General features: G+C 69.3%; 52 protein-coding genes (2 of these 52 cut by a window edge). 28 read left to right on the forward strand and 24 right to left on the reverse strand.

What is annotated here, in order from left to right; translation table 11 throughout:
* The 9 genes from MQC88_RS07735 to MQC88_RS07775 all read right to left on the reverse strand — a co-directional run.
* A protein-coding gene (locus MQC88_RS07735) for a TonB-dependent receptor (RefSeq protein WP_243320763.1) crosses the window boundary here: on the reverse strand, window positions 1-628 show its beginning. 1538 nt of this gene lie to the left of the window's left edge; only the first 628 of its 2166 coding nucleotides appear in the window; the start codon lies at window positions 626-628; its stop codon lies off the left edge, out of view.
* 104 nt (window positions 629-732) lie between these two features.
* Entirely contained in the window at window positions 733-1059 is a 327-nt protein-coding gene (locus tag MQC88_RS07740; RefSeq protein WP_243320765.1) for a Rieske (2Fe-2S) protein, read from the reverse strand.
* Complete coding sequence (locus tag MQC88_RS07745) at window positions 1056-1589, reverse strand: GNAT family N-acetyltransferase (RefSeq protein WP_243320767.1); 534 nt, start codon at window positions 1587-1589, stop codon at window positions 1056-1058. The genes MQC88_RS07740 and MQC88_RS07745 overlap by 4 nt, the downstream gene beginning before the upstream one ends.
* A gap of 88 nt (window positions 1590-1677) precedes the next feature.
* Window positions 1678-2895, reverse strand: coding sequence for a cysteine desulfurase (locus tag MQC88_RS07750; RefSeq protein WP_243320768.1), 1218 nt, complete (start codon window positions 2893-2895; stop codon window positions 1678-1680).
* Window positions 2892-4172 carry a Fe-S cluster assembly protein SufD gene (gene sufD, locus MQC88_RS07755; RefSeq protein WP_243320770.1) on the reverse strand — a complete coding sequence of 427 codons (1281 nt, stop codon included), beginning with the start codon at window positions 4170-4172 and terminating at the stop codon, window positions 2892-2894. Before sufD ends, MQC88_RS07750 begins: the two co-directional genes overlap by 4 nt.
* Window positions 4169-4936, reverse strand: a complete 768-nt coding sequence (gene sufC, locus MQC88_RS07760; protein WP_243320773.1) for a Fe-S cluster assembly ATPase SufC — start codon at window positions 4934-4936, stop codon at window positions 4169-4171. The genes sufD and sufC overlap by 4 nt, the downstream gene beginning before the upstream one ends.
* Before the next feature lie 99 nt (window positions 4937-5035).
* Window positions 5036-6523 carry a Fe-S cluster assembly protein SufB gene (sufB, locus tag MQC88_RS07765; protein ID WP_243320774.1) on the reverse strand — a complete coding sequence of 496 codons (1488 nt, stop codon included), beginning with the start codon at window positions 6521-6523 and terminating at the stop codon, window positions 5036-5038.
* 7 nt (window positions 6524-6530) lie between these two features.
* Window positions 6531-6980, reverse strand: a complete 450-nt coding sequence (locus MQC88_RS07770) for an SUF system Fe-S cluster assembly regulator (protein WP_243320776.1) — start codon at window positions 6978-6980, stop codon at window positions 6531-6533.
* A 73-nt stretch (window positions 6981-7053) separates the two neighbouring features.
* On the reverse strand, window positions 7054-7614 hold the full coding sequence (locus MQC88_RS07775; protein ID WP_243320778.1) for a cytochrome C: 561 nt from the start codon (window positions 7612-7614) through the stop codon (window positions 7054-7056).
* A 120-nt stretch (window positions 7615-7734) separates the two neighbouring features.
* Between MQC88_RS07775 and MQC88_RS07780 the strand changes: the two genes are divergently transcribed.
* From MQC88_RS07780 to MQC88_RS07790, 3 genes are all read left to right on the forward strand, one after another.
* Window positions 7735-8199 carry an SET domain-containing protein gene (locus MQC88_RS07780; protein WP_243320780.1) on the forward strand — a complete coding sequence of 155 codons (465 nt, stop codon included), beginning with the start codon at window positions 7735-7737 and terminating at the stop codon, window positions 8197-8199.
* A 121-nt stretch (window positions 8200-8320) separates the two neighbouring features.
* The gene (locus MQC88_RS07785; protein WP_243320782.1) at window positions 8321-9217 is read left to right on the forward strand and encodes an aspartyl protease family protein; all 897 of its coding nucleotides are present in this window, start codon (window positions 8321-8323) and stop codon (window positions 9215-9217) included.
* 3 nt (window positions 9218-9220) lie between these two features.
* Window positions 9221-11464 (forward strand): DUF5916 domain-containing protein, encoded by a 2244-nt coding sequence (locus MQC88_RS07790; RefSeq protein ID WP_243320783.1) that lies wholly within the window; start codon window positions 9221-9223, stop codon window positions 11462-11464.
* Between the two features lie 339 nt (window positions 11465-11803).
* Here the strand turns inward: MQC88_RS07790 and MQC88_RS07795 are convergent, their stop codons facing one another.
* From MQC88_RS07795 to fusA, 5 genes are all read right to left on the reverse strand, one after another.
* On the reverse strand, window positions 11804-12565 hold the full coding sequence (locus MQC88_RS07795) for a hypothetical protein (protein ID WP_243320785.1): 762 nt from the start codon (window positions 12563-12565) through the stop codon (window positions 11804-11806).
* Window positions 12566-12602: 37 nt separating this feature from the next.
* Window positions 12603-13166 (reverse strand): DUF1439 domain-containing protein, encoded by a 564-nt coding sequence (locus MQC88_RS07800; RefSeq protein WP_243320787.1) that lies wholly within the window; start codon window positions 13164-13166, stop codon window positions 12603-12605.
* A 104-nt stretch (window positions 13167-13270) separates the two neighbouring features.
* Window positions 13271-13693: a hypothetical protein gene (locus MQC88_RS07805; protein ID WP_243320788.1), complete on the reverse strand. Its 423-nt coding sequence runs from the start codon at window positions 13691-13693 to the stop codon at window positions 13271-13273.
* Window positions 13694-13969: 276 nt separating this feature from the next.
* A complete protein-coding gene (locus MQC88_RS07810; RefSeq protein ID WP_243320790.1) occupies window positions 13970-14350 on the reverse strand; it encodes an HU family DNA-binding protein in 381 nt (126 codons plus the stop codon).
* A gap of 193 nt (window positions 14351-14543) precedes the next feature.
* A complete protein-coding gene (fusA, locus tag MQC88_RS07815) occupies window positions 14544-16607 on the reverse strand; it encodes an elongation factor G (RefSeq protein WP_243320792.1) in 2064 nt (687 codons plus the stop codon).
* A gap of 279 nt (window positions 16608-16886) precedes the next feature.
* Here fusA and MQC88_RS07820 point away from each other — a divergent pair, with 279 nt between their 5' ends.
* Together MQC88_RS07820 and MQC88_RS07825 are read left to right on the forward strand one after the other, a co-directional pair.
* Window positions 16887-17318, forward strand: a complete 432-nt coding sequence (locus tag MQC88_RS07820; RefSeq protein ID WP_243320795.1) for an OsmC family protein — start codon at window positions 16887-16889, stop codon at window positions 17316-17318.
* A gap of 123 nt (window positions 17319-17441) precedes the next feature.
* On the forward strand, window positions 17442-18164 hold the full coding sequence (locus MQC88_RS07825) for a glycine zipper 2TM domain-containing protein (RefSeq protein ID WP_243320796.1): 723 nt from the start codon (window positions 17442-17444) through the stop codon (window positions 18162-18164).
* 653 nt (window positions 18165-18817) lie between these two features.
* Here the strand turns inward: MQC88_RS07825 and MQC88_RS07830 are convergent.
* A complete protein-coding gene (locus MQC88_RS07830; protein ID WP_243320798.1) occupies window positions 18818-19693 on the reverse strand; it encodes a PhzF family phenazine biosynthesis protein in 876 nt (291 codons plus the stop codon).
* Between the two features lie 157 nt (window positions 19694-19850).
* Here MQC88_RS07830 and MQC88_RS07835 point away from each other — a divergent pair, with 157 nt between their 5' ends.
* Genes MQC88_RS07835 through MQC88_RS07850 form a run of 4 tightly spaced genes read left to right on the forward strand, consistent with a single transcriptional unit; the run spans window position 19851 to window position 26044 of the window.
* The gene (locus MQC88_RS07835) at window positions 19851-22448 is read left to right on the forward strand and encodes a bifunctional aspartate kinase/diaminopimelate decarboxylase (protein ID WP_243320800.1); all 2598 of its coding nucleotides are present in this window, start codon (window positions 19851-19853) and stop codon (window positions 22446-22448) included.
* Window positions 22445-23821, forward strand: coding sequence for a UDP-N-acetyl-alpha-D-muramoyl-L-alanyl-L-glutamate epimerase (gene murL, locus MQC88_RS07840; RefSeq protein WP_243320802.1), 1377 nt, complete (start codon window positions 22445-22447; stop codon window positions 23819-23821). The genes MQC88_RS07835 and murL overlap by 4 nt, the downstream gene beginning before the upstream one ends.
* A complete protein-coding gene (murD, locus tag MQC88_RS07845; RefSeq protein WP_243320804.1) occupies window positions 23802-25199 on the forward strand; it encodes a UDP-N-acetylmuramoyl-L-alanine--D-glutamate ligase in 1398 nt (465 codons plus the stop codon). The genes murL and murD overlap by 20 nt, the downstream gene beginning before the upstream one ends.
* Before the next feature lie 59 nt (window positions 25200-25258).
* Window positions 25259-26044 (forward strand): dienelactone hydrolase family protein, encoded by a 786-nt coding sequence (locus MQC88_RS07850; protein ID WP_243320806.1) that lies wholly within the window; start codon window positions 25259-25261, stop codon window positions 26042-26044.
* 357 nt (window positions 26045-26401) lie between these two features.
* Here the strand turns inward: MQC88_RS07850 and MQC88_RS07855 are convergent, their stop codons facing one another.
* Window positions 26402-27427, reverse strand: a complete 1026-nt coding sequence (locus tag MQC88_RS07855) for a polyprenyl synthetase family protein (RefSeq protein WP_243320807.1) — start codon at window positions 27425-27427, stop codon at window positions 26402-26404.
* Window positions 27428-27586: 159 nt separating this feature from the next.
* Between MQC88_RS07855 and ssb the strand changes: the two genes are divergently transcribed.
* From ssb to rfbD, 5 genes are all read left to right on the forward strand, one after another.
* Window positions 27587-28051: a single-stranded DNA-binding protein gene (gene ssb, locus MQC88_RS07860; protein WP_243320809.1), complete on the forward strand. Its 465-nt coding sequence runs from the start codon at window positions 27587-27589 to the stop codon at window positions 28049-28051.
* Window positions 28052-28134: 83 nt separating this feature from the next.
* Complete coding sequence (rfbB, locus tag MQC88_RS07865; RefSeq protein ID WP_243320811.1) at window positions 28135-29208, forward strand: dTDP-glucose 4,6-dehydratase; 1074 nt, start codon at window positions 28135-28137, stop codon at window positions 29206-29208.
* Entirely contained in the window at window positions 29205-30110 is a 906-nt protein-coding gene (rfbA, locus tag MQC88_RS07870) for a glucose-1-phosphate thymidylyltransferase RfbA (RefSeq protein WP_243320813.1), read from the forward strand. Before rfbB ends, rfbA begins: the two co-directional genes overlap by 4 nt.
* A gap of 10 nt (window positions 30111-30120) precedes the next feature.
* Entirely contained in the window at window positions 30121-30678 is a 558-nt protein-coding gene (gene rfbC / locus MQC88_RS07875) for a dTDP-4-dehydrorhamnose 3,5-epimerase (RefSeq protein WP_243320817.1), read from the forward strand.
* A gap of 10 nt (window positions 30679-30688) precedes the next feature.
* Window positions 30689-31588, forward strand: a complete 900-nt coding sequence (gene rfbD / locus MQC88_RS07880) for a dTDP-4-dehydrorhamnose reductase (protein ID WP_243320819.1) — start codon at window positions 30689-30691, stop codon at window positions 31586-31588.
* A 2-nt stretch (window positions 31589-31590) separates the two neighbouring features.
* Here rfbD and MQC88_RS07885 read toward each other — a convergent pair whose 3' ends face one another.
* The gene (locus tag MQC88_RS07885; RefSeq protein ID WP_243320821.1) at window positions 31591-33318 is read right to left on the reverse strand and encodes a peptide MFS transporter; all 1728 of its coding nucleotides are present in this window, start codon (window positions 33316-33318) and stop codon (window positions 31591-31593) included.
* A gap of 269 nt (window positions 33319-33587) precedes the next feature.
* Between MQC88_RS07885 and MQC88_RS07890 the strand changes: the two genes are divergently transcribed.
* The 4 genes from MQC88_RS07890 to MQC88_RS07905 all read left to right on the forward strand — a co-directional run bounded on the left by MQC88_RS07890 (window position 33588) and on the right by MQC88_RS07905 (window position 39200).
* Window positions 33588-35597 carry an OPT family oligopeptide transporter gene (locus tag MQC88_RS07890; protein ID WP_243320822.1) on the forward strand — a complete coding sequence of 670 codons (2010 nt, stop codon included), beginning with the start codon at window positions 33588-33590 and terminating at the stop codon, window positions 35595-35597.
* 65 nt (window positions 35598-35662) lie between these two features.
* Window positions 35663-37741 carry a S9 family peptidase gene (locus MQC88_RS07895; protein ID WP_243320824.1) on the forward strand — a complete coding sequence of 693 codons (2079 nt, stop codon included), beginning with the start codon at window positions 35663-35665 and terminating at the stop codon, window positions 37739-37741.
* 76 nt (window positions 37742-37817) lie between these two features.
* On the forward strand, window positions 37818-38009 hold the full coding sequence (locus MQC88_RS07900; protein ID WP_243320826.1) for a hypothetical protein: 192 nt from the start codon (window positions 37818-37820) through the stop codon (window positions 38007-38009).
* A gap of 12 nt (window positions 38010-38021) precedes the next feature.
* Complete coding sequence (locus tag MQC88_RS07905) at window positions 38022-39200, forward strand: GGDEF domain-containing protein (protein ID WP_243320828.1); 1179 nt, start codon at window positions 38022-38024, stop codon at window positions 39198-39200.
* Between the two features lie 45 nt (window positions 39201-39245).
* Here MQC88_RS07905 and corA read toward each other — a convergent pair whose 3' ends face one another.
* The 3 genes from corA to MQC88_RS07920 form a co-directional block, all read right to left on the reverse strand.
* Window positions 39246-40244, reverse strand: coding sequence for a magnesium/cobalt transporter CorA (gene corA / locus MQC88_RS07910; protein ID WP_243320829.1), 999 nt, complete (start codon window positions 40242-40244; stop codon window positions 39246-39248).
* Window positions 40245-40284: 40 nt separating this feature from the next.
* Window positions 40285-41517, reverse strand: coding sequence for a lipoprotein N-acyltransferase Lnb domain-containing protein (locus MQC88_RS07915; RefSeq protein WP_243321299.1), 1233 nt, complete (start codon window positions 41515-41517; stop codon window positions 40285-40287).
* 173 nt (window positions 41518-41690) lie between these two features.
* A complete protein-coding gene (locus MQC88_RS07920; protein ID WP_243321301.1) occupies window positions 41691-42575 on the reverse strand; it encodes a CorC family transporter in 885 nt (294 codons plus the stop codon).
* Window positions 42576-43006: 431 nt separating this feature from the next.
* Between MQC88_RS07920 and MQC88_RS07925 the strand changes: the two genes are divergently transcribed.
* The gene (locus MQC88_RS07925; RefSeq protein ID WP_243320830.1) at window positions 43007-43924 is read left to right on the forward strand and encodes an alpha/beta hydrolase; all 918 of its coding nucleotides are present in this window, start codon (window positions 43007-43009) and stop codon (window positions 43922-43924) included.
* Between the two features lie 115 nt (window positions 43925-44039).
* Here MQC88_RS07925 and ybeY read toward each other — a convergent pair whose 3' ends face one another.
* Entirely contained in the window at window positions 44040-44528 is a 489-nt protein-coding gene (gene ybeY, locus MQC88_RS07930; RefSeq protein ID WP_243320832.1) for an rRNA maturation RNase YbeY, read from the reverse strand.
* 35 nt (window positions 44529-44563) lie between these two features.
* Window positions 44564-45547 (reverse strand): PhoH family protein, encoded by a 984-nt coding sequence (locus MQC88_RS07935; RefSeq protein WP_243320835.1) that lies wholly within the window; start codon window positions 45545-45547, stop codon window positions 44564-44566.
* Window positions 45548-45710: 163 nt separating this feature from the next.
* On the opposite strand from MQC88_RS07935, the gene MQC88_RS07940 reads away from it, so the two are divergent.
* The 5 genes from MQC88_RS07940 (at window position 45711) to MQC88_RS07960 (ending at window position 51180) form a co-directional block, all read left to right on the forward strand.
* The gene (locus MQC88_RS07940) at window positions 45711-47378 is read left to right on the forward strand and encodes an amidohydrolase (protein ID WP_243320837.1); all 1668 of its coding nucleotides are present in this window, start codon (window positions 45711-45713) and stop codon (window positions 47376-47378) included.
* A gap of 78 nt (window positions 47379-47456) precedes the next feature.
* Complete coding sequence (locus MQC88_RS07945; protein WP_243320840.1) at window positions 47457-48134, forward strand: TetR/AcrR family transcriptional regulator; 678 nt, start codon at window positions 47457-47459, stop codon at window positions 48132-48134.
* Window positions 48135-48155: 21 nt separating this feature from the next.
* On the forward strand, window positions 48156-49115 hold the full coding sequence (locus MQC88_RS07950) for an HlyD family secretion protein (protein ID WP_243320843.1): 960 nt from the start codon (window positions 48156-48158) through the stop codon (window positions 49113-49115).
* An 11-nt stretch (window positions 49116-49126) separates the two neighbouring features.
* Window positions 49127-50068, forward strand: coding sequence for an ABC transporter ATP-binding protein (locus MQC88_RS07955; RefSeq protein WP_243321303.1), 942 nt, complete (start codon window positions 49127-49129; stop codon window positions 50066-50068).
* Entirely contained in the window at window positions 50065-51180 is a 1116-nt protein-coding gene (locus MQC88_RS07960; protein WP_243320844.1) for an ABC transporter permease, read from the forward strand. The genes MQC88_RS07955 and MQC88_RS07960 overlap by 4 nt, the downstream gene beginning before the upstream one ends.
* Before the next feature lie 73 nt (window positions 51181-51253).
* On the opposite strand, the gene MQC88_RS07965 is transcribed toward MQC88_RS07960, so the two are convergent.
* The gene (locus tag MQC88_RS07965; protein ID WP_243320846.1) at window positions 51254-51475 is read right to left on the reverse strand and encodes a hypothetical protein; all 222 of its coding nucleotides are present in this window, start codon (window positions 51473-51475) and stop codon (window positions 51254-51256) included.
* 6 nt (window positions 51476-51481) lie between these two features.
* Window positions 51482-52879, reverse strand: coding sequence for a tRNA (N6-isopentenyl adenosine(37)-C2)-methylthiotransferase MiaB (miaB, locus tag MQC88_RS07970; RefSeq protein ID WP_243320848.1), 1398 nt, complete (start codon window positions 52877-52879; stop codon window positions 51482-51484).
* A gap of 138 nt (window positions 52880-53017) precedes the next feature.
* On the opposite strand from miaB, the gene MQC88_RS13060 reads away from it, so the two are divergent.
* The 4 genes from MQC88_RS13060 to MQC88_RS07990 form a co-directional block, all read left to right on the forward strand.
* On the forward strand, window positions 53018-53905 hold the full coding sequence (locus MQC88_RS13060) for a lytic transglycosylase domain-containing protein (RefSeq protein WP_243320850.1): 888 nt from the start codon (window positions 53018-53020) through the stop codon (window positions 53903-53905).
* Window positions 53906-54055: 150 nt separating this feature from the next.
* Complete coding sequence (gene petA, locus MQC88_RS07980) at window positions 54056-54673, forward strand: ubiquinol-cytochrome c reductase iron-sulfur subunit (protein ID WP_243320852.1); 618 nt, start codon at window positions 54056-54058, stop codon at window positions 54671-54673.
* Window positions 54674-54676: 3 nt separating this feature from the next.
* Complete coding sequence (locus MQC88_RS07985) at window positions 54677-55948, forward strand: cytochrome b (protein WP_243320855.1); 1272 nt, start codon at window positions 54677-54679, stop codon at window positions 55946-55948.
* Window positions 55941-56476: the 5' portion of a cytochrome c1 gene (locus MQC88_RS07990; protein ID WP_243320857.1), read on the forward strand. The gene runs 208 nt beyond the window's last position; only the first 536 of its 744 coding nucleotides appear in the window; the start codon lies at window positions 55941-55943; the stop codon falls past the right edge of the window. The genes MQC88_RS07985 and MQC88_RS07990 overlap by 8 nt, the downstream gene beginning before the upstream one ends.

Here is a 56476-nt window from a genome sequence, read left to right on the forward strand (position 1 = left end):
TGCCGTAATCGAGCGTGCCGCGACGGCGGTTGCCCGAGCCCAGCTGCAGGCTGCCGGCGCGGTGGCTGGCGCCATCGGCCTGCCGGGTGACCCGGTTGATGACGCCGCCGCTGCCGCCACGGCCGAAGATCATGGCGTTCGGGCCCTTGAGCGCCTCCACGCGCTCGACGTTGTAGACGTCGCGGATGTACTGCACGTCGTCGCGGACGCCGTCGACGAAGAAGTCGCCGGTGGTGCTGTTGCCGCGCAGCACCGGGGTGTCGCGGTTGCCCTCGCCCTGCGCGGTGCCGACGCCGGGCATGTAGCGCAGGGTATCGACCAGGCTGGTCATGGCCTGGTCGGCGATGAGCTTGTCGGTGACCACGGTCACCGCCTGTGGCACGTCCAGCAGGTCGGTATCGGTCTTGGTGGCGCCGCGGGTCTTGCGGGCCTGGTAGTCGGGCAGGTAGCGCTGGCCGACCACGGTCACGCCGCCCAGGTCCTGGGGCTGGTCGCCGGTGGCGTGGGTGGCGTCGCCGGGGTCGTCGCCGGCTGCGGCCGCGAACGCCGGCGCGGACAGCGCCAGGGCGAGGGAAAGGGCGAGGGGGGAGCGGGACGACAGCACACGCGACCGGGGCAGGCAGGCCATGGAAATCCTCAGGAGCAATGGGGGTGCGGCACGAGTCCTGCCGCGTCGCCGCGCATGCTAATGAGAACGATTCGCAAATGCAATCGATTTACAGGCGCAACACTTCAATCGCGATCGTCGCGGGTCCAGACGGCGTCGTCCTCGACCTTGACCGGGAAACGGATCACGGGCGCATACGCCGGGGGGTTGAGCGCGCTTCCGTCGCGGACATCGAACTTCGAGCCATGCAGCACGCACTCGATTGTGGCGTCCGCACCGTCGAAGCTGCCCGCGGACAATTCGAAGTCCTCATGGCTGCAGCGATCCTCGAGCGCGTAGAAGTCGCCGTCGTAATTGACGACCAGGATCGCGGTGTCGCCGTCCCAGGCGACCTTGCATTCGCCCGGCAGCAGTTCCGAGGTGGGGCAGACGCGGATCCAGGTCTCGCTCATCCCAACTCCCTTTCAAGGATTTCGAAGCGCAGGTCGTCGCGCTTCGGAATGCCGAATCGCGGGTCCACGGCCGGGAAGGGCTTCTTGATCCCGGTGCGACGGTAGCCACGGCGCTGGTACCAGGCGATCAGGTCCTCGCGCAGGTCGATCACGGTCATGCGCATCATCGACAGCTTCCACTCGTCGCGGACGACGCGTTCGGCCTCGGCCAGGATGGCCTTGCCGAGGCCGGAGGCCTGCCGCTGCGGATCCACCGCGAACATGCCGAAGTAGCCGGCGCCTTCCTCGATCGCCACGTGGGCGCAGCCGAGCAGCGCGCCTTCGCGCGAGGCAAGCAGCACGCGGCTGCTCGCGCGCTCGATGTCGCCTTGCAGCACTCCCGGGTCGATGCGGTTGCCGTCGAGCAGGTCCGCCTCGGTGGTCCAGCCGGCGCGGCTGGCGTCGCCGCGGTAGGCGGAGGTCACCAGCGCGATCACGGCCGGGATGTCGGCGATGGTGGCGTCGCGGAAGACCAGTGGCGGTGTCGGCATGTCGGTGGCGCGCGGGGTTCGTGGGTGCGGCGCATGCCGCGGGACGTCGGCAAAAGGCCGGCGCTTGCCGGCCGTCGCCCGCACTGCCCTACAGCAGCAGCTTGCGCACCTTGCGCAGCGCGGCGGTGAAGGCGTCGATTTCGGCGTGCGTGTTGTAGAAGGCCAGCGACGCGCGGCAAGTCGCCGGCACGCCATAGAACTGCATCAGCGGATGCGCGCAATGGTGGCCGGAACGCACCGCGACGCCCTCCAGGTCGAGCAGGGTGGCGAGGTCGTGGCCGTGCGCGCCTTGCAGCAGGAACGAGACCACCGCCGCCTTGTCGGGGGCGTTGCCGATGATGCGCAGGCCGTCGATCCGGCGCATTTCCTCGGTGAGGTGCGCGAGCAATTCCTGTTCGCGCGCGGCGATGGCATCCATGCCGATGGCGTCGAGGTAGTCGACGGCGGCGCCGAGGCCGACGTGGCCGGCGATGTTCGGCGTGCCGGCCTCGAAACGGTGCGGCGGATCGTTGAAGGTGGTGCCGTCGAAGCGCACCTCGCTGATCATCTCGCCGCCTCCGAGGAACGGTGGCATCGCCGCGAGGTGCTCGCGCCGGCCCCACAGCGCGCCGGTGCCGGTCGGACCGCACATCTTGTGCCCGGTTAGCGCATAGAAGTCGCAACCGATGGCGGGGATATCGACCGCCATGTGCGGCAGCGCCTGCGAGCCGTCGACCACGGTCGTGATGCCGCGCTTGCGCGCGCGCCGGCAGATCTCGCCCACCGGGTTGATGGTACCGAGCACGTTGGAGACGTGGGTGACGCCCAGCAGCTTCACCCCGGGCGTCATCGCCGCGTCCAGCGCGTCCAGGTCGAGCACGCCGTCGGTGCTGATTTCCGCGACCTTGATGGTGGCGCCGGTGCGTTGGGCCACCAGCTGCCACGGCACGATGTTGGCGTGGTGCTCCATGCGCGTGAGCAGGATCGCGTCGCCCGGCTGCAGCCGCGGCAGCGCCCAGGAATACGCCACCAGGTTGATGGCGAAGGTGGTGCCGCTGGTCAGCACGAGTTCGTCGGCGCGCACGTTGAGGTGCCGCGCGAGCTTGCCACGCGCGCCTTCGTAGGCTTCGGTCGCCTCGTTGCCCAGCGCATGCACGGCGCGGCTGACGTTGGCGTTGTGGCTGCGGTAGAAGGCGTCGGTCGCATCGATCACGGCCGCCGGCTTCTGCCCGGTGTTGGCCGAGTCGAAATAGACCAGCGGCTTGCCGTGGACCTCGCGCTGCAGCAGCGGGAAGTCGGCGCGTACCCGCGCCCAGTCGTGGCTCACGCGCGGTCCTCCAGCGCCAGCAGGGCGTCGTCGAGCCGCTCGGACAGCATTGCACGCACCGCCTCGTCGTCGACCACCGACAGCGCCTCGCGGCAGAATGCGACCGTCAACAGCCGCTGCGCGTCGGCCTGCGGCAGCCCGCGCGAGCGCAGGTAGAACATCGCGGTCGGATCGAGCTGGCCGACGGTGGCGCCATGCGCGGCCTTGACCTCGTCGGCGTGGATTTCCAGTACAGGCTGGCTGTCGACTTCGGCCTGGTCGGACAGCAGCAGGTTCTTGTTCGACAGGCTGGCATCGCTGCCGTCGGCGCCGGGGCGGATGGTGATGCCGCCATGGAACACGGTGCGGCTGCGGTCGGTCGCGATCCCGCGCCAGGTGAGGTCGCAGGCGGTGTTGCCGGCGATGTGCTCGATTCCCAGCCGGGTGTCGACATGGCGGCGGCCGCGCCCGAGCTGCACGCCATTGGCGACCAGCATCGCGCCTTCGCCCTCGAGCCGGACATTGAGCTCGTGCCGCGACAACGCCCCTCCGAACTCGAGATCGAGCCGGTGGTACTGCGATCCGCGCGCGAGCACCGCGTCGGTCCGCGCGACCAGGGTGGCGCGGGGCGACTCGTCCTGGCGCCGCAGGTGCCGCAGCACCGCGCCCTGGGCCAGGTGCACGTGGACCAGCACGTTGCCGAGGTTGGCGTGGTCACCGCTGCCCAGGTGGTGCTCGACCACGGTCGCTTCGGCGCCGCGGCGCAACTCCAGCAGGTGGCGCAGGTGGCTGGCGACGTCGCCGTCCATGGCCGGGACGCCCACGAACACCAGGTGCAGCGGCTCGGCCAGGCGCGTGTTGTCGGCCAGGCGCAGCACCGCGCCGTCGCTGGCCAATGCAGCATTGAGCCGGGCGAAGACCTCGTCGACGCGCGCATAGCGCCGCTGCATGAAGTTGGCCGCGCGCGGATCCGGGTCGGCCAGCGCCTGCGGCAGGGTCAGCAGGCGCGCCCCGGGCGGAAGCGTCGACAGTTCCGAATGGGCCGGGTCGTAGCGGCCGTTGACGAACACCATGCGCGGCGACGGGATCGCCGCCAGCAGCGTGGGATCCAGCGCCGCCGGCGAGGCCGCGGCGGGTGCGAAGCTGCGCCGTTCCAGCGCACGCAACGGGGTGTATTTCCAGGCCTCGCTGCGCGCCTGCGGCAGGCCGCCGCCCAGGGCGTCATCGAGCGCGGCGCGGCGCGTGCCATCGGCCGTGGCGACGAACCCGGCGGCCAGCGAGTCCAGCAATGCGCTCATGGGGCGACGGCCACGGGCGCAACCCGGTCCTTGAGCCAGGCATAACCGTGGGCCTCGAGTTCCAGCGCCAGCTCCGGGCCGCCGCTCTCGACGATGCGGCCGTCCGCCAGTACGTGCACCACGTCCGGGCGGATGTAGTCGAGCAGGCGCTGGTAATGGGTGATGACGAGGAACGCGCGGTCGGGGGAGCGCAGCGCGTTGACGCCGTCGGCGACGGACTTGAGCGCGTCGATGTCCAGGCCCGAATCGGTTTCGTCCAGGATCGCGAGCCTGGGCTCCAGCACCGCCAGCTGGAAGATTTCGTTGCGCTTCTTCTCGCCGCCCGAGAAACCTTCGTTGACGCCACGCTGCAGCAGGCGGTCGTCCAGGTGCAGCACGGCGAGCTTCTCGCGCACCTTCCTCAGGAACTGCATCGAGTCCAGCTCGGCCTCGCCGCGGGCCTTGCGCTGGGCGTTGAGCGCGCTGCGCAGGAAGTAGGTGTTGTTCACGCCCGGAATCTCGACCGGGTACTGGAAGGCGAGGAACACGCCATCGGCGGCGCGTTGCTCCGGCGTGCGTGCCAGCAGGTCGCGGCCGTCGAACAGCACGGTGCCGGCGCCTACTTCGTAGCCGTCGCGCCCGGCCAGCACGTTGCCGAGCGTCGACTTGCCCGCGCCGTTTGGCCCCATGATCGCGTGCACTTCGCCCGGCTTCACCTCGAGCGTGAGGCCCTTGAGGATGTCGCGGCCGTTGATGGACGCGTGCAGGTTTTCGATCTTCAGCATGTGTGTTCTCTTGTGTTCTGCTCCCCGCCCGCGCGGGAGGGGCCGGGATGGGGACGGGGCATGCGGGGAAGCATCCTCGCCGCCCTCCAGGAATGGGCTTCAGCCGACCGCGCCTTCCAGCGACACTTCCAGCAACTTCTTGGCTTCCACCGCGAACTCCATCGGCAACTCGCGGAACACCTGCTTGCAGAAGCCGTCGACGATCATCGACACCGCGTCCTCCTCGCCGATGCCGCGACTACGGCAGTAGAACATCTGGTCGTCGCTGATCTTCGAGGTGGTCGCCTCGTGCTCCACCGTCGCCGAGGGGTGCTTGACCTCGATGTACGGAAAGGTGTGCGCGCCGCACTGCTTGCCGATCAGCAGCGAGTCGCACTGGGTGTGGTTGCGCGCGCCTTCCGCGCTGCGCTCCACCTTGACCAGGCCGCGGTAGGAATTCTGGCCACGGCCGGCGCTGATGCCCTTGCTGACGATCTTCGACTTGGTGCGCTTGCCGACGTGGATCATCTTGGTGCCGGTGTCGGCCTGCTGGCGGTGGTGGGTGAGCGCCACCGAATGGAACTCGCCCACCGAGTCGTCGCCCAGCAGCACGCAGGACGGGTATTTCCAGGTGATCGCCGAGCCGGTCTCGACCTGGGTCCAGACCACCTTGCTGCGCGCGCCGCGGCACTGCGCGCGCTTGGTGACGAAGTTGTAGATGCCGCCGACGCCATTCTCGTCGCCCGGGTACCAGTTCTGGACCGTCGAGTACTTGATCTTCGCGTCTTCCAGCGCGACCAGCTCGACCACCGCCGCGTGCAGCTGGTTCTCGTCGCGCATCGGCGCGGTGCAGCCTTCCAGGTACGAGACCTCGGCGCGGTCCTCGCAGATGATCAGGGTGCGCTCGAACTGGCCGGTGTGGCCGGCGTTGATGCGGAAGTAGGTGGACAGCTCCATCGGGCAGCGCACGCCGGCCGGGATGAACACGAACGAGCCGTCCGAGAACACCGCCGAGTTGAGCGCGGCGAAGTAGTTGTCGCCGGTCGGCACCACCGTGCCCAGGTACTGCTGCACCAATTCCGGATGGTCCTTGATCGCCTCGGACATCGAACAGAAGACGATGCCCTTGTCGGCAAGTTCCTTGCGGAAGGTGGTGCCGACGGACACCGAGTCGAACACCGCGTCCACTGCGACGCCGGCCAGTTTCTTGCGCTCGTGCAGCGGCACGCCGAGCTTGTCGTAGGTGTCGAGCAGTTCCTTCGGCACCTCGTCCAGGGACTTGTACTTCGGGCCCTTGGGCGCCGAGTAGTAGCTGATCGCCTGGAAGTCGATCGGCGCGATGCTGAGCTTGGCCCAATGCGGTACCGGCATCGTCAGCCAGTGGCGGTAGGCGGCCAGGCGCCACTGCGTCATCCACTCCGGCTCGTCCTTCCTGGCGGAGAGCGCGCGGATGGTGTCTTCATCCAGGCCGGGCGGCAGGGAATCGGATTCGATCTCGGTGACGAAGCCCGCATCGTAGCGGCGGCCGAGCTGCTCGATGATCTTCGCGTTGCCGGTCGCGGTGGCGTCGGCGGGCGCGTGTTCGATGGCGGCGGTGCGGTTGTTCATGCGGTCCTCATGCCCTCGCCAGGGTGGCGGCGATGGCCTTGCGCGGTGCGCGCGGTGGCGGCGCCAGCATCTGCGCCAGGGTGACGCCGCGCAGCGCGTCGGCGACCACGTCGTTGATCCGGCGCCAGTTGGCGCGCACGCCGCAGGATTGCTCGATGCCGCAGGCGCCGGCGTGGACGCTGCATTCGGTCATCCCGAGCGGACCTTCCATCGCCTCGACGATCTCGACCAGGCTGATCGCCGCCGCATCGCGGGCAAGGCGGTAGCCGCCATTGGCGCCGCGGAAGCCTTCGACCAGCCCGGCCTGGGCCAGCGGCTTGAGCAGCTTGGCCACGGTCGGCATTTCCAGCCCGGCCTGTTCGGCCAGTTCCGCCGCGCTGAGCACGACACCGGGCCGCGCGGCGAGCACGGTCAGGACGACGGTGGCGTAATCGGTGAGCTTGGTGACGCGCAGCATGGGCGGGGCCCGGATAACGTACCGAAATTGTACGGTTTCCGGGCCCCGGGGCCAAGCCGTTGTCGCGTGGGCTTCAGCCGGCCGCGTGTGCCTGCGCCGGGGCAGGCGGCAGCACCCATTGCACGTAGGGCACCGGCGGCGTCTGGCCGGGGGCCAGGTAGTCGGGGGCGGGTTGCCCGGCCGGGCCCAGCGAACGGATGAACCGGTACAGCGCGAGGCGGTCGGCCTCGCTCATCGCGCGCACCGCGAAGTCCGGCATCGGCGGCCGCGTATGCAGCTCGGCGCTGTACTTCAGCCAGGCCGCCTCGTCCATCTCCTGGACTTTCAGCCGCAGGTTGGCGGGGTAGGTCGTGCCCCACGGGCCGTTCCAGCCCAACGGCGATCCGACCAGCCATTGCGCCTTGGGAACCGCGCCGCCGGTCTCGGCATACCCGGGCGTGTGGCAGTCGTTGCAGCCGGAGATCCTGGCCAGGTATTCGCCGTGCGCCAGCCCCTGGGCGTCGGCCGCGGCCAGCTCCGCCACCGGGGCGAGGTTGGTCGCCAGCGACGCGGTATCGACAGGCTGCGGGCCACGGGCGCAGGCGGCGGTCGCCAGCAGGGCAAGTGTGGTCAGCAGGGGACGCGTGGAAGCCATCGTCAGTTCTCCATTGGGGAATGTGCTGCGAACGCAAGCCCGTGCAGCGGCCGGCCAAGATCGTGGCGGCTTCACGCCGCTTGCGGCGACAATGGCGTCATTCGCCCCACTGGATAGCCCATGCCCCGCAAGATCGCCGCCCGCAAGTCCGACATCCACGGCAATGGCGTGTTCGCCATCGCCCCGATCGCCAAGGGCGAGCGCGTCATCGAATACAAGGGCCGCCGCCGCACCCACGAGGAGGTCGACGCCGACGTCAGCGGCGACGTCGAGAGCGGGCACACCTTCCTGTTCACGCTCAACGACGACTACGTCATCGATGCCAATTTCGAAGGCAACAGCGCGCGCTGGATCAACCACAGCTGCAGCCCCAATTGCGAGGCGGTTATCGAAGAGAACGAGCGCGACCCGAAGAAATCGCGCGTGTTCATCGAGTCGATCCGCGCGATCAAGCCGGGCGAGGAGCTCACCTACAACTACGGCATCACCCTGGAGGAGCCGCATACGGCGCGGCTGAAGAAGATCTGGGCCTGCCGCTGTGGCTCGAGGAAGTGCACCGGGACGATGCTGCAGCCCAAGCGCTGATGGTGCGGGTCGGCGGCAGCCGGTTGCCGCCGGCTCGCCGATGGTTGCAATGACCAATGCCAGTGGCACGCCTTGGCGAGGGCCGCCACGCTGCGCGCCATTCCACCGTGGACATGCATGCATGCGCCTGCTGTTGTCGCTCGTCCTGTTGCCCGGCCTGGCCGGTGCTGCCGCCATCGACCCGCCAGCCCCGGCCCCGGTTTCCGCCGCGCCGGCGGCGGTGTTGCAGCTGGAGCCATACCGCCGCACCGTTGCGGTGCGGGTGATGGCCAACGGCACCCCGGGCCTGTTTGCCCTGGATACCGCCGCGGGCCATACCATTGCCTCGCCCGAGTTCGCGGCCGCCGCCGGATGCAAGCCGTGGGGAGAACTGGGCGGCTTCACCATGACCGGCAAGCACCTTGGCATGCCGCGTTGCGACGGGTTGGCGTTCACCGTCGGCGGGCATCGCCTGCGCGCCCCGGTCGCCGGGGTGATGCAGGTGGCAGAGCTGTTTGCCAAGGACGCGCCGCCGATCGAAGGCCTGCTGGCGCTGGACGCTTTCGGCGGCCAGACCATCACCATCGACTTCGCAGGCGGCAAGCTCTACGTCGAAACCCCGGCCAGCGCCGCCCAGCGCATCGCCGGGGCAAGCGAAGTGCCGATCTCGCTGTCGCGCGAGGTGCAGGGCGTCGCGCTGGCGGTCAACGTCGAAGTCCCGACCCCGCAGGGTATCGCCCGCTTCGAGCTCGACAGCGGCAATGGCGGCACGGTGCTGGTGTCCAAGCCCTACGCGCGGCTGTTCGGCCTGGACCCCGAGGCCGAAGGACCGCAGCAGGCCACGATCGAGGTGGCGCCCGGGATCGTCGTCCACGCACTCGCGTTCACGCCGGGAATGAACATCGACGGCAACCTCGGGATGCCGTTCCTGAAGGACTGGATCGTGACGCTCGACCTCAAGGAGGGCCGGATGTGGCTGCGCCGCAACCCGGTTCCGGCACCGCCCGGCATGGGTGTCCCGCCGCCGCCGAAGGCCTGACCGGTGCGTAGCCGCCTGCTTTGCCTTGCCATCCTGTCGGTGCTCGCGGTGCCGGCCTGGGCGATCGACGTCGACGGCCGCATCGATCCCGCCGAATGGCAGGGCGCCGAACATGTCACCGACTTCAAGGTGGTCGAGCCGCTGACCCGCGCGTCGTCGCCCTATCCCACCGAAGCCTGGGTGCTGGCGACGCCAGAGGGCCTGGCGATCGGCTTCCGCAACACCCAGCCGGCGAGCGTGCCGCGCACCTACCGCCGTACCCAGCGCGACGAGGACGCGCAGGTCGACCGCGTCAACCTGATGGTCGACTTCGACGGCGACGGGCGCACCGGCTACAACTTCACCGTCAACCTGACCGACGGCATCCAGGACGCGACCATCACCAACGAGTCGCGCTTCAGCAAGGACTGGGACGGCAACTGGCAACACGCGGTCAGCGAGGACGGCGACACCTGGTCGGTGGAAATGCTGATCCCGTGGTACATCGCGCCGATGCGCAAGGGCGTGGGCGGCAAGCGCACGATGGGCATCTACCTGGACCGCGTGATCGGGTCCACCGGCCAGCGCCTGGCTTGGCCGGCGGCCAGCTTCACCCTGCCGCGCTTCCTGTCCGACTTCACGCCGGTGGCGGTGCCGGTGTACAGCCAGTCGCTGCTTGCGATCACCCCCTTTGTGGTCGGAGGCTACGACAACATCGCCGGCACCGACCACTTCGACGCCGGCGCCGACATCGTCTGGAAGCCGAACGGCCAGACCCAGCTCACCGCGGCCATCAATCCCGATTTCGGGCAGGTCGAGAGCGACGACCTGGTGGTGAACTTCGGCGCCAACGAGACCTTCTTCAGCGACAAGCGCCCGTTCTTCACCGAGAACCAGGGCATCTTCGAGTTCGGCATGCCATCGGACAACAGCCAGCTGCTGTACACCCGCCGCGTTGGCGGGCCGGCGGACGATGCCAGCGGCCCCGGCGACATCACCGCCGCGGTCAAGCTCAACGGCAGCCTGGGTGCGTACAAGTACGGGCTGTTCGCGGCCGAGGAAGCCGACGACGCCGGGCGCTCGTTCCGCGCGCTGCGGCTGGTGCGCGACTACGACCAGCAGAACGTCGGCGTGATGCTGACCCAGGTGGACCATCCGTACCTGGACCGCGAGGCGACCGTGTTCGGCATCGACCACAACTGGCGGCCGACGGAGCAGTGGAACATCCAGACCAGGCTGGTCGGCAGCCAAGTCGACCAGGCCGGGGACACCGTCCGTGGCAGCGGCGGCACGGTGTGGGCGGATTACAACTTCGGCAACGGTTGGCGCTCGCAGTGGATCGTGATGCATTTCGGCGACAGCCTGCAGCTCAACGACTTCGGCTACCTGTCGCGCGCCAACCTCAACTACGCGCACTGGCAGGTCTCGCGCCGCGACACCGACCTGCCCGAAACCTCGGCGTATTCGTCGCACGAATGGCGCCTGCGGGTCGGCGCCACCGACAACGACCATGGCCTGGCGCTGCAGCGGCAGTTCCGCGCAATGCTGCAGAGCAACCTGCGCGATGGCGGTAACGAGTACATGCAGGTCAACGTCAACAGCGCCGGTTACGACGACCGCATCCTGCGCGGCAACGGCATCCTGCGCCTGCCGCCGAACTTCAATGCGTTCTACGAGCGCTCGCGCCCGCGCAAGGGCAACTGGGAGATCTACGGCAACATCGGCGTCGACAACGGCGGCATCGGCGGCAATGGCCCGGGCAACGGCCGCAAGCTCGGCTACAACGCCCAGTTCAAGCCGACCTACTTCGTCAGCGACGCCTTCAACGTCTTCGGCCTGCTGTACGTCGAGAACACCCCGCAGTGGATGGTCTGGCAGCACGACAACCTGCTGGGGACCTTCCGCGAGCATGCGCTGGAGATCGATGCCGGCGTCAACTGGACCATCGGCGACAAACAGGAACTGCGGATCAAGCTGCAGGCGATCGGCCTGGACGCCAGGCTGCGCCAGGCCTGGCGCATCGCTGGCGACGGCACGCCGATGCCGTCCAGCGAACACGTCGACGACTTCAGCCTGCGCAACCTCGGATTCCAGGTGCGCTACCGCTACGAGCTGGCGCCGCTGTCGGACCTGTACGTGGTCTACGGCCGCGGCGGCTACCTGCTCGAGGAATTCGCGCAGGATCCGGCTTCGCAGTTGCGCGACGCGTTCGCGCTGCGCGACAGCGAGCAGCTGCTGGTCAAGCTGAGCTATCGCTTCGAGCTGTAGGGGCGGTTCCGCCTTCGCAGCGGCCAAGGCAGGTTTCTGGCGCGACCGGTTCATGCGGCTGCGCGCGCCGCGGACGCCATCGCCCGTCGAGTCGCTCCACGTGATTCGCTGTCGACGGGCCATGTCGCCCGCGGCTCCAAGCCGTCAAGGTGCTCGAAGCCAAAGCCCTGACGGCACGATTGCCGTGACGGCGGGAGCGGGTGGGGTGATGCGGCCCAACCAGGCGAATAACGAGGAGCGACTTGGGCCGCATCGCCCGGCCCGCCTACCGAGTGTGCGAATCGCTCTCCCGCAAGCGTCCCAGCGGCAAGACCACGGCATCGGCCATGATCCGGGCGGTCATTTCACCTCACGCAGGTCCGCCGATGCGATCCGCCAGGCACGCTGTTCGGCGCTGGCGCCATCGACCACCGCGCGACGCAGCACGTAAGCGCCGACGTAGCGGTGCACGCTGCCATCGGCGTGGGTGGCACGCACCGCCACCGGCACCTCGATGTAGCGCGAACCGGCGGCGGCATCGATCCGGCCCGGTGCCTGCGTTTCCACCGTGACCTGCGTGGTGTCGGCGAAACCGCCGGCGAACTGCGCCGGCGTCTGCCCGCTGGCGCTGCCGCCGCCGGACCACAGCCCGTAGGCGCGCGCGAATTGCCGCGCCGCGATCGCCGCGTAGTACTCGCGGACGACACCGACCGCATCCAGCGACGACGGTTCGGCGGGGAGTGCCGGCGACACCGGCGCCCCCCCGGCATCGGCGGCGGCGCCAGCAATATCGCTCGCGGGATTTCCTGCTTCCCCGTTGCCCGCAAACCCTGGTTCGTCCGCGCCGCTGGTGCTGCCGTCGACCGGGGGCGCAATGCCGACGCTGCCGTCGCTGCCGACCGGCGTATCCGGTGGCAGGCCATCGATGGCCGCGTTCGCGGGCGGTGGGCCAACCTGGCCCGGTCCCGGGGTGTCGGGCATGCCGGTCACCGAACCGGCAGCGGCTTCGGGTTTCGGCAGGCTGGCCTCGGCGGTCGCGTCGGCGTCGTTGCCGCTGCTGCGGTCGCCGCCACAGGCCGCCAGCGCCAGCAACAGGCAGGGCAGGAACAGGGTGCGGATCATGCGCATCTCGGTGGTGGGCCTGGCTTCAGCGGACAGTCTATTGGTCCAGGTGCACGACCACGAGGCCATTCTCGATCGTGGTCGCGCCGATGCGGCGCGATTGCAGGCGCTGCAGCAGGCTGGAATCGAACTGGTACACCGGTTCGTCGCGGGCGTAGCCGGCAAGCCAGCGGTTGACCAGGTCGCGACCGGTGGCGTTCATGCTGCCCCCGAGTTGCGGCATGTCCAGCGATTCGATCGTCGGGTTGTCCAGGTGCAGTCCGCGGGTGCCGGGATCGAAGCGCAACCCGCTGGCAAGCGCCAGGTGCCCGGCGGGGGTGCGGCTGTCGCGGCCCAGGGCGCCAAAGCCGACATCGAAGTCCAGCCGCAGTCGATGGCTGCCCTGGGGGATGCTCAGGCGCGGATTGAGCACGCTCAGCGTGACCAGCCCGCCGAGCTTGTCGTAATCGCGCGGGAAACGCCGGTCCAGGTAACCCTGCAACTGCGGCGCGGTGAAGCTGACCTGGTTGCCGAGCATGCCGGCGACGGCACCGAGCGTCGAACAGCCCGCGAGCACGGTCGCGACCGCGAGCATCCACAACAACGGGCGAAGTCTGGGCATGGCCTGGCTCCTGCGGGGGCGGTGGCGCACGATGGCGCCGACGCGGTGAACACGGGGTTAGCGCTTCCACCGCGTGGCGCGCGCGCGATCTCCAGCAACCGGGGTCAGAGCGTCTTGCGACCCGGGTTCAGCCATGCCAACAACAAGCCGAGGAGCAGCATCGCGATGGTGCTGAAGATCATCTGCTTGTGCACCAGCGACGCCGGCAGCGGTTGCACCGCGTAGTAAATCAGATACCCGGGAATGGTGGCCATCACCGCGACCGCCGCGCCGAAACGCAGGCCTTGGCCGAGCGCGGGCCTGCCGCTTTCCACGCCCTTGCGGTACAGCCATGTCAGGCCGAAACCGATCAACAGGTGCGCCGCGACCATGTACGGCATGTAGTGCGCCTGGTCCTCGAGCGTGCGCATGACCCCGGGTGGGAGTGCGTTGTAGTCGGCCAGCAGCAGGACGCCGTGGATGAGCCAGTCGAGCAGCAGTGCCGCGATGGAAACGATCAAGCCGCAGATCCAGAAGCGCTTGTCCATGGATGACTCCGAGTCGAGGGAAGGCCCGAGGGAACGAAGTCGCAGGTGGGGGCGGCGACGTCGCGATGCTAGCGCGAATGGGGCGGCGATCGACAGCACGATCCTCCGCCAGGGCCAAGGGTCTGCGTCAGCGAGGCCCGGAGGAGGCAGGGACTCGCTTCCCAAGCCTGTCGAGGGCGCTGGCGCCCTGCACGCCGCAGGCGAAAAAAAGGCCGGAATCCCGGGGGATTCCAGCCTTTTGGACCGGGACGGCCAGCCGCCCGGCATGAAAGCGACTCAGGCCGCGGCGTCCTTCAGCTTCTTCAGCGGACGCACCTTGACCTTCACCGAAGCCGGCTTGGCGGCGAACCACTGCTCTTCCTTGGTGAACGGGTTGATGCCCTTGCGCTTGGGCTTGGCCGGCACGTTGACGGCGGTGATCTTCAGCAGGCCGGGCAGGGTGAACGAACCCGCGCCCTTCTTGCTGATCGAACCGTGCACCGCGCCTTCCAGCGAGGCCAGCACCGCGCGCACGTCGCGCGAGGCGACGCCGGTCGCGTCGGAGATGTGCGCCACCAGACCGGACTTGGTCAGGGCTTCCTTGATCGGCTTCGGTGCGGCCGGCTTGGCAGCGGCCTTTTTCGGAGCGGCCTTCTTTGTCGCCTTCTTCTTCGCCATATGTGTCCTGTGTTGCTCGTTGGATGATCGGGTTGTAATCGTACCGCCCGGAATCGCGGCGTTTCGAATCGGTTGCCTGGAAATCCCCCCGGCACACGGAATGTAGGGCAAGTCCGCGCCGCCGCCAAGCCCCGAAAGCGCCTTTTTTGCGGGTTTTTTCGTGCCAGCCGCCGCCGCCGCCGCGCGCTGGGCGCTAATCCTCCTCGTGCCGGGGCTTGTAGGCCTCCACCAACTTCTGCTGCACCTGCGCAGGAACCGGTTCGTAGTGGCTGAAATCCAACGAATAACGCCCGCGCCCGGCGGTGACCGACTTGAGCTCGGCGGCATAGCCTTCCAGTTCGGACAGCGGCACCTGCGCCTTGACCACGATCTCGCCGCCGCGCAGCGAATCGGTGCCGTTGATGCGCGCGCGCTTGGCGGCCAGTCCGCCGCTGATGTCGCCCATGTGCTGTTCCGGCGCGTTGACCTCCAGGTCGACGATCGGTTCGAGCACCTGCGGGCTGGCCTTCGCGATCGCGTCCAGGAACGCCTTCTTGCCAGCCGCGACGAACGCGACCTCCTTGCTGTCGACGCTGTGGTACTTGCCGTCGTACACGGTGACGCGCACGTCCTGCAGCGGGTAGCCGGCGACCGCGCCGCTGGCCAGCACCTGGCGCACGCCCTTCTCGACCGCCGGGATGAACTGCCCGGGGATGGTGCCGCCCTTGACCTCGTCGGTGAACTCGAACCCGGCGCCGCGCCTGAGCGGCTCGATCCGCAGGAACACCTCGCCGAACTGGCCCGCGCCGCCGGTCTGCTTCTTGTGCCGGTAATGGCCTTCGGCCCTGCCGCTGACGGTTTCGCGATAGGCGATCCGCGGCGGCCGGGTCTTCACTTCCACGCCGTATTTTTCCTTGAGCCGGTCCAGCATCACCCGCAGGTGCAGGTCCGACAGTCCCCGCAGCACCGTCTCGTTGAGTTCGGCGTTGTGCTCGACCGCGAATGCCGGATCCTCCTCCGCCAGCTTGTGCAGCGCGGTCGACAGCTTCTGCTCCTGGCCCTTGCTGGCCGCCTCCACCGCCAGCCCGAACATCGGCTTGGGAAAGGCCATCGGCGCCAGGTGGATCTGGTCCTCGTCGTGGCTGTCGTGCAGCACGGCATCGAAATGCAGGTCCTCGACCTTGGCGACCGCGGCGATGTCGCCCGGGACCGCGCGATCGACCTCGACATGCTCGCGGCCCTTGAGCTTGAACAGGTGCGCGACCTTGAACGGCTTCTTGCCGTCGTCGACGAACAGCTGGGTGTCGCGCTTGACCGTGCCCTGGTAGACGCGGAACACGCCGAGCTTGCCGACGAACGGATCGTTGACGACCTTGAACACGTCGGCGATCACGTGCGCATCCGGGTCCGGTTTCGCTTCGATCGGCCGCGCGTCGTCGCCGCTGCCCTTGACGAACGGCGGCGGGTTGCCTTCGCCCGGGTGCGGCAGCAGCTTGGCGACGATGTCGAGCAGTTCGCGCACGCCGGCGCCGCTGCGCGCGGAGACGAAGCACACCGGCACCAGGTGGCCTTCGCGCAGGCACTGCTCGAAGGCGTCGTGCAGCTCCTGGCCCTGCAGGCTGGCTTCGCCCTGGTCGAGGTAGTGGTCCATCACCTGTTCGTTGATCTCGACCACCTGGTCGATGATCTTCTGGTGCCAGTCGGCGATCGTGCCGAGGTCGCTGTTGCCGCTGGTCTGCCAGAAGCAGTCGGCCACGCGCTTGCCGCCCTCGGCCGGGAGGTTGAGCGGCAGAAGTTCGGGCCCAAAGGTGTTGCGCAGGTCCTCCAGCAGCGCGCCCAGTCGCGCGCCGGGATGGTCGATCTTGTTGACGACGATCACCCGGCACAGGTTGCGCGCCTTTGCGTAGTCCATCATCCGGCGCGTGCCATAGCCGATGCCGGCGTCGGCATCGACGACCATCGCAACGGTCTCCACGGCGGCCAGCGCCGACAGCGAGGGTCCGCGGAAATCCGGATAGCCCGGCGTGTCGATCAGGTTGACGTGCACCGGCGCCTGGCCCGCCACGGCATGCTCGATGCTGGCGATGGCGGCGTCGATGGAGTGGCCGCGGTCCTTCTCGATCGGGTCGAAGTCGGAGACGGTGCTGCCGCGTTCGATCGTGCCTGCCGCCTGGATTGCGCCGCCGGCCTGCAGCAGGGCTTCGAACAGGATGGTTTTGCCGGCGCCGGGATGGCCCGCGAGGGCCACGTTTCGGATCTGTTGCGTCGTATACGACATGAGCCATTCCTCCCTGCCTTGGTGGGGAAGTCCGACCATTTGCGGCCGGGCTCCTGCGGAGCGATCCGCAGGTGTCGTCATGGCTGTCCGCTTCGGAAGCGCTGCCGTCCGAGCGGGCGCTCGGCGGGCGGTCATGGCGGTTTCCGGCGCACGGGGCGCCGGTACGCAAGAGTCCCGCAGCCGGCGACGGGGGTCAAGCAGGTGCCGGCGCCGCGATACCGGGCTAACAAGCGGCGGCGTAGGCTGGCCGCTCGTTTACCGCCAAAAGGAGCATCCGACATGGGCATCTCGCGCTTCGCCACCGCGCACTGGGAAGGCGACTTCAAGTCCGGGCAGGGCAAGCTCAGCACCCCGGCCAGCGGCCTGATGGCCGACACGCCGTACGGCTTCAATACCCGTTTCGGCGACAAGAAGGGCACCAATCCGGAGGAGTTGATCGCGGCGGCGCATGCCGGCTGCTTCACCATGGCGCTGTCGGCCAAGCTCGGCGAAGCCGGGCATCCGCCGAAGTCGCTCGACACGCGCGCCGAGGTCGACCTGTCGATGGAAGGCGGGCCCTCGCTGTCGGCGATCCGGCTCAAGGTGACCGCCGACGTGCCCGGCATCGATCCGGCCCGGTTCCGTGCGATCGCCCAGGACGCCGAGAAGAACTGTCCGGTGTCACGCGCGCTCAGCGCGGTGCCGATCACGATGGAGGCAACGCTCGCCTGAAGCGTGCAGGCAGTGCGGCTGTCGCGCAGGTGAACGCGATGGCCGCAAGCCGCCGGGTTCAGCCGCGTTTAACCGGCGCGATCCGAGGATGCCCCCACGCCATCCCGGCGCCGGAGCCACCACATGAAGCGTTTCACCGCCACACTCCTTGCCCTGGGCCTCGTTGCCGCGGTCGGTACCGCTTCGGCGCAGACGTACGGCACGCCGTATGGGCAACCCGACTACCGCAGCAGCCCGGGCATCGGCCAGAACGGCGGCGCCTACTACGACTACGCACGCGTGCTCCGGGTCGATCCGGTGATCAACTCCGGCTACGGCAGCTACCCGGCGTCGGGCTCGCAGCGCTGCTACACCCGCAACGACGGGTATGCCGGCAACGACGGTTACTACCCGGACAACGGCAATGGTTACTACGGCAACAACGGCTACAGCAGCAGCGGCTACGGCAACGACGGTTACTACGGCAACCAGTCCGGTTACGGCAGCAACACCGGCCGCACCATGGCGACCGTCATCGGCGGCGTGCTCGGCGCGGCGATCGGGAGCCAGGTGGGCGGCGGCTCCGCGCGTTATGCGACCTCGGCGATCGGCTCCATGGTGGGCGGCATGGCCGGGCGCCAGGTGTACGAGAACGCGCAGCGCCAACGCCAGCCGCTGCGCACCGCCAGCGTCACCGTCTGCGACCCGGTGCCCGCGGACGGCCGCTATTACGGCACCGGCAATGCCACCGGCAGCGTCAGCGCCTACGACGTCACCTATGAATACGGTGGCCGCAACTACACCACCCGCACCAGCTACAACCCGGGCAGCCGCATCCGCGTCCGCGTGGACGTGCGCCCGGAGTGAATCCGGCGGACAACGCGAACGGGGGGAATGGAGGGGCCGGCGACGGCCCCTTCGTCCTTTTTGTCCGCACCGACGAACAACCGGAGCACAGTCAGCTGCGGCCACCCGCGTGGAGGAAGCTGGTGGCCCGCTGTTCGCGGGACACGCCGCAAGTACATCCATGTAGGCTCTTCGGCGGCATCCATGCCGCCGAAGGTCCCGCGAACAGCGGACCACCAGCTTCAGCACATGTGTCCGGCGCTCGGAGTGCAAAAGCGGCCAAGACATCGCCACTCCAAGCTTGCGTTGTCGCCGTCCGGGGGGCTGGGGGTGCGGAGAGCAGGCCATGGATGGCCTGCGACCCGACTTAAAGACAGGATGTCGTCAGGAGGGCGCAGCACCCCCAGCCCGCCGGGCGGCGACTCCCCACGAAGCTATTTGCCACGCGTCCGCGAATGACCATGACCGCATCAAGGCTGGAGAGGCCGCCAGCAGTGGCAGTACCCGGGCCGGAAGGCTCCCGGCCGAGGCCATGACCCGCGATGGCCGCATTTCAGCGATGCCTGGCTTGGGGAGGTGACGTCGTGGCCCCAGCCCCTCCGGCGGCGACTCCATTCGACGCTCGGGTCCCGCAATGCTGAAGCATTGCCCGTCCCGACCTCATCAGTCGATCGTCACCAATCGATCTGGCCGGAAACGACGGTGCAGCAGCGGCCGCCCGACCAGACTTCGCCATCGGCGTCCACCGTCAGCTCGATGATCGCGTCGTGGCCGACCTCGCGGCCCTGGCTGACCCGGTAGAAGCCGCCGTCGCCGGGCAGTGCATCGCGTTCTGCGAGCCAGGCAGCGAGGGTGGCGTTGGCCGCGCCCGAGGCCGCATCCTCGAATCGGGCCGGCGCACCGACGAAAGCGCGCACGGCCAGGTAATAGACCGGATCGTCGCTGCGCGCGAACGCGCACACGCCCATGCTGCCGGTGGCGTTCGCCAACCGCGCGATCGCGTCCCAGTCCGGGGCCGCCGCGCGCAGCGACGCCTCGCCAGCCACCTCCACCAGCCACCAGCGGCGCCCGCCATCGACCAGTGCCGGGGGCAGTGCGCCTGTCGGCAATCCGCGCAAGGCGTCCCGCAGTCGCGGGTCGTCGGTGGCGGCGACTTCCAGCACGCGCGAGCGCGGCGTACGCACCGCGATGGTGCGGGCGATGCCGTCTCCCCCTACCCGCAGCGGCAGCAGCCCGGCGATGCCTTCCTGCAGCAGCAGGCCGTCGCGCGGCTTCGCCAGGCCAGCCTCCAGCACCGCATGCGCGGTGCCCACGCTCGGGTGGCCGGCGAACGGCACCTCGCGGCGCGGGCTGAAGATCCGCAGCCGATAGCTGGCGCCGGGCGCCGTCGGCGGGAACACGAAGGTCGTCTCCGGCAACCGCGTCCAGCGCGCGATCGCCTGCATCCCGTCGTCGTCCAGGCCTTCGGCATCCAGCACCACCGCCAGCGGATTGCCGGCACCGGGGCGGTCGGCAAAGACATCGAGTTGCAGGTAGCGGCGTGCGCTCATCGTGATCGGCATCGGGCGGGGAGGGGGCCGGGATCGCCGGCGCGGGGCTTGGACTAGAATTGCGGATTCGTGCCCGCGGTCGCGGGCAGGCGCAGGATTCTACGGGTTTCCCGCGCCACTCCCGGGTTTTGCCCATCACGCCGCGATGCCATCCGACATGCCCCTTCCCGATCGCTGGATCGTGCTCAAGTTCGGCGGCACCTCGGTTTCGCGGCGCGAACGCTGGGACACCATCGGCCGGCTGGCACGGGAACGCGCGGAAGACGGCGCGGCGCGGGTGCTGGTGGTGGTTTCGGCGCTGTCGGGCGTGACCAACGAGCTGCAGGCGATCGCCGATGGCGGCGCGATCGGCGACCGGGTCGACGCGCTGATTGAGCGCCACCGCGCCTTCTCGGTCGAACTCGGGCTGGAGCCAGGCAGCGTGCTCGGCGAACGCACCACCGTCCTGCGGGCGCTGGCGAACGATGCCCGCGCGGCAACCCGCGCGCTCGACTGGCAGGCCGAAGTGCTGGCGCAGGGTGAACTGCTCTCGTCCACGCTCGGCGCCGCCTACCTGCGCGCGCAGGGGCTGGATTTCGGCTGGTGCGACGCGCGCGAGTGGCTGGACGCGATCGCGCTGCCCAACCAGAACGCGTGGTCGACGCGGCTGTCGGTGTCGTGCCGGCACGAATCCGATGCGGCATGGCGCGCCCGCTTCGCCCGGCAGCCTGCGCGGATGCTGCTGACCCAAGGCTTCATCGCGCGCCATGGCGACGGCGGCACCGCGATCCTCGGCCGTGGCGGCTCCGACACCTCGGCCGCGTACTTCGGCGCGCTGCTGGGCGCGCAGCGGGTGGAAATCTGGACCGACGTACCGGGCATGTTCAGCGCCAACCCGCGGATCGTGCCCGAGGCCCGACTGCTGGCGCGGCTGGACTACGCCGAAGCGCAGGAAATCGCCACCACCGGCGCCAGGGTGCTGCACCCGCGCTCGATCGCCCCCTGCCGCGACGGCAACGTGCCGATGGCGATCCTGGACACCGCGCGCCCGGACCTGGCCGGCACCCGCATCGATGCCAGCGCCACCACCGTGCCCGGGGTGAAGGCGATCAGCCGCCGCAACGGCATCGTGCTGGTGTCGATGGAATCGATCGGCATGTGGCAGCAGGTCGGCTTCCTCGCCGACATCTTCGAGCGCTTCAAGCGCCACGGCCTGTCGGTGGACCTGATCGGCTCCTCGGAAACCAACGTCACCGTCTCGCTGGACCCGAGCGAGAACCTGGTCACCGGCAACGTGCTCGAGGCGCTGGCCGCCGACCTGGCCGAAGTGTGCCGGGTCAAGGTGATCGCGCCGTGCGCGGCGATCACCCTGGTCGGGCGCGGCATGCGCTCGCTGCTGCACCGGCTGTCCGACATCTGGGCCGCGTTCGGGCGCGAGCGGGTGCACCTGATCTCGCAGTCCTCCAACGACCTCAACCTGACCTTCGTGATCGACGAGGCCGACGCCGACGGCCTGCTGCCGCAGCTGCACGCAGAACTCGTGCACAGCGGCGCGATGCCGATGCACGACGCCAGCGTATTCGGCCCCAGCTGGCACGAGATCACGCACGGGCGCGCGCAGCGCGGCCCGGCCTGGTGGCGCGGCAGGCGCGAGGCGCTGCTGCAGGCCGCCGCGCGCGGCACCCCGCGCTACGTCTATGACCTGGCGACGCTGCGCGCGCGGGCTCGCGCACTGGCCGCCATCGACACGATCGACCGCCGCTTTTACGCGCTCAAGGCCAACCCGCACCCCACAATCCTGCGTGCGCTGGAGGCCGAAGGCTTCGGCTTCGAATGCGTGTCGTCCGGCGAACTCGCGCACCTGTTCGCGACCCTGCCAGGACTCGAGCCCGAGCGCGTGCTGTTCACGCCAAGCTTCGCGCCGCGGCGCGAATACGAAGAGGCTTTCGCGCGCGGGGCCACCGTTACGGTGGACAACATTGAAGCGCTGCAACGCTGGCCCGACGTGTTCGAAGGCCGTGGGTTGTGGCTGCGCCTGGACCTGGGCCGCGGCGAAGGCCACCACGCCAAGGTCCGCACCGGCGGCAGCCAGGCCAAGTTCGGCTTGCCGCTGCCGCGGCTGGACGCCTTCGTCGCCCAGGCGCGCGCGCTGGACGCGCGCATCGCCGGCCTGCATGCGCACCTGGGCAGCGGGGTCGAACTGCCGTCGCACTGGCGCGAGGTCTACGCCGAACTCGCAGCCCATGCCGATCGCATCGGCACCGTCGCCACGATCGACATCGGTGGCGGCCTGCCGGTGCCGTACCTCCCCGATGCGGCGCCGCTGGACCTCGAGGCGTGGGCGCGCGGGCTGGCCGAGGTCAAGGCGCTGTATCCGCAGTACGCGCTGGCGGTGGAGCCGGGCCGCTTCCTGGTCGCCGAGTGCGGCGTGCTGTTGCTGCACGTGACCCAGGTGGTGGAGAAGGACGGCATGCGCCGCGTCGGCTGCGACGCGGGCATGAACGCCTTGCTGCGCCCGGCGCTGTACGACGCCTTCCACGCCATCGCCAACCTGTCGCGGCCCGGCGGTGATACGGCGCAAGGCGACGGCGTGCTGGCCTTCGACGTGGTGGGTCCGGTGTGCGAATCCGGCGACGTGCTCGGCCGCCAGCGGCTGCTCCCGGCCGCCACCAGCGAAGGCGACGTGCTGCTGGTCGCCGATGCCGGTGCCTATGGCATGGCGATGGCCAATACCTACAACCTGCGGGCGCTGCCGGCGGAGGACGTGATCGAATGAAAGAGTGGCAGTTCCAGCGCGACGCAATCCGCACGTTCCGCTTCGTGCGTTGCGGTTTCGACCCCGCCAACGGCATCGCGCGACTGGTGTACGCGTTCGACGACGGGCCGGAACTGGTCGAGACGGTGACGGTGCCCGGGGCGCCGTTCGTGCTCGACGAGGCGCGCGCGGCGGCGGCGGAGCGGGCGTTGCGGCTGCTGCACCTGATCGCCGGCGTGAGCTATTACAAGGCCGCGGTCGCGCCGGAGCTCCGGATCGACGGCTACGCGATCGATGCCGCCACGGCCGCGCTGCTGGAGACGATCTACCGCAACGGCCTGGGCGAGTTCGCGTACCGCAACGGCCTGGACCTGCACGACCGCATCCGCTTCCCGCACGGCGATGCCACGCAGGCGCCGGTGCCGGCGCTGGGACTGCGCGCGCACGCGCTGGTCGCGATCGGTGGCGGCAAGGACTCGCTGGTGTCGATCGAAGCCCTGCGCGGCGCCGGCGTCGACCAGACCGTGACCTGGATCGGCGGCTCGCAACTGATCGCCGCCTGCGCGGCGCGCACCGGGCTGCCGACGCTCAACATCGGCCGCCAGCTGGCGCCGCAGCTGTTCGACTACAACCGGCAGGGTGCCTGGAACGGCCATATCCCGGTCACCGTGCTGAACTCGGCGATCATGGTGTTCGCCGCGGTGCTGCTTGGAGTCGACCAGGTCGTGTTCTCCAATGAGCGATCGGCCAGCTACGGCAGCCTGATCCTCGCCGCGGACGGCAGCGTCACCGGCGAGGTCAACCACCAGTGGTCCAAGGGTTGGGCGTGCGAGCAGGCGTTCGGCGAGTACGTGCAGCGCCATGTCGCCGCGGACCTGCACTACTACTCGCTGCTGCGGCCGCTGTCGGAGCTGGCGGTGGCGCGGCAGTTCGCCAGGACCGATCGCTACGACGCGCATTTCTCCAGTTGCAACCGCAACTTCCACATCCTCGGCGAGCGCCCGGTCAACCGCTGGTGCGGCGTGTGCCCGAAGTGCCACTTCGTGTTCCTGGCGCTGGCGCCGTTCTTGTCGAAGCCGCGGCTGGTCGGGATCCTCGGCCGCAACCTGCTCGACGACCCGGCGCAGGCCGATGGCTACGACGCGCTGCTTGAATACCAGGACCACAAGCCGTTCGAGTGCGTCGGCGAAGGCCGGGAATCGCGCGCGGCGATGGCGGCGCTGGCGCAACGGCCGGAGTGGCGCGAGGATGCGCTGGTGGAACGCTTCGTCCGCGAGATCCGTCCGCAATTGCAGGCCCAGGACCTGCGGATCGAGCCGTTGCTGGTGCTGGACGACCAGCACCGCATCCCGCCACGGCTCTGGGAGCGGCTGCGTGAAGCTTTCGCAGCTTGACGGGCGCCGCGTCGCGCTCTGGGGCTGGGGCCGCGAAGGCCGCGCCGCCTGGCGCGCGATCCGCGCGCGGCTGCCGGCGCAGCCGCTGACCGTGTTCTGCAGCCACGGCGAAGCCGCGAGCGTACGCGCCTGCGGCGATCCGTTGCTGGCGCTCGAGCACGACGCGAGCGGCGAACGCCTGTCGGCATTCGAGGTCGTGGTGAAGTCGCCGGGCATCAGCCCGTACAAACCCGAAGCACTGGCAGCGACGGGCAACGGCACGCGTTTCATCGGCGGTTCCGCGTTGTGGTTCGCCGAGCGCGCCGGTGCCGATGGCATCGTGCCCGGCAGCGTCTGCATCACCGGCACCAAGGGCAAGAGCACCACCACCGCGCTGCTCGCGCACCTGTTGCGCGCCGGCGGCCATCGCACCGCGCTGGCCGGCAACATCGGCCTGCCGCTGCTCGACCTGCTCGACGCAACGGCGGACTACTGGGCGATCGAGCTGTCCAGCTACCAGACCGGCGACGTCGCCGCCAGCGGCGCGCGCCCGCAGGTGGCGGTCGTGCTCAACCTCTTTCCCGAGCACCTGGACTGGCACGGATCGCATGCGCGTTATGTCGCGGACAAGCTGCGCCTGCTGACCGAAGCCAGGCCGCGGATCGCGGTGCTCAACGGCAACGATCCGACCCTGGCCGGGTTACGGCTTCCGGAGAGCCAGGTGTGCTGGTTCGGCCGCGGCGACGGCTGGCACCTGCGCGAGGACATGCTGTATCGCGGCGACGAAGCAGTGATGGATACCGCGTCCCTGCCGCTGCCCGGTCGCCACAACCGCGGCAACCTGTGCGCGGTGCTGGCCGCGATCGATGCGCTGGGGCTGGATGCCGCCGCGCTGGCGACGCAGGCGGCCAGCTTCCAGCCGCTGCCGCACCGGCTGCAGGTGCTGGGCAGCCGCGACGGCGTCACCTGGGTCAATGATTCGATCAGCACCACGCCGCACGCGAGCCTTGCGGCGCTGGAACTGTACAGGGGGCGCCGCGTCGCGATCCTCGTCGGCGGCCACGACCGCGGCATCGCCTGGGACGACTTCGCCAGCGCGATGCGCGCCAGCGCCCCGGCGGCGATCGTCACCATGGGCCAGAACGGGCTGCGGATCCACGCGCTGCTGGCACCGCTTGCCGCCAGTGCCGGCTTCGCGCTCGAGGCCGCCGCCGGCCTGGGCGAGGCGATGCGCAAGGCGGAAGCCGCACTCGCGGGCGAGGGAGTGGTCTTGCTGTCGCCCGGTGCCCCGAGCTTCGGCCCCTATCGCGACTACACCGAGCGTGGCCGCGACTTCGCCAGGCTCGCGGGTTTCGATCCCGACGCGATCAGTTCGATCGCAGGGCTCGGAATCGCCTGAGTTTCACGCCTGCGCAACAACGGTTGCGTAGGCTTCCGCCACCCGAGGAGGAAACCGCCATGCGTCGATTGATTGCCGCCGTGCTCCTGGCGTCCTGCGCGCTGCCGGCGTTGGCCACGATGCAGGCCAGGCCAGTGGAATGGAAAGTCGGCGACCAGGCGTTCAGCGGCGTGCTGGTCTACGACGACGCCAACGCGATCAAGCGCCCCGGGCTGGTGATGGTGCCCGACTGGATGGGCGTCCGCGACAGCGCGGTCGCCAAGGCCAAACACATCGCCGGCAACGACTACGTGGTGCTGGTGGCCGATGTGTATGGCAAGGGCGTGCGGCCCGGTAACAGCGACGAGGCGATGGCGCAGGTCAAGAAGATGTATGGCGATCGCGCGCAACTGCGCGCACGCGCCAACAAGGCGCTGGACGTGCTGAAGGCGCAGGCCGGCAATGCTCCGCTGGACGCCACGAAGCTGGGCGCGATCGGCTACTGCTTCGGCGGCGCCACGGTGCTGGAGCTGGCGCGCAGCGGCGCCGACCTTGCCGGCGTGGTGACCTTCCACGGCGGCCTGGATACCTCGATGCCCGCGAAGAAGGGCGCGGTCAAGGCCAGCCTGCTGGTGCTCAACGGCGCCGACGACCAGGGCACCGCCGGCGACATCGCCGGGTTCGAGAAGGAAATGGACGATGCCGGCGCGGACTGGCAGTTCGTCAACTTCAGCAACACGGTGCATTGCTTCGCGCTGCCGGACGCCAACAGCCCGCCGGGTTGCGTCTACCACCCGCTGTCCACGCGCCGCGCCGAACGGATGATGCACGGCTTCTTCGCCGAGCGTTTCGGCGAGCACGAGTAGCGCCCCGGGAGGGATGCAGGTTCGCGGGCCTGAGCTGAAGCTTGCGGGGCGCCGGGTGCGGACGCCCTTGGGCGCGAATGTCTTCCCGCGCCGGCCTTCGGCCGACGACTCCTCCTTGACTTCGCACCCAAGGACATCTGCTGCCGACGTTGCGGGTCGCGCAGTAACTCACAAGCGCAAAGCAGTGCTTTGCTTTCGGCAAGCCTGTAATCCGACGTCCCCGATGTAGCCGGCAGCCCTTCGGGGCAAAATCAAGGAGGAGGCCGCAGGCCGGGGGACATTTGCCCCGAAGGGCTGCCGGCCACATCGGGCCCGTCAGATCGCGACGCGCCCGCGATCGATCGAGCCGCTTTTGTCTTAGTGGTCCCGACTGACGGTATAGCGCGCCAGGCCACGCAGCGCGGCGAGGTATTCGTTGCCGGGCAGGCCGTCGAGCGCGCGTTCGGCGGCGCGGGCGTAGTCGCCGGCGCGCTTGCGGCTGTAGCCGAGGCTGTCGCTGGCGTGGATCGCCGCCAGTACCGCCGGCATCGCGCCCGAATCGCCGTGCTCGATCGCCGCGCGCAGCGTGGCGCGGGTCGCGGCGTCGGCGTGGGCAATGGCATGGATCAGCGGCAACGTGGCCTTGCCCTCGGCGAGGTCGTCGCCGAGGTTCTTGCCCAGCGTGCCGGCATCCGACGCATAGTCGAGGATGTCGTCGGCGATCTGGAAGGCGTAACCCAGGTTGAGCCCGTAGTCGTGCAGCGCGTCGCAGGCTGCGGCATCGGCGCCGGCCAGCAGCGCCCCCAGCCGGGTTGCGGCCGCGAACAGCACCGCGGTCTTGCGTTCGATCACCCGCAGGTAGCCGGCTTCGTCGGTGTCCGGGTTTCGCACATGCAGCAGCTGCAGCACCTCGCCCTCGGCGATGCGGTTGGTGGTATCGGCGAGGACCCGCATCACCTCCATGCGGTCCAGTTCCACCATCATCTGGAAGCTGCGCGAATACAGGAAATCGCCGACCAGCACGCTGGCGGCATTGCCCCAGACCGCATTGGCGGTACTGCGACCGCGCCGCAGGTCGGACTCGTCCACCACGTCGTCGTGCAGCAGGGTGGAGGTGTGGATGAATTCGATCACCGCCGCCAGTTGGTGCGCGTCCGCCCCGATCCCGGCGTCGCCGCGCCTGCCCAGCGCGGCCGCGGCCAGCAGCAGCAGCATCGGGCGCAGGCGCTTGCCGCCGGCGCCGATGATGTATTCGGCGACCTGGTTGACCAGGACCACGTCGGAAGCCAGCCGGCGCCGGATCAGGGTGTCGACGGCGGCCATGTCGGCCGCGGCCAGGGCCTGGATCGCGGGCAGCTCGAGCGCGTCGGGGGCGGAAGTCCGCGGCGTGGGGGCGATGTCCATGCGGTGTCCGGGGCAGGGCAGCGGTGATTATACGAAGCCCCGGCGGTGGCCCGCGGCCGGTTCCCTTACATGCCGGCGCGGTGGCGGCCGAGGGGCGTGGGGCGGCGGGTATAATCCAATGTCCCTTGCCCACTGTCGGGCGATACCGGAAGGACTGCCATGGCCCGCGGCGTGAACAAAGTGATCCTGGTCGGCAACCTCGGCAACGATCCCGAGATGAAGTACACCCAGGGCGGCATGGCCATCTGCACGCTCTCGCTGGCGACCACCAGCGTGCGCAAGGACAAGGACGGCAACACCCAGGAGCGCACCGAGTGGCACCGGGTGAAGCTGTTCGGCAAGCTCGGCGAGATCGCCGGCGAGTACCTGAAGAAGGGTCGCCAGGTCTACATCGAGGGCTCGATCCGTTATGACAAGTTCACCGGCCAGGACGGGGTCGAGAAGTATTTCACCGACATCGTCGCCGACGAGATGCAGATGCTCGGAGGCGGCGAAGGCCGCGGCGAAGCGCGCGCCGAGCGCAGCGAGCGCCCGCAGCGCAGCGCGCCGCCGCGGCGCGAGGTGCCGGCCGCGGCCAAGGCGGACTTCGCCGATGACTTCGCGGACGACGACATTCCGTTCTGATCGTCGCCTGTTGTCGATGGCCTGGCTCCACCGGCAGCCCCACGGGATTATTCCCGGCAATTTTTCCTGACACGGAGGTTTGCGTGCCGACTTGGCTCGTCACCGGCGGCGCCGGTTTCATCGGTGGAAATTTCGTGCTCGAGGCCGTCGCCTCGGGCGTGCGCATCGTCAACCTGGATGCCCTCACGTACGCCGGCAACCGCGACACCCTGGCGTCGCTGGAAGGCAACCCGGACCACCTGTTCGTGCACGGCGACATCGGCGACGGCGCGCTGGTGGCCAGGCTCCTGGCCGAACACCGCCCGGATGCGGTCGTCAATTTCGCCGCCGAGAGCCACGTCGACCGCTCGATCGACGGCCCGGCCGCGTTCGTGCAGACCAACGTCGTCGGCACGCTCGCCCTGCTGGAAGCGGCCCGCGATTACTGGAAGGCGCTCGACGGCGCGGCGAAGGAGGGGGCTTCAAAGGAGAGCTTCCGCTTCCTGCACGTCTCCACCGACGAGGTCTACGGCTCGCTCGGCGACACCGGCAAGTTCACCGAGCAGACCGCCTATGCGCCGAACTCGCCGTATTCGGCCTCGAAGGCCGCGTCCGACCACCTGGTGCGCGCCTTCCACCACACCTACGGCCTGCCGGTGCTGACCACCAACTGCTCCAACAACTACGGCCCGTACCAGTTCCCGGAAAAGCTCATCCCCCTGATCATCGCCCGCGCCCTGGCCGGGGAGCCGCTGCCGGTTTACGGCGACGGCATGAACGTGCGCGACTGGCTCTACGTCGGCGACCACTGTGCCGCGATCCGCGCGGTGCTGGAACGCGGGCGCGTCGGCGAAACCTACAACGTCGGCGGCGACGCCGAGATGCGGAACATCGACGTGGTCAACACCATCTGCGCATTGCTGGACCAGCGCCGCCCGCGCGAGGACGGCAAGCCGCGCAACAGCCAGATCACCTATGTCGCCGATCGCCCGGGCCATGACCGCCGCTACGCGATCGATGCCGGCAAGCTGAAGTCCGAACTTGGCTGGCAGCCGGCGCACAGCTTCGAACAGGGCATCGCCGGCACGGTCGACTGGTACCTCGGACACCAGGACTGGGTACGGCGCGTGCTGGACGGCAGCTATCGGCTCGAGCGCATCGGCGGAGTCGCGGCATGACTGCCGCGGCGGCGACCAGCCCACGCAAGGGCATCATCCTGGCCGGCGGCTCGGGCACGAGGCTGTATCCGATCACCCAGGCGATCAGCAAGCAGCTGCTGCCGGTGTACGACAAGCCGATGATCTACTACCCGCTCAGCGTGCTGATGCTGGCGGGGATCCGCGAGGTCCTGGTCATCAACACCCCGCACGAGCAGGCCCTGTTCAGGAGCCTGCTCGGCGACGGCGCGCAATGGGGCATGAAGATCGAGTACGCGGTGCAGCCGAGCCCGGACGGCCTGGCCCAGGCCTACCTGATCGGTCGCGAGTTCCTCGCCGGCCAGCCGAGCTGCCTGGTGCTGGGCGACAACATCTTCCATGGCCAGGGCCTGACGCAGCTGCTGCGGCGCGCGGGCGAGCGCGACGAGGGCGCCACCGTGTTCGGCTACTGGGTGCGCGATCCCGAGCGCTACGGCGTGGCCGAGTTCGACGCCGACGGCAAGGTGGTCGGGCTGGAGGAGAAGCCGGCGAACCCGCGCTCCAACTACGCCGTCACCGGCCTGTACTTCTACGACGGCCGCGCCAGCGATTACGCGGCCCGGCTCGAGCCATCGCCGCGCGGCGAGCTGGAGATCACCGACCTCAACCGCTGCTACCTGGAGCAGGGCAACCTGCGACTGGAGAAGCTCGGCCGCGGCTACGCCTGGCTCGACACCGGCACCCACGAGTCGCTGGTCGAGGCCTCGACCTACATCGAGACCATCGAAAAGCGCCAGGGCCTTCGGGTGTGCTGTCCCGAGGAGATCGCCTACTTCAATCGCTGGATCGACGCCGCGCAGCTGCGCGAACTTGCTCGGCCGCTGGCGAAGAACGGCTACGGCCAGTACCTGCTGGGCCTGCTCGAACACGGGCGGGTGGAATGAAGGCGGCGCCATGAAGGTCATCCAGACCGACCTGCCGGGTTGCCTGGTGCTGGAGCCGCAGGTGTTCGGCGACGAGCGCGGCTACTTCTACGAATCCTTCAACCGCGACAAGCTCGCGGCGGCCGGCCTGGCGCCCGATTTCGTGCAGGGCAACGTCTCCTCGTCCACGCGCGGCGTGCTGCGCGGACTGCATTACCAGTGGCCGAAACCACAGGGCAAGCTGGTGTCGGTGCTGGAAGGCGAGGTCTGGGACGTGGCGGTCGACATCCGCCGCGGTTCGCCGACCTTCGGCCGCTGGGCCGCGGCGATATTGAGCGCCGACAACAAACGCCATTTCTGGATCCCGGAAGGCTACGCGCACGGCTTCGTGACCCTGAGCGAGCGCGCGCTGTTCACCTACCTGTGCACGGCGACCTACGACCGCGACGCCGATGCCGGCATCCGCTGGAACGATGCCGACCTCGCCATCGACTGGCCCGTGGGGGCGCCGGTATTGTCGGACAAGGACGCCCGCGCCCCGTTCCTGGCGGAGGTGGCGCAGGAGCGGTTGCCGGTCTACGAGGCGTGAGCAAGCGCGCATGAGGATCCTGCTGTTCGGCGGCAACGGACAGGTCGGCGGCGAGCTGCGCCGCAGCCTGGCGGCGCTGGGCGAGGTGGTCGCGGCCACGCGCAGCGGCACGCTCGAGGACGGCACGGCCTGCGAGCGTGCGGACTTCGACGCACCCGGGTCCCTGCCGGCGCTGGTGGCCCGCATCGCGCCGGACATCGTCGTCAACGCCGCCGCGCACACCGCGGTGGACCGCGCCGAAAGCGAGCCGGAGGCCGCGTTCCGGGCCAATGCACAGGCGCCGCTGGCGATCGCCGAGGCCTGCGCGCGGCGCGACGCGCTGCTGGTGCATTACTCCACCGATTACGTGTTCGACGGTCGCGGCACGCGTCCCTATCGCGAGGATGACCCGGCCGCGCCGGCCAGCGTCTACGGTGCCAGCAAGCTTGCCGGCGAGGAAGCGATCCGGGCCAGCGGCGCGCGCCACCTGGTGCTGCGCACGGCGTGGGTGTACGCGGCGCACGGCCGGAATTTCCTGCACACGATGCTGCGCCTTGCCGGCGAGCGCGACGAGTTGCGGGTGGTCGCGGACCAGGTCGGGACGCCGACAGCCGCGGCGCTGATCGCCGGCACCACCGCGCAGCTGCTGGCCCGGCCGCCATCGCGATCAGGCACCTGGCACCTGACCGCGACCGGCGCCACCACCTGGCACGGCTTCGCCGAGGCCATCATGCATGGCGCGCATGCACGCGGCCTGATCGCGCGCGTGCCGCGCGTGTTGCCGATCGCCACCGCCGACTATCCGACGCCCGCGGCGCGGCCCGCCTACTCCGTGCTCGACTGCAGCGCGCTGCAACGCGAATTCCGGGTCGCCCTGCCGGGCTGGCAGGAAGGGCTGTCGCGCACGCTGGACGACCTCGCGGGCTGGTAGGGCTACTTCACCCCGTGCATCCCGCGTCGCAGCAGCGGCGCCAGCAGCAGGAACAGCAGCGCCGCACCCAGCCCGACCCACAGCAGCAGCTGGAACAGGCTTCCGTACTTGCCTGCGGCCTCGACGACGTCGATCGCGCCGCTTTCCGGGATGTCCAGCGACGCCAGCTTGCCGAACTGCGCGGCCAGCATTTCCGAATACGCCGTCGCCAGCCAGAAGCCGCCCATCATCAACCCGACCACGCGCGCCACCGATAGCTGCGTGACCGCCGACAGCCCGATCGGCGACAGGCACATCTCGCCGATCTCGAGGATGAAGTAGGCCAGCACCAGCCACCACACGCTGGCCATCGTGCCCGGCGCGACCGCATGCGCGGCGGCCATCAGCGGCAGGAACGACAACGCCGCGAACAGCAGCCCGATCGCGCTCTTCATCGGCTTGCTCGGGTTGCGGCCGCGCGCCTCCAGCCACGGCCACAGCCACGCGAACAGCGGCGACAGCAGCACGATGAAGAACGATCCCAGGAAGGTCAGCGAGCCGGCGGTCTGCGGTACCAGCACGACGTCGCGGAAGCAGGCCACGGCCATGCCCGCGACCATCAGCGCCACCAGCCAGGCCGCCAGCGCGCGGTTGCCGCGATCGCTGGCGCGCAAGGCCAGCACCATCAATGGCACGCTCGCGGCCATCAGGTACAGCGACCACGGCAGGGTGCCGCTGCTGTCGCTGGCCAGCGACGGGAACATGTCCTTGGTCATCAGCCGGTCGGTGAAGGTCAGCCACGAGCCGTACGTCTGCTCGTACAGGGTGAAGAACACCAGCACGCCGAGGATCATCACCAGCAGCGACAACATCTGCCCGCGCTCGACCCGGTTGCAGCGGCGCACCAGGAACCACGCGAACCATGCGACGAACGCCAGCGCCACCAGGTGCATCGCCCCCTGCACGGTCCAGGTGCGCTGGATCAACTGCCAGACCACGGCGACGCCGCCCAGCGAGCCCAGGTAGATCCACCACTCGCGCGAAAGCCCGCCAACGCGTTCGCGAAGTTTCGCCGGATCCTTCGGCTCGGCGTGGCCGTGCAGGTATTTCTGTCCCCACAGGAACATGCCCAGGCCCGCGATCATGCCGATGCCGGCGGCGCCGAAGCCGTATTTCCAGCCGTAGGTCTCGCCCAGGAACGCGCAGATCAGGCCGGCGAACAGGCCGCCGACGTTGATCCCGGCGTAGAACAGGGTGAAGCCCGAGTCCCGCCGCGGATCGCCTTCCGCATAGAGCTTGCCGACGATGGTGGAGATGTTGGGCTTGAGGAAGCCCACGCCCATGACGATCAGCGCCAGCGACAGGTAGAACACCTGCAGCGCACCCTCGTCGCGCACCACCACGCCGTTCACCACCTGCGCGTCGGCGCCTTCCACCGTCATGCCCAGGTGCCCGAGACACAGCAGGATGCCGCCCAGCACGACCGCCTTGCGCATTCCCAGCCAGCGGTCGGCGAGCAGGCCGCCGATCACCGGCACCGCATACACCAGGCCGCCGTAGGCGCCGATCAGGTCGTAGCCGGCGTCATCGCCGAACCGGTGGTGCTTGAGCAGGTACAACAGCAGCAGCGCCTTCATCCCGTAGAACGAGAAGCGCTCCCACATCTCGGTGAAGAAGCAGACGAAGACGCCCTTGGGGTGTCCGAGGAATTCCCCGCGCGCCGGGATGTCGCTGAAGGTGGTGGCTGGCACGGCGCGCTCCGGGCGAAGTCGCCGGAGTATAGCGATGGAGCGCTCGCCTCCCGCAGGCGCGAACCGGTCGTGGTCCGCGATCCCGTGCGCGAGCGCGGCTGCCGGGCCACGATCGCCGTGACCGCACCCTGCCGTACTCCGGGCGGCGAGGTGTTCCGCGGCCCGGGCGCAGCCTTTTGCGCCTGCCGGCGGCGGATGCCATCATCGACGGGTTGTTGCCGGCCGCGCGCAGCGGCCGGGCGCCCATCCACCCGCAGGGGAACTACTCGATGAGCAGCACCGATCCGGGCCAGCCAGCTCCGCAGACACGCGTTCCGCAGCTCACCTTCCGCGCCATCGTGCTTTCGGTGGTTCTGGCGATGATCCTCGCCGCGGCCAACGCCTACCTCGGGCTGTTCGCCGGGCTGACCATCGCCACGGCGATCCCCGCGGCCGTGGTCTCGATGGGCGTGCTGCGCCTGCTTGGCGGCGGCACGATCCTGGAAAACAACATCGTCCAGACCGGTGCTTCGGCCGGCAGCTCGATCGCCGCCGGCGTGATCTTCACCATTCCCGCTCTGATCATCCTGGGCTACTGGGACACCTTCCAGTATTCGTGGGTGCTGGCGATCGCCGGCCTCGGCGGCCTGCTCGGGGTCCTGTTCTCGGTGCCGCTGCGGCGCACCATGATCGTGGAGGAACCGCTGCCGTTCCCCGAGGGCAAGGCCGCGGCGGAGGTACTCAAGGCTGGCGAGAACCCGGGCCCGGGCTTGAAGATCCTTGCCCTGTCGGCGGTCATCGGCGGCGCGTTCAAGCTCGCCGCCGCCAGCGGCATGCGCATGCTGCCCGACACCGCCGCCGGCGCCGGTTTCATGGGTCGCTACCTGGGCTACCTGGGCACCAACCTGTCGCCTGCGCTGCTCGGCGTGGGCTACATCGTCGGCCTCAATATCGGCATCGTGGTGCTCTCGGGCAGCATCCTGTCCTGGCACATCGCCATCCCGATCTACCACGCCTTCTTCCAGGGCACTGACCCGGCGCTGGCCGCGTCGATCGCGGGCGCCTCGGCGGAAGACGCCGCGTTCGCGATCTGGAGCGCGAAGATCCGGTACCTCGGCGTCGGCGCGATGCTGGTCGGCGGCGTCTGGACGCTGTTCTCGCTGCGCAAGTCACTGTTGTCCGGGATCCGCAGCGGCATCGCCGCAGCGCGCAAGGGCAGCAGCGCGACCATCGCCGAGACTGAGCGCGACCTGCCGATGAAGTGGATGCTGGTGGCGCTGGTCGCGTTCGTGGTGCCGCTGCTGCTGCTCTACCAGGCGATCGTCGGCATGTGGCACGTCAGCGTGCCGATGGCGATCATCATGATCGTCGCCGGTTTCCTGTTCGTGTCGGTGTCGGCCTACCTGGCCGGCCTCGTCGGCTCCTCGAACAACCCGGTCTCGGGCATCACCATCGCCACCATCCTGTTCGCCTCGGCGGTGCTGATGGTGCTGCTGGGCGAGGCGGGGAAGATGGCGGTAGGCATCTCCGGGGCGCCGCTGGGCGCCGTCGCGGCGATCATGATCGGCGCGGTGGTGTGCTGCGCCGCGGCGGTCGGCGGCGACAACCTGCAGGACCTCAAGGCCGGCTACCTGGTCGGGGCCACGCCATGGAAGCAGCAGCTGATGCTGATGATCGGCGCGTTCTCCTGCGCGCTGATCATGGCGCCGGTGCTGAACCTGCTGGCCGAGGCCTACGGCATCGGCGCGCCCACCGCCGAGCATCCCAACCCGTTGTCGGCGCCGCAGGCGACACTGATGGCATCGGTGGCCAAGGGCATGTTCGGCGGCGAGCTGCCCTGGAACATGATCGTGATCGGCGGCGTGGTCGGCGCGTTGATCATCGCCTTCGACGGCTGGCTGAAGTCGCGCAATTCCAGCTTCCGCGTGCCGGTGCTGGCGGCGGCGATCGGCATCTACCTGCCGCTGGAGCTGATGGTGCCGATCTTCCTCGGCGGCCTGCTGGCGTACTTCGTCGAGCGACGCCACGGCGCGGTCGGCAGCACGGACGAGTCGCTGCGCGACCGCATCCACCGCCCCGGCACCCTGTTCGCGGCCGGCCTGATCACCGGCGAGGCGCTGATGGGCATCCTGATCGCGATCCCGATCGTCACCAGCGGCCGCGCCGACGTGCTGGCGCTGCCGGAGCAGTGGCAGTTCGGCAAGTGGGTCGGCCTGGCGGTGCTGGCGTTGGTGGCCTGGCTGCTGTATCGCAGCGGCACCCGCCGCGCGCTGGGCGATGCCGAACCCGGGCCGATGTGAGCCCCTCGACGTCACCCAGGCGCAGCATCGCCACGACCTTTCCGCAGACCAGTCCAGGAGCCGCCATGAACCTTCGTCCCGCCTTGCTCGGCGCCGCGCTCGCCCTCGCCTTGCCGACGCTGGCGATGGCGTCTTCGCCCGCCCGGGCCGCGCGCGGCTTCCAGGCCAGCGACCTGGTATCGATGGACCGTTACTCCTCGCCGGTGTTGTCGCCGGACGGCCGCAAGCTGGTATTCGCCAGGCGCGTGGTCGACATGGCCACGAACAAGGCCACGACTTCGCTCTGGATCGAGGACCTGTTCGCACGCGATGCGGCGCCGCCGGTGCGGCTCACGCCGGAAGGCTGGAACGTGAACTCGCCGGCCTTCTCCAGGGATGGCGCCACCGTCTTTTTCCTCAGTGGCAAGAACGGCAGCTCGCAGCTGTACGCGATCCCGGCCGCGGGCGGCACGCCGGTGCAGGCCACCGATTTCGCGCTCGACATCGACGGCTATTCCCTGTCACCTGACGGCAAGCATGTCGCTTTCGCCGCCGGCGCGTTCCCGGACTGCAAGGGCGACCTCGACTGCACGAAGAAGAAGCTCGACGCCAAGCCCGCGAGCAGCGGCGTGGTCTTCGACCGCCTGTTCATCCGCCACTGGGACACCTGGGCCGACGGCCGCCTCAATCGCATCTTCGTCGCCAGCCTCGACGGCAAGGGGCCGGTGAAGGCGGCCACGCTGGTCGGCGCCGACCTGCTCGCCGACGTGCCATCCAAGCCGTTTGGCGGCATGGACGACGTCGCCTGGGCGCCGGACGGCAAATCGCTGGTGGCCAGCGCGCGCCTGTCCAACGGCGACGAGCCGCGCTCGACCAACTTCGACCTGTACCGGTTGCAGGCCGACGGCAGCGGCAAGGCCCGCAACCTCACCGCGGCCAACCTGGCTTGGGATGCCGGCCCGGTGTTCAGCGCCGACGGCAGCACGCTGTACTACCGCGCGATGAAGCGACCCGGCTTCGAGGCCGACCGCTTCGCGCTGATGGCGATGGACCTGGGCAGCGGCAAGACCCGCGAGATCGATCCGCAGTGGGACCGCTCCGCCGATGGCATCGTGCTGTCGGCCGACGGCAGGACCATCTACACCACCGCGCAGGACATGGGCGAGCATCCGTTGTTCGCGGTGGACATCGCCAGCGGCGTCGCCACCGAAGTCATCGGCAACGGCAGCATCGGCGACTTCTCGATCGCGGGCCCGACCGCGGCCTTCACCCGCAATTCGATGAAGAGCGGCGCGCAGGTGTTCGCCGGCGGGATCGGCGGGATGCCCGAGCGCGCGATCACCCCGAGCGCGGGCGAGATGCTCCCTGACGTCCGGTTCGGCGACTACGAGCAGTTCTCGTTCAAGGGCTGGAACGGCGAGACCGTGCACGGCTACGTGGTCAAGCCGTGGAACTACGAGCAAGGCAAGGCGTATCCGGTCGCGTTCCTGATCCACGGCGGCCCGCAGGGCAGCTTCGGCGATGGCTGGAGCTATCGCTGGAACCCGCAGACCTACGCCGGGCAGGGCTATGCCGCGGTGATGATCGATTTCCACGGCAGTACCGGTTATGGCCAGGCGTTCACCGACGCGATCAGCCAGCACTGGGGCGATCGCCCGCTGGAAGACCTGCAGAAGGGCTGGGCCGCGGCCCAGGACAAGTACGCGTTCCTCGACGGCGACAAGGCCTGCGCGCTGGGTGCCAGCTACGGCGGCTACATGGTGTACTGGATCGCCGGGGTCTGGAACCAGCCGTGGAAATGCCTCGTCGACCATGACGGCGTGTTCGACAACCGCATGATGGGCTACGCCACCGAAGAACTCTGGTTCAGCGAGTGGGAGAACGGTGGCACCCCGTACGACAACCCCGAGGGCTACGAGAAGTTCAACCCGGTCAACCATGTCAAGGACTGGCGCGTGCCGATGCTGGTGGTGCACAGCCAGCAGGACCTGCGGATCCCGGTGGAGCAGGGGATCGCCGCGTTCACCGCGTTGCAGCGCAAGGGGATCGAGTCGAAGTTCCTGTACTTCCCGGACGAGAACCATTGGGTGCTGAAGCCGGCCAACAGCCTGCTCTGGCACGATACCGTCAACGCGTGGCTGCGCCAGCACATCGGCCAGCCGTGAGCTTCGCGCCGGGCATGGGCTCGACCAGCCCGGCGCGGAGTCGAACCTGGGGGGGGGGCCCCGCCGGAGGTGGGTAATGGTGGATGATCCGTTCAAGGCGAAGGAACCGGAACAGCGTTACCGCGGCCCGGAACGGCGCAGCGGCAAGGATCGTCGCCAGCACGGCGACCGGCGCGAGGAAATCCGCTTCGAACTCAAGGGCGGCGACCGGCGCAGCGGCAAGGACCGGCGCAAGCACGGCAGCTGGGACGATGCCCCGATCCGCTGAAGGGGGCCGCCATTGAACGGCGGCCAAGACGAGACCGAGCGTTGGTGGGAGCGGGTGGCGCAGGGCACGATGCGCTCGGCCTTGCGGCATCCCACGCAATACTGGGGCCGGCAGTGGCTGCGCCACCTGAGCCCCGAGGATCGTGCGCGGCTGACGGCGGTGCAGGTGACCGCGACCCGGCCGGCGTTCACCGCGGTGCTGGTCGGCGGCGCCGGCATGCTGGCCGCGGTCGCGCTGCTGCAGGTCGCCGGCCTTGCCCCCGGCATCGGCTATCCGGTGTGGATGGAGTTGCTGGCCGCGATCGGCGTCGTGCTGCTGGCCTGGCTGAACTGGCGCATGCGCAGCTGGCGGTTGCGGCTGGTGGCGTTGATGTCGAGCATGGTCCTGCTGGGCGTGTTCCTGTCGGTGCCGATGCCCGGCTCGGGGCTGGTGGCGGGCGCGCAATACCCGATCCGCACCGGCCTGTTCCACCTCATCCCGATCGCGTTGCTCGCGCTGACCGTGCGCGCGGTGTCGACGCTGTCGCTGGTGCTGGTGCTGGTGGCGTTGTCGGTCCTGCGCGTGCAGCTGCATGGCGCGCCGCCCTCCGGCGCCGCGTTGTACTGGCTGTACACGGCCACCACGGTCGTTTTCGGCCTGATGCTCTCCGGGTACCGTACCGATTTCGCGGTCGAGGCCTACCGCGTGCGCCACCTGCTGTGGAAGCAGGCGGCCACCGATGCCCTGACCGGACTGTTCAACCGCGCAGGCTGGGAGCGCGACGCCACCCGGGTCTATGCCGATGCCGGCGCGCGCGAAGCACCGCGCAGCCTGGTGTTCTTCGATGTCGACCACTTCAAGCGGGTCAACGACCGTTGGGGCCACGAACGTGGCGACGACGTGCTGCGCGTACTGGGCCAGGTGATCGCATCGCGGCTGGGGCCCGACAGCTACGCTGCGCGCCTGGGGGGCGAGGAATTCATCGTGCTGATGGTGGACGCCGCGCCGGTGGCGGTCGAGCGTTTCGCGCAGCGGGTGCGCGAGGACTTCGCGCATGCGACCAGCGAACTGGGCTGCACGCTCAGCGCCGGGATCGCGTTCGCCAGTCGCGGCGAGGAGCTGGCCGCGAGCCTGCGCCGCGCCGATGGCGCGCTATACGCGGCCAAGGAAGGCGGCCGCGACCGCATCGTGGTCGCCGCCGCGCCGCAATGAGGGGGGCGATCCCGCGTGCTGCACCAGGACGCCTGCAGCGCGCGGCTAGAGCCAGCGCACCTTCCTGAGGTAGCGGTAGAGCCCCAGGCAGACCACCGCCACCACGCCGACCAGGACGTAGTAGCTGTAACGCCCGTGCAGCTCCGGCATGTAGCGGAAGTTCATGCCGTACCAGCTCGCGATCAGCGTCGGCGCCGCCAGCAGCGCCGCCCAGCCGGCCAGGCGCTTGACCACCTCGCCCTGCCGGATCGTCACCAGCGACAGGTTGACGCTCATTGCCGCGGTCAGCATCTCGCGCATGGTGTCGGTGGATTCGTTCACCCGCAGCGCATGGTCGAGCACGTCGCGGAAGTACGGCCGCACTTCGCCGGGCACCAGGTCGCCGTGCATGCGCGTGAGCTGGGCGAGGATGTCCTGCAGCGGCGCCACGGCCAGCCGCAACTGCGTCAGTTCGCGCTTGAGGTCGTAGAGCTTGAGGATGGTGTCGCGACGGAACTCCTCGGCGAAGATGTCCTTTTCCAGCGCGATCAGGGCTTCATGGAACTCGCCCACGATGGGCAGGTAGTTGTCGACGATGGAATCGAGCACCGCGTACAGCCCGTAACTCGGGCCGAGCGCGAGCAGTTCCGGCTCGCGCTCGACCTGCGCGCGCACCGGTGCATACGACGCCGAGGCGCCGTGCCGGACCGTGACCAGGTAGCGCTTGCCGAGGAAGGCATGGGTTTCGCCGAAACGGATGCGGCCGCCATCCGCCGCCTGCGCGGTATGGGCGACCAGGAACAGCGAATCGCCATAAGCCTCGATCTTGGGGCGCTGGTGCGCGTGCTGCGCGTCCTCGATGGCGAGGTCATGCAGGCCGAACTCCTCCTGCAGCTTGTCCAGGAGCACGTCTTCGGGCTCGTACAGCCCGACCCAGACGAAGCTGCCATCCTCCACCGCCAGCACGTCGCTGATCTGGTCCAGGGTGATGTCCCGGCGACGGCCTTCGAGGTCGTACACCACGCAGTTGATCACGCAGCTGGGCAGGGGGCCGGCATCGTTCATGCCGGGCATCCTGCTCCGCACGGGCGCCAGCGGCAAGCGCTCAGCGCCGGCGCAGGCGCACGTAGAGCGCCAGGTGCAGCGGCAGCAGCAGCGCGATCCACGGCTGGTTGACCTGCGAGAACAGCAGCACCCATTTCAGCAGCAGCGCCGCGGCCGCGCCGAGTGCCACCGCAGCAAGCACAGCGTGGAACAGGCGGCCGCCGCCGCGGCCGCGGGCAATGCGCCAGGCGCCTGGCAACAGCAGCAGGCACAGCGGACTGAACAGCAGCAGGTTCTCGTTGCCCCAGCCGGCGCGGTGTTCGGTGCCCAGCCAGATGAACAGTTCCAGCGCGCCCAGCAGGCCGCACGCCAGCCAGAATGCGCTCGCGACAGCCGCGAGCAGGCGCGGCCGCAGGGCGCCGAGCAGCAGCGCCGCCGCCGCGAGCGCCAGCCCCGCCAGCAGCCATGGCCACCACGGGCGCGCCGACTCCGGTGGTTGCGGCGCGATCCGGTGCGGCAGCAGCACCTGTTCCCCGGCGACCAGCGGGCGGCCGTCCGGGAGCATGGTCTCGTCGAGGCTGTCGGCCAGGCGCATCGGCACGAAGGCTTCTTCCCAGCGCGACAGTTGGCGGTCCGCGCGGCGCGACAAGCCGATGTCGAAACCCAGCCACATCCATGGTGCCGGCGACGCCAGCCGTACCGCTTCGCTGCGATAGGTGTTGCCGCGCGAGCGGCCGGCGATCATGTGGTGCAGCCAGCCGCCGAGTGCATCATCGAGGGCGTCCCGCACCTTGGTCGCGCAGTTGGCGGTGAAGTAGTCGTAGCGGTAGCGTGCGTTCTCCGGCCGCGCTTCTTCCGCAAGCGCCTGCGCCAGCCGACTCGCCTGAGCCGCGTTGAGGTTGAGCCACTGGATCGACACGCCGCGGCCTTCCTCGCGGTAGGTCGCCAGGTCCTGCTGCAAAGGCAGCGCCACCAGCATGTACTGCATGCGGCCGCGCACGAAGTTGCCGAAGAACCCGGGCTCGGAAGGGTCGAAGAAGCCGAAGTTGTACGAGGTGGCCGCGCCCGTGGCCGGGTCCGCGACCACGATCGCATCGTGGCCGAAGCGCTCCCAGAAGATCACGCCAGGCTGCATCGTCATCACGCCGATGCGCGGGGTCGCGGCGGAGGCGGGAGGCACCGCGGCCGGCGCGGCTGCCGGGGCAGGCGCGCGGGCGGCTGGCGCCTTTGCCGCGGGTGTACCCGCATGGGCCTGCGCGAACGCGGCCTGCTGCAACGACAGCGCCAGCAGCATGAACGCCAGCAACAGGATGCGTAGGGGGTTAGAAGCCACGAAAGCTTCCTTTCGCTGCAGGCCGATCCGCATGGTCGTTGCTGCCGCGATGATAGCGATGCGCGTGCTGTCCACGGATGGCAATGGGCCAGCAGGTCCCTCGCCAGGCCTGCGATGACAGTCGATGGATTGCCTCAATCTCCATGCACGCTCACGTGCAACGCATGCAGCCGCCGCGCATCGGCGCGCGCGACCCGGAACCCGAAGCGCCCGAGCGTCAGCTCCTCGCCCGCCTCGGGCAGGTGCCCGATGGCGGCGGTCACCAGGCCGCCGATGGTGTCGTATTCGTCGTCGTCGAAATCGGCGCCGAAGCGCTCGTTGAAATCGTCGATCGGGGTCAGCGCGTCGACCACGTACTGGCCGTCGGCCTGCGCCGCGATCAGCGCATCCGGGTCCTCGGCATCGTCGTGCTCGTCGTCGATCTCGCCGACGATCTGCTCCAGCACGTCCTCGATCGTCAACAGGCCGGCGACGCCGCCGTATTCGTCGATCACGATCGCCATGTGGTTGCGCGACTGGCGGAACTCGCGCAGCAGCACGTTGAGCTTCTTCGATTCGGGGATCAGCACCGCCGGGCGCAACAACTCGCGCACATTGCCATGGCTGAGGTCGTGGTCGGCGACCACGCCGCGCAACAGGTCCTTGGCCAGCAGGATGCCGAGGATCTCGTCGCGGTCCTCGCCATGCACGGGGAAGCGCGAATGCCCGGATTCCACCACCTGGCGCATCAGCTCCAGGAACGGTTCCTGGGCCGACAGCGCCACCATCTGCGCGCGCGGGATCATCACGTCGCCGACGCTGAGGTCGGACACCGCGATCGCGCCCTCCATCATCCGCAGGGTATCGGCCTGGATCAGGCCGTCGGACTGGGTGTCGCGCAGCAGCTCGACCAGGTCCTCGCGGGTACTCGGCTCGCCCGACAGCATCGCGCCGATGCGGTCCAGCCATGAGCGGCGTTCGGGGCGAAGCTTGTCGGCGCCGGCCGGTGCGGGAGAGCTACTACTGTCGTCCTCGGACATTGCGTTCATGCAGGCGCCACGACGGGCGACTGGAGAAGTCTAGCGCGGGCGGCTGGCAGGCAGGTAAATGCGGCCATGGCGGACCGGGAGTCCGCCCCCCGCAGCCTGTGATTGGCGGTTGGGCGGGCCTTCCGCCAGTTCCGGAAACGCGCACGCGGGTCCTTGCCCGCGGCAGCCATCCCGGCACGCCAGGAAGCGAAGACCCGGGCGGTGCCGGGCGGGAAGCCCGGCGAAGGTCCCGCCCATCTGGTCCCGCCGAAAGTGGATACGCGACCACGATCACCTTCTGTCCGCCTCCGGCATCGCGGTTCGCGGCCCGGGATCTTGCAGGGCGCGTCCGCGCTGCGCGATGTGTGCGCTGATGCCCAATTCGGGCGAGGTGCGATTGCTAGCATCGCGCACCGCTCACCACCCCCTGTGTGCAAATGTCCATGAATTCCCTGAGATTCAAGCTCGCATTGGTCCTCCTGGCCATGCTCGCCTGGTCCGCCGGCGACGCCCGGACCCGCGCCTTGCCGCAAGGCCGCGTCTGCACTTCGGCGACGCCGAGCTCCAAGCACTCTTTGCCCGCGAACATGTGCTTCCAGTTCGATGTCGCCTACGGCAGCAACGCGAAGGAGAAGTTGGACGTCTACATGCCGCCCAAGATGGTGCCGGGGGCGCCTGCGATCCTGATGGTGCACGGCGGCGGCTGGTGGCAGGGCGACAAGCTCGATACGCCCGTGGTGCGCAACAAGGTCGAGGCCTGGGTGCCGACCGGCGTCGTCTTCATTTCGGTCAACTATCCGCTGGTGCCCAACGCCAACCCGTTGCAGCAGGCGCAGAGCGTGGCCAAGGCACTCGCCTACGCGCAACGCAATGCCGCGACGTGGGGTGCCGATCCGGACAGGTTCATCGTGATGGGATTCTCGGCCGGCGGACACCTGGTGTCGTTGCTGGCCGCGCAGCCTTCGCTGGCGACCGCGCAGGGCGCGAGGCCGTGGCTGGGTACCGTCGCGCTGGACAGCGCGGTGTACGACGTTCCCGCGGTCATGAACAACCCCTACCATCAAACCCTCTACGACCAGGCGTTCGGTACCGATCCCGCGCTGTGGAGTGCGGCATCGCCGATGACGCAACTGCGTGGCCGCATCGCGCCGTTCCTGGCCGTGTGCACGACCCAGGAGGCAAACTCCTGCGTCCGCGCGCAACAGTTCGTCGACAAGGCCATGAGCTACGGCACGGCGGCCAGCGTGCTGCCGCAGAACCTGACGCATGGGCAGATCAATGACACCCTCGGGCTGCCTTCGGCCTACACCACGCAGGTGTCCGGGTTCATGTCCTCCCTGTACAACGGGACCGTGCGCTGAGGGACCAGGGGCTGCATGCCGCCTGATCCGTTCGACAAAAATCGCGGCAAACCGACTGGACCAACGAAATGCCCGCCAACCGGCGGGCATTTTGCCGTCTGCGGGCGAGCCTGCTTCAGCGCTCGAGGTAAGGATCCTCGATCCCGAGCCCGGCGAGGATCGCGCGCTCCAGCTTCTCCATGCACTCGGCGTCGCATTCGTCCTCGTGGTCCCAGCCCAACAGGTGCAGGGTGCCGTGCACGGTGAGGTGGGCGTAGTGCGCGTTCAGCGGCTTGCCCTGCTCGCGCGCCTCCCTGGCCACCACCGGCGCGCAGATCACCAGGTCGCCCAGCAGCGGCATCTTCACGCCCTTCGGCAGCTTGACGCCCTCGGCGACATCGGCCGGGAAGCTCAGCACGTTGGTGGCGTAGTCCTTGCCGCGGTAGTGGCGGTTGAGGGCGCGGCCTTCCTTCGCATCGACGATGCGGATCGCGAGATCGGCCTCGCGGATGCGGCTTTCGAGCGCGGCGGCGACCCACTTGCGGAAACTGGTGGCCGCTGGCAGGCCGGCGCGCGGCAGTGCGTAGCCGACGGAAACATCGAGGCGGGTTGGGCCGCGGGTCATGGGGACTGCTCCAACGCTAGCCGGTCGCGGCCATGTTACGCCGGCCCGGTGGCGGCGTCGTGGCCGTCGCGGGCGTCGTAGGCGTTGACGATCCGCGCCACCAGCGGGTGCCGCACCACGTCCTTCGATTCGAAGAAGGTGAAGCCGATTCCATCGACGTCGCGCAGCACGTCGAGCGCATCGCGCAGCCCCGATTTCTGGTGCTTGGGCAGGTCGATCTGGGTGAGGTCGCCGGTGACCACGGCGGTCGAGCCGAAGCCGATGCGGGTCAGGAACATCTTCATCTGCTCGATCGAGGTGTTCTGCGCCTCGTCGAGGATCACGAACGCGTCGTTGAGCGTGCGGCCGCGCATGTAGGCCAGCGGCGCGATCTCGATGACGTTCTTCTCCAGCAGCTTGACTACCTTCTCCACGCCCAGCATCTCGTACAGCGCGTCGTAGAGCGGGCGCAGGTAGGGGTCGACCTTCTGGGTGAGGTCGCCGGGCAGGAAGCCGAGCTTCTCGCCGGCCTCCACCGCGGGGCGCACCAGGATCAGGCGCTGCACCCGCGATTCGTTCAATGCTTCCACCGCCATCGCCACCGCGAGGAAGGTCTTGCCAGTGCCGGCGGGGCCGATGCCGAAGTTGATGTCGTGGGTGGCGATCGCATGCAGGTATTTGGCCTGGTTGGCGCCGCGGCCGCGGATGGTGCCGCGCTTGACCCGGATCGCGACTTCCTGCGGCTCGATGTCCTCCTCGACGACGCGGTCCACCGCGGCTTCACCCAGGCGCAGGTGGATCGCCGCTTCGTCCAGGGGTTCGCCGGCGGCATCGCGCCAGAGTTCGTGCAGCAGCTTGCCGGCCTTCGCCACGGCGGTGGCGGGCCCGCTGACGCGGAAGATGTTGCCGCGGTTGCCGACTTCCACGCCCAGTCGCAGTTCGAGCAGGCGCAGGTGCGCGTCGAACGGGCCGGCGAGGTTGGCCAGGCGCTCGGCGTCGGGCGGGTCAAGGACGAATTCGGACGTGCTGCGTTGTGGCATCGGTGCTGGCGTGGCGGATTGGCGTGGCGTGCGGGCCTGGGGCGACGGCGTGCCCGGGCGCGCAAGCTTGCGCCCGGCGGTGGTTTTTCGCAAAGTGCTGCGATACCTGGGAGGCGAGGGGAACGCAATGCGCGGATCGCGGAGTGTGCTGGGCGCAATGGTGATGGCGCTGTGTGCGCTGACGTCGTCGCCCTCGATGGCGGCGCAGGTCACGGTCCTGACGGCCGCGCGCATCGACACGATGGACGTCGCCCAGCCCCGCGCGCAGGCGATGGCCTTCGACGGGTCCGGACGGATCCTCGCGCTCGGCGCGGGCGATGAACTGCTGGCGCGCTATCCCGGCGCACGCCGGATCGATGCCGGCAGCGCGACCGTGGTCCCCGGCCTGATCGATGCGCACGGGCACATGTCCGGCCTCGGCATGACCCATCTCACCGCCGACCTGGTCGGCACCGGCAGCAAGGACGAAGTGTTGCAGCGCCTGCGGGAGTTCGCGCGCGAGTTGCCGGCGGATGCGTGGCTGGTCGGTCGCGGCTGGGACCAGAACGACTGGCCGCCCGGTGTTGATCAAGCGCGGGATTTCCCGACCGCCGCCGACCTCGACGCCGCGTTTCCCGAGCGCCCGGTCTGGCTGAGCAGGATCGACGGCCACGCCGGCTGGGCCAATGGCGCGGCGATGCGCGCCGTGGGCAAGGACCTGTCGGGCGACTGGCAGCCAGACGGTGGCCGCATCGTGCGCGACGCCCGGGGCCAGGCCAGCGGCGTGTTCGTCGACGCCGCGATGGCCCTGGTCGATGGCGTGGTGCCGGCGCCGGACGCGGCTACGGTGGAGCGCGCGTTGAAGCTGGCGATGCGGGACGCCGTTGCCCACGGCCTTACCGGGGTGCACGACGCGGGCATCGCGTTGTCGGAGCTGCGCATCTACCAGGCGCTGGCCGATCGCGGCGAGATGCCGATGCGGGTTACCGCTTTCGCCGACGGCGACAGCGATGCGCTGGCCTGGCTGTGCGACAACGGCCTGTACCAGCATCCTTCGCACCGGCTGAAGATGCGCACGGTCAAGTTGTACATCGACGGCGCGCTCGGCAGCCGCGGCGCGGCCCTGCTGCAGGATTACAGCGACGACCACGGCAACCGCGGCCTGCTGATGATGTCGCCGCAGCAGATGGACGCGGTCGCGGCGCGCGCGAAGGGATGCGGCGTGCAGGTCGCCACCCACGCGATCGGCGACCGCGGCAACCACGTGGTGGTCGAGGCCTACGCCAAGGTGCTCGGCGCGGATGCAGCGGGCACCGACCATCGCTGGCGGATCGAACACGCGCAGGTACTGGCGCCCGGCGACCTGCCGCGGCTGGCGCAGCTGCACGTGATCGCTTCGATGCAGCCGACCCATGCGACCTCCGACATGCCCTGGGCGCAGGACAGGCTCGGGCCGCAGCGGATCGTCGGCGCCTACGCCTGGCGGCAGTTGCGCGACAGCGGCGCACGGCTGGCGCTGGGCTCGGACTTCCCGGTCGAGTCGGTCGATCCGCGGCTGGGTTTGTATGCCGCGGCCACCCGCACCGATGCGCAGGGGCAGCCGGCCGGGGGCTGGCATCCCGAGGAGTTGCTGACCAATTACGAAGCGCTGCGCGGCTTCACCCTGGATGCCGCTTATGCCGGTTTCGCCGAGGACGAGGTGGGCAGCCTGGCCGTCGGCAAGCGCGCGGACTTCGTGCTGCTGGCGCAGGATCCGCTGGCGGTCGCCCCGGCGCGATTGCGCGACCTTGCGGTGCTGGCCACCTATGTCGACGGCAAGCCGGTGTACGAGGCGGACAAGCCGGCGCGCTAGCCAACCTGTCATCGCCGTCCCTGCTCCGGCAACAGCCGCGCTTGCAACTAAATTAATCATGTGGTTAATATTGCCTGCATGAGCGCTCCCCGACCCGTGAAAGTGGCCACCCGGCCCGCGCGCAAGCCCGCGCGTCGCGCCGGCCGCCCCGCGGGCGACGCCCCGGACCTGCGCCCGCGCCTGCTCGATGCGGCGATCGCCTGCTACGTCCGGACCGGGATCGCCGCGACCTCGCTGCGCGCGATCGCCGCCGAAGCGGCGGTCACGCCGGCGCTGCTGCATTACTACTTCGGCGACAAGGCCCAGTTGCAGCAGGCGGTGGTCGAGGAGCGGCTGGTTCCCGCATTCGCCGAACTGCGCGAGCCGCTGCTGCGTGCGGGCGACGATGTCGCCGCGCTGGTCGCGGCCTTCGTCCGCGGCATCGGCGACCTGGTCGCGCGGCACCCGTGGTTGCCGTCGCTGTGGGTGCGCGAAGTGCTGTGCGAGGGTGGCGCCCTGCGCGAGCTGATGCTCACGCGGATCGGGCCGCAGCTGCCGGCGCAGCTGGCGGCGCGCTTCGCCCGTGCGCAGCGCAACGGCCAGCTCGACCCGGCACTGGATCCGCGCCTGCTGGTGGTGTCGCTGGTCGGACTGACGCTGTTTCCGGCCGCGGGGGCGCCGATCTGGCGCCAGTTCTTCGATGCGTCCGATCTCGATGCGGTGGCCCTGCGCGACCACACCATCGCACTGCTGGATCGCGGCATTGGCGCCGGCTGACGCCGGCAAGGGGTGCAAGGCATGGGCTTGAAGTCACTGATCCTGGTCGCTGCCGCGTTGCTGGCCATGGTGCTGCCCGGCTGCAGCGAGCCCCCGCCGCAGGCATTGGGCACGCTCGAGTACGACCGCATCGCGGTACCGGCGCCGGTCGCCGAGCGCATCGTCGCCATCGATGTCCGCGAGGGCGAGGAAGTGGCGGCCGGGCAGGCGCTGCTGCGGCTGGAGTCGACGCGCGTCGCCGCGACCACGCAGGCCGCTCAGGCACAGGCGCAACGCCAAAGCGCCGCGCTGGCCGAACTCGAAGCCGGGCCGCGCAGTGAACGCATCGCCCAGGCGAGGGCGCAGCTCGCTGCGGCACGGGCGCAGGCGCGCGACGCGCAGGCCTACTACGCGCGCCTGCAACCGCTCGGTGCACGCCAACTGGTGGCAGCGGCCGATGTCGACCGGGCCCGCGCGGCGGCCGGCAACGCGCGGGCGCAGGCAAGCGCCGCGCAGTCGGCGCTGGATGAACTCGAGCACGGAACCCGCAGCGAACAGATCGCCCAGGGCGAGTCAGCGTTGCGTGCGTCCCAGGCCCAGGCCACGGCCGAGCAGGCGACGCTGGCGAAGCTGTCGCTGGTCGCGCCGCGCGCCGGGATCGTGGACAGCCTGCCTTACCGGCTCGGCGACCAGGCCCCGGTGGGCGCGCCGCTGGCGATCCTGCTGGTCGGCGACGCGCCGCATGCCCGCGTGTACGTGCCCGAGCCGATCCGCGCCGACGTGCGCGTCGGCAGCGCCGCGCGCGTCTTCGTCGAGGGGCGGGAAGCCGCGCTCGCGGGCAAGGTGCGGATGATCCGCAGCGAACCCAGCTTCACCCCGTATTACGCGCTGGTGGGCAAGGACGCGGCGCGCCTGAGTTACCTGGCCGAGATCGCGCTCGACGGCGAGGACGCGCGGCAACTGCCGGCCGGGTTGCCGGTGCGGGTCGAGTTCGGGCCGTGAGCGACGTCGCCATCCGCGCGCGCGGGCTGACGCGACGCTTCGGCGAGCTGGTCGCGGTGGACCACATCGACCTCGACGTGCCGCGCGCCGCCGTCTACGGCTTCCTGGGCCCGAACGGTTCCGGCAAGTCGACCAGCATCCGCATGTTGTGCGGCCTGCTGACGCCAACCGCAGGCGAGATCGAGGTGCTAGGGCTGCGCATCCCCGAACAGGCCGAGGCATTGCGCCGGCGCATCGGTTACATGACGCAGAAGTTCTCGCTGTTCGAGGACCTGGGCGTGCGCGAGAACCTGGAATTCCTGGCCGCGGTGCAGGGCGTGCCGAAGGCGCGTACCCGCGCGCGCGTCGACCAGCTGGTGGAGGAATACGACTTCGCCGATCGCCAGCGCCAGCTCGCCGGTACCCTCAGCGGTGGCCAGAAGCAGCGGCTGGCACTGGCCGGCGCGATCGTGCACGCGCCGGAAATGCTGTTCCTCGACGAACCGACCAGCGCGGTCGATCCCGAATCGCGCCGCGACTTCTGGGAAAAGCTGTTCGGGCTCGCCGACGGCGGCACCACCCTGCTGGTGTCCACCCACTACATGGACGAGGCCGAGCGCTGCCACCGGCTGGCGATCCTCGACCGCGGCGCGCTGGTGGCCGACGGCACGCCGCTGGAGCTGACCGGTGCGCTGGCCGGGCGCACGTTCGAGGTGCGCGCCGCACAACCGCGCAAGGCGCAACAGGCGCTGCGCGGCGTCGACGGCATGCTCAGCGCCGCGCAGATCGGCAACGCGCTGCGGGTGCTGGTGGATGCCGGCGCCGGCGACATCGAGTCGCGCCTGCGCCAGGCGCTGTCGTCGGCCGGCGTCGAAGCCGAGCTTGCCGCCGTGCAGCCCAACCTCGAGGACGTGTTCGTCGCCGCCACCCAGCGCGGAGATGACGAGGCCGACGCGCAGGGGCGCGCGGCATGAACTGGCGCCGGCTCTGGGCGGTGATGCTCAAGGAGGTACGGCAATTGCGCCGCGACCGCATCACCCTGGCCATGATCATCGGCATCCCGGTGCTGCAGCTGGTGCTGTTCGGTTACGCGATCAACCTCAACCTGCGCGGCCTGGATGCCGCCATCGCCGACCAGGCCGGCAGCGCCGGGTCGCGCGCGCTGGTGATGGACATGCTCGCCACCGACGTGATCGTGCCCGTGCGCGAGGCGCGCACGCCGCAGGAACTGATGGCGCTGCTGAAGCGCGGCGAGATCAGCGTCGGGATCGCCATCCCCGCCGATTTCGAGCGCCGTCGCATCGATGGCCGCGCGGTGGCGCAGGTGCTGGTGGACGGCACCGACACCGTGGTCCAGAGCGCCGCGCTGCAACTGGCGCAGGTGCCGCTCGACACCACGCCCTCGGCCAATGCCGGGCCGCTGCGCGACGCCGGCCTGTCCGCGGCGCAGCGGATCAGCGTGGTCAGTTTCTACAATCCGGAGCGGCGTTCGGCGGTCAATATCGTGCCGGGCCTGATCGGCATCATCCTGACCATGACCATGGTGATGTTCACCTCGGTGGCGATCGTGCGCGAACGCGAGCGCGGGAACATGGAGCTGCTGATCGCGACGCCGCTCAGCCGTAGCGAGCTGATGGTCGGCAAGGTGCTGCCGTACGCGCTGATCGGCCTGGTCCAGACTACGCTGGTGCTGCTGCTGGGCATCTGGCTGTTCCAGGTGCCGATCCGCGGAAGCCTGCTCGACGTCTACCTCGCCTCGATCCTGCTGATCGTCGCCAACCTGACCATGGGGCTGCTGATCTCGACCAAGGCGCGCTCGCAGTTCCAGTCGATGCAGATGACGTTCTTCGTGTTCCTGCCGTCGATCCTGCTGTCGGGCTTCATGTTCCCGTTCGCGGGCATGCCGAAAATCGTGCAGTGGCTGGCGGAACTGCTGCCGCTGACCCATTTCCTGCGCCTGATCCGCGGGGTGATGCTGCGCGGCGCGGGGCTGTTCGAGTTGTGGCCGGAAGTGCTGGCGCTGGTGGTGTTCACCGTGGCGATGATGGCGCTGGCGATCCTGCGCTTCCGCAAGCGGCTGGACTGACGCACTGCATCGGGGCCGGCACCCGGCGACTCGCCCGGGGATGGCGGGGCCTGCTTCCCCTGCGGCCTGTTCCCTATCGTCGGCGGCGCAGCTCGCGCAGCAGCAGCGCGACGCCGGACAGGCCGGTGGCGCAGGTGCCGGCCAGCCACAGCCACGCGACCAGGCTTGGCGCACATGTCCCCGTCGCGCACGCGGCGCGATGGAATTCGATCGCGCCGAGGGCCGCTATCCCGCATAGCCAGAGTCCGAGCGCGTAGCGCCGCAGCAGGCCCGGTGCCGGCGCTGGGGCTGGCATCGGCGCTCAGGCGGCCGCGGCGTCGTCCGCCACGATCCGGCCGCGCAGGGAATTCGACAGCGCCGCGGTGATCGCGACATCGACGAACTGCCCGACCAGGTGCGCGGGCCCGGCGAAGTTCACCGAGCGCATGTTCTCGGTCTTGCCGGTGAGCTCGTTGGGATCCTTGCGCGACGGGCCCTCGACCAGCACCGACTGCACGCTGCCGACCATCGCCTCGGAAATCGTTGCCGCCTGCGCGTTGATGCGCGCCTGCAGGCGTTCGAGGCGCGCGTGTTTTTCGGCGTCGCTGGTGCCGTCCTCGAGGTCGGCGGCCGGGGTGCCGGGGCGCCGCGAATAAATGAAGCTGAAGCTCTGGTCGAACCCCACATCCTCGATCAGCTGCATGGTCCGGTCGAAGTCGGCCTGGGTCTCGCCGGGGAATCCGACGATGAAGTCCGAGGAGATCGAGATGCCCGGGCGCACCGCGCGCAACTTGCGGATCTTCTGCTTGAACTCGAGCGTGGTGTAGCCACGCTTCATCGCCGCGAGGATGCGGTCGCTGCCCGATTGCACCGGCAGGTGCAGGTAATCGGCCAGCTTGGGCACGTCGCGGTACGCCTCGACCAGCGAGTCGGAGAATTCCAGCGGATGCGAGGTGGTGAAGCGGATCCGGTCGATGCCGTCAATCTGGGCGATGGCGCGGATCAGCAGCGCGAGGTCGGCGACTTCCGGCTCCGCGCCCGGGACGGACGCAGCGCCTTCCACCGGTGAGATCGGCCCGCGGTAGGCGTTGACGTTCTGGCCCAGCAGGTTGACCTCGCGCACGCCCTGGGCCGCCAGTTGCGCGACCTCCACCAGCACGTCCTCGAACGGCCGGCTGACTTCCTCGCCGCGGGTGTAGGGCACCACGCAGAACGAGCAGTACTTGCTGCAGCCTTCCATGATCGAGACGAAGGCGCTGGGGCCGGAGGCGGTCGGCTCGGGCAGGCGGTCGAATTTCTCGATCTCGGGGAAGCTGATGTCCACCTGCGGCGTGCCGGATTCGCGGCGCGCGGCGATCAGCTCGGGCAGCCGGTGCAGGGTCTGCGGCCCGAACACGAGGTCGACATGGGGCGCGCGCTTGACGATCGCCGCGCCCTCCTGGCTGGCGACGCAGCCGCCCACGCCGATCAGCACCGGCCGGTCGCCCTGCTTGAGGGCTTTCCAGCGGCCCAGCTGACTGAAGACCTTTTCCTGCGCTTTTTCGCGGATCGAGCAGGTATTGACCAGGATCACGTCGGCTTCTTCGACGTTCGTGGTCAACTCCAGGCCATCGGAGGCGGCCAGCACGTCGGCCATCCGCGCCGAGTCGTATTCGTTCATCTGGCAGCCGTGGGTCTGGATGAACAGCTTGCCGCGGGACGGCCGGGCAGGGGAAGCCATGTGCGTTATCCGGGAAGGCGGCGGTCAATCCGCGCCGGGTGGCTAGTTTAAGGCGAGGTGCGATGAGGCTGAACACCAATTGCGTTCAGCAAAATCAAATACTTGTCACGGCGACGTGATGGTAGGACACTCGCTGCCATGAAGGGGGCACGGGGAATCCTGGCACTGACCTGCCTGCTGCTGACGGCTCCGGCCGTGGCCGGCACCGTGTACCGCTGCGACAGCGCCGACGGCGGCCGCAGCTATTCCAGCAAGCGTGTTCCCGGTGCCAAGTGCACGGCGGTCAGCAGCTACAAGACCAAGGCGTACAAGTCGCCCGCGGCGCCCGTCGCGGCCGGTAGCGCCACGCTCGACAGCACGGCGGAAGGGTCCCCGGTGTCGGCCAGCCTGCCGGCGCCGGCGTCGCCGGTCGCGCCCCCCGCGCAGAAGCCCTGGCAGGCGCCGCGGCTGGTCCAAGGGCAGGTCTACTCCTACATCCAGAACGGCGTGCGCCACTACACCAGCACGCGGCCACGCGGACAGTCCGGGGTCAGCGCGGTAAGGACGATCAAGTACAGCTACATGGAGACCTGCTACGCCTGCGCGGCCAAGCCGGGCGTCAATTTCGGTTCCGTGCGCCTGAACACCACCGCCTACAACGACGAGATCCACAGCGCGGCCAGGGCCTACGGTGTCGACGAGGCGATCGTGCGCGCCATCATCCATGCCGAGTCCGCCTTCAACCCGAATGCGCTGTCGCGGGTCGGCGCGCAGGGCCTGATGCAGCTGATGCCGGCAACCGCGCGCCGTTTCGGGGTCGGCAACGCCTTCGACGCCGGCCAGAACATCCGCGGCGGCGTCCAGTACCTGGCCTGGCTGCTCAAGCGCTTCGACGGCAACCTCACCCTGGCGGCTGCCGGCTACAACGCCGGCGAGGGCGCGGTCGACAAGTACAAGGGCGTGCCGCCCTACAGCGAAACCCAGCGCTACGTGCAGCGCGTCGGGGTGCTGGCCGAGCGCTATCGCGGCACCCTGGCCGCGCGCTGAGCCGCTTTCGGCCCGTTCCGGGGCCGCAAATATTGTCGGCCTAATTCACGTTCCGTTACACTTCCCCGTCTTTGCGGCCGCCTGCCGCCGTGCGTTCGTCGCATGCGTGCCGGTGGCCGGGTCCGATATCGAGTCTTTGCGGAGTGCCTGATGGGCAATGATGGGGTCGAAAACCAGGGCCGGCGCCGGTTCCTGACCGCGACCACGGCCGTGGTCGGTGCCGTGGGCGCCGGGTTCGTGGCGGTGCCGTTCATCAAGTCGTGGAATCCCAGCGCCCGCGCCAAGCTGGCCGGCGCCCCGGTGACCACGGACGTCAGCGCCCTGCCCGAAGGGCAGCAACTGACGCTGAAGTGGCGTGGGCAGCCGGTGTACGTGTCGCACCGCTCCAAGGCGATGCTGGACATCCTGCCGACGATGGACGGCCTGCTGCTCGACCCCAAGTCGGACAACACCGACCAGCAGCCCGAATACGCGAAGAACGAGTATCGCTCGATCAAGCCCGAGTACATGGTGCTGGTCGCGGTCTGCACCCACCTGGGCTGCGCCCCGGAGTTCATCCCGGAGCTCAAGCCGCAGCCGTTCGACCCGGAGTGGAAGGGCGGCTACTTCTGCCCGTGCCACAAGTCGCGTTACGACCTGGCCGGCCGCGTCTATTCCGGCATGCCCGCCCCGGCCAACCTGCCGGTGCCGCCGTACCACTTCGAGAACGACGCCACGATCGTGATCGGCGTGGATCCCGCGTCCGCCAAAAGCGCAGGAGCCGCCTGAGCCATGGCCAATGTCTTCTCCCGTACCGCCGACACCGTGATGGACTGGGTCAATGCGCGCGCGCCCGGCATGATGCCGATGTACCGCAAGCACATGACCGAGTACTACGCGCCGAAGAACTTCAACTTCTGGTACTTCTTCGGCTCGCTCGCGCTGCTGGTGCTGGTCAACCAGATCGTCACCGGCATCTTCCTGACGATGCACTTCAAGCCGTCCGCGGCGGAAGCGTTCTCGTCGGTCGAATACATCATGCGCGACGTCGAGTGGGGCTGGCTGATCCGCTACATGCACAGCACCGGCGCCTCGCTGTTCTTCATCGTCGTCTACCTGCACATGTTCCGCGGCCTGATGTACGGCTCGTACAAGAAGCCGCGCGAGCTGGTGTGGCTGCTCGGCATGACCATCTACCTGGTGCTGATGGCCGAGGCGTTCATGGGCTACGTGCTGCCGTGGGGGCAGATGTCGTTCTGGGGCGCGAAGGTCATCATCTCGCTGTTCGGCGCGATCCCGGTCATCGGCAACGGCCTGACCGAGTGGATCATGGGCGACTACATCCCGTCCGACGCCACCCTCAACCGCTTCTTCGCGCTGCACGTCATCGCGCTGCCGCTGGTGCTGCTGCTGCTGGTGGTGCTGCACCTGGGCGCGCTGCACGAGGTCGGCTCCAATAATCCCGACGGCGTCGAGATCAAGAAGGGCCCGAAGGGCAACCGCTGGTCGACCACCGCGCCCACCGACGGCATTCCGTTCCATCCGTACTACACGGTCAAGGACATGGTCGGCGTCGGCTTCTTCCTGATGCTGGCGGCCTTCATCATCTTCTTCGCCCCGACCTTCGGCGGCTGGTTCCTGGAGCACGACAACTTCACCGAGGCCAACCCGCTGGTGACGCCGGCGCACATCAAGCCGGTCTGGTACTTCACCCCGTACTACGCGATGTTGCGGGTGGTGCCGTCGTTCTTCGGCATCAAGCTGTGGGGCGTGCTGGTGATGTTCGGCGCGATCGTGCTGCTGTTCCTGGTGCCGTGGCTGGACAAGAGCAAGGTCAAGTCCTACCGCTACCGCGGCAAGCTGTCGTGGCTGATGCTCGGCGTGTTCGTGGTGTCGTTCCTGTGGCTGATGAAGATCGGCGCGGGCCCCGGCACCGATCCGGTCGAGACCATCATCGGCCGCATCCTGACCTTCCTCTACTACGCCTTCTTCATCAGCATGCCCATTTGGACCAAGCTCGACAGGACCAAGCCGGTGCCGGAACGGGTGACGACGCATGACTAAGTTCCTCGCCACGATCCTCGCGGCCACGTTCGCACTCGGTTTCGCCGCGGCCCCGGCGAAGGCGGCCGAAGGCGAAGCCCTGCCGCACGCCGGCACCGACCTCGGCGACAAGGCCTCGCTGCAGCGCGGCGCGCGCGACTTCATGAACTACTGCTCGGGCTGCCATTCGCTGTCGTACCTGCGCTATTCGCGCATGGCCGAGGACCTGGGCCTGAGCGAGGACGACGTCCAGGCCAACCTCAACTTCACCGGCGGCAAGCCCGGCGAGCAGGTCCACGTGGCGCTGACCGAGGCCGACGGCACCCAGTTCTTCGGCAAGATGCCGCCGGACCTGAGCGTGATCGCGCGCGTGCGCGGCAGCGACTGGATCTACAGCTACCTGAAGTCGTTCTACCTCGACGAGTCGCGCCCGCTGGGCTGGAACAACAAGCTGTTCCCGAATGCCTCGATGCCCAACCCGTTGTGGGAGCTGCAGGGCCTGCAGCACGCCGAGTACGGCGAGGCGACGGCCGGGGGCGACCGCGCGAT

It is taken from the genome of Cognatiluteimonas sedimenti (genome assembly GCF_022808325.1).
In the GTDB taxonomy this organism is placed as follows: Bacteria; Pseudomonadota; Gammaproteobacteria; order Xanthomonadales; family Xanthomonadaceae; genus Cognatiluteimonas; species Cognatiluteimonas sedimenti.

Bases quoted from the DNA above. Each gene is read 5' to 3' on its own strand.
- MQC88_RS07740 (WP_243320765.1), bottom strand. From the start codon at position 1,059: ATGAGCGAGACCTGGATCCGCGTCTGCCCCACCTCGGAACTGCTGCCG.
- MQC88_RS07745 (WP_243320767.1), bottom strand. From the start codon at position 1,589: ATGCCGACACCGCCACTGGTCTTCCGCGACGCCACCATCGCCGACATC.
- sufD (WP_243320770.1), bottom strand. From the start codon at position 4,172: ATGAGCGCATTGCTGGACTCGCTGGCCGCCGGGTTCGTCGCCACGGCC.
- sufC (WP_243320773.1), bottom strand. From the start codon at position 4,936: ATGCTGAAGATCGAAAACCTGCACGCGTCCATCAACGGCCGCGACATC.
- sufB (WP_243320774.1), bottom strand. From the start codon at position 6,523: ATGAACAACCGCACCGCCGCCATCGAACACGCGCCCGCCGACGCCACC.
- MQC88_RS07770 (WP_243320776.1), bottom strand. From the start codon at position 6,980: ATGCTGCGCGTCACCAAGCTCACCGATTACGCCACCGTCGTCCTGACC.
- MQC88_RS07775 (WP_243320778.1), bottom strand. From the start codon at position 7,614: ATGGCTTCCACGCGTCCCCTGCTGACCACACTTGCCCTGCTGGCGACC.
- MQC88_RS07780 (WP_243320780.1), top strand. From the start codon at position 7,735: ATGCCCCGCAAGATCGCCGCCCGCAAGTCCGACATCCACGGCAATGGC.
- MQC88_RS07785 (WP_243320782.1), top strand. From the start codon at position 8,321: ATGCGCCTGCTGTTGTCGCTCGTCCTGTTGCCCGGCCTGGCCGGTGCT.
- MQC88_RS07795 (WP_243320785.1), bottom strand. From the start codon at position 12,565: ATGATCCGCACCCTGTTCCTGCCCTGCCTGTTGCTGGCGCTGGCGGCC.
- MQC88_RS07800 (WP_243320787.1), bottom strand. From the start codon at position 13,166: ATGCCCAGACTTCGCCCGTTGTTGTGGATGCTCGCGGTCGCGACCGTG.
- MQC88_RS07805 (WP_243320788.1), bottom strand. From the start codon at position 13,693: ATGGACAAGCGCTTCTGGATCTGCGGCTTGATCGTTTCCATCGCGGCA.
- MQC88_RS07810 (WP_243320790.1), bottom strand. From the start codon at position 14,350: ATGGCGAAGAAGAAGGCGACAAAGAAGGCCGCTCCGAAAAAGGCCGCT.
- fusA (WP_243320792.1), bottom strand. From the start codon at position 16,607: ATGTCGTATACGACGCAACAGATCCGAAACGTGGCCCTCGCGGGCCAT.
- MQC88_RS07820 (WP_243320795.1), top strand. From the start codon at position 16,887: ATGGGCATCTCGCGCTTCGCCACCGCGCACTGGGAAGGCGACTTCAAG.
- MQC88_RS07825 (WP_243320796.1), top strand. From the start codon at position 17,442: ATGAAGCGTTTCACCGCCACACTCCTTGCCCTGGGCCTCGTTGCCGCG.
- MQC88_RS07830 (WP_243320798.1), bottom strand. From the start codon at position 19,693: ATGAGCGCACGCCGCTACCTGCAACTCGATGTCTTTGCCGACCGCCCC.
- MQC88_RS07835 (WP_243320800.1), top strand. From the start codon at position 19,851: ATGCCCCTTCCCGATCGCTGGATCGTGCTCAAGTTCGGCGGCACCTCG.
- murL (WP_243320802.1), top strand. From the start codon at position 22,445: ATGAAAGAGTGGCAGTTCCAGCGCGACGCAATCCGCACGTTCCGCTTC.
- MQC88_RS07850 (WP_243320806.1), top strand. From the start codon at position 25,259: ATGCGTCGATTGATTGCCGCCGTGCTCCTGGCGTCCTGCGCGCTGCCG.
- MQC88_RS07855 (WP_243320807.1), bottom strand. From the start codon at position 27,427: ATGGACATCGCCCCCACGCCGCGGACTTCCGCCCCCGACGCGCTCGAG.
- ssb (WP_243320809.1), top strand. From the start codon at position 27,587: ATGGCCCGCGGCGTGAACAAAGTGATCCTGGTCGGCAACCTCGGCAAC.
- rfbA (WP_243320813.1), top strand. From the start codon at position 29,205: ATGACTGCCGCGGCGGCGACCAGCCCACGCAAGGGCATCATCCTGGCC.
- rfbC (WP_243320817.1), top strand. From the start codon at position 30,121: ATGAAGGTCATCCAGACCGACCTGCCGGGTTGCCTGGTGCTGGAGCCG.
- rfbD (WP_243320819.1), top strand. From the start codon at position 30,689: ATGAGGATCCTGCTGTTCGGCGGCAACGGACAGGTCGGCGGCGAGCTG.
- MQC88_RS07890 (WP_243320822.1), top strand. From the start codon at position 33,588: ATGAGCAGCACCGATCCGGGCCAGCCAGCTCCGCAGACACGCGTTCCG.
- MQC88_RS07895 (WP_243320824.1), top strand. From the start codon at position 35,663: ATGAACCTTCGTCCCGCCTTGCTCGGCGCCGCGCTCGCCCTCGCCTTG.
- MQC88_RS07900 (WP_243320826.1), top strand. From the start codon at position 37,818: ATGGTGGATGATCCGTTCAAGGCGAAGGAACCGGAACAGCGTTACCGC.
- corA (WP_243320829.1), bottom strand. From the start codon at position 40,244: ATGAACGATGCCGGCCCCCTGCCCAGCTGCGTGATCAACTGCGTGGTG.
- MQC88_RS07915 (WP_243321299.1), bottom strand. From the start codon at position 41,517: ATGCTGCTGGCGCTGTCGTTGCAGCAGGCCGCGTTCGCGCAGGCCCAT.
- MQC88_RS07920 (WP_243321301.1), bottom strand. From the start codon at position 42,575: ATGTCCGAGGACGACAGTAGTAGCTCTCCCGCACCGGCCGGCGCCGAC.
- MQC88_RS07925 (WP_243320830.1), top strand. From the start codon at position 43,007: ATGAATTCCCTGAGATTCAAGCTCGCATTGGTCCTCCTGGCCATGCTC.
- ybeY (WP_243320832.1), bottom strand. From the start codon at position 44,528: ATGACCCGCGGCCCAACCCGCCTCGATGTTTCCGTCGGCTACGCACTG.
- MQC88_RS07935 (WP_243320835.1), bottom strand. From the start codon at position 45,547: ATGCCACAACGCAGCACGTCCGAATTCGTCCTTGACCCGCCCGACGCC.
- MQC88_RS07940 (WP_243320837.1), top strand. From the start codon at position 45,711: ATGGCGCTGTGTGCGCTGACGTCGTCGCCCTCGATGGCGGCGCAGGTC.
- MQC88_RS07945 (WP_243320840.1), top strand. From the start codon at position 47,457: ATGAGCGCTCCCCGACCCGTGAAAGTGGCCACCCGGCCCGCGCGCAAG.
- MQC88_RS07950 (WP_243320843.1), top strand. From the start codon at position 48,156: ATGGGCTTGAAGTCACTGATCCTGGTCGCTGCCGCGTTGCTGGCCATG.
- MQC88_RS07960 (WP_243320844.1), top strand. From the start codon at position 50,065: ATGAACTGGCGCCGGCTCTGGGCGGTGATGCTCAAGGAGGTACGGCAA.
- MQC88_RS07965 (WP_243320846.1), bottom strand. From the start codon at position 51,475: ATGCCAGCCCCAGCGCCGGCACCGGGCCTGCTGCGGCGCTACGCGCTC.
- miaB (WP_243320848.1), bottom strand. From the start codon at position 52,879: ATGGCTTCCCCTGCCCGGCCGTCCCGCGGCAAGCTGTTCATCCAGACC.
- MQC88_RS13060 (WP_243320850.1), top strand. From the start codon at position 53,018: ATGAAGGGGGCACGGGGAATCCTGGCACTGACCTGCCTGCTGCTGACG.
- petA (WP_243320852.1), top strand. From the start codon at position 54,056: ATGGGCAATGATGGGGTCGAAAACCAGGGCCGGCGCCGGTTCCTGACC.
- MQC88_RS07985 (WP_243320855.1), top strand. From the start codon at position 54,677: ATGGCCAATGTCTTCTCCCGTACCGCCGACACCGTGATGGACTGGGTC.